Origin of the sequence: Pseudomonas sp. CCOS 191, assembly GCF_001007005.1 — a bacterium.
GTDB classification, from domain to species: domain Bacteria; phylum Pseudomonadota; class Gammaproteobacteria; order Pseudomonadales; family Pseudomonadaceae; genus Aquipseudomonas; species Aquipseudomonas soli.
Map to the genome: position 1 here is coordinate 1,690,273 of NZ_LN847264.1, position 55,212 is coordinate 1,745,484.

The window sequence follows — 55,212 nt, forward strand, 5'->3', positions numbered from 1 at the left end:
ATCCTCGAAAAGCAGTTCTCTGGCAACTCCAATGCCGCGCGCACCACCCTGGGTGGCATCAAGCGCGCCGCCGATATCATGAACTTCCTCGACAGCTCGGTGGAAGGCGCGCTCATGGACTCGATCCGCGAGATCGACAGCGACCTGTCGGAGCAGATCGAAGACTTGATGTTCGTCTTCAACAACCTGGCCGACGTCGACGACCGTGGCATCCAGGCGCTGTTGCGCGAAGTGTCGTCGGACGTGCTGGTGGTGTCGCTCAAGGGCGCCGACGAGCGGGTCAAGGACAAGATCTTCAAGAACATGTCCAAGCGTGCGTCCGAGCTGCTGCGCGACGACCTGGAGGCCAAGGGGCCGGTACGGGTCAGCGACGTGGAAACGGCGCAGAAGGAAATCCTCACCATCGCCCGCCGCATGGCCGAGGCCGGCGAGATCGTGCTTGGCGGCAAGGGCGCCGAGGAAATGATTTAAGCGGCAGGTTTCAAGCTGCAAGCGACAAGAAACAGCGGGTCAAGCAAGGGCTGCCGTTTCTTGCTGCTTGAAGCTTGATGCTTGCAGCTAAAGAGGTTTTTGAGCATGTCCACCACCGAACACCCCAGCGATCTGATCCGTGCCCGCGACCTTGAGGGCGTGGATGTCTGGTCGTTGCCTAGCTTCGATCCGGAGCCTGAACCCCAGCCTGAGCCTGAGCCGACCGTCGTCGAGGAAGAAGTCGAAGAGGTGCCGCTGGAGGAAGTCCAGCCCCTTACCCTCGAAGAGCTTGAGGCCATTCGCCAGGAGGCCTACAACGAAGGTTTCGCCACGGGCGAGCGGGAAGGCTTCCACAGTACCCAGCTCAAGGTTCGGCAGGAGGCCGAAGTGGCGCTGGCCGCCAAGCTTGCGAGCCTGGAGCAGGTCATGAACCACCTCCTGGAGCCGATCGCCGAGCAGGACACGCAGATCGAAAAGGCGCTGGTGCTGCTGGTGGCGAACATGACCCGCCAGGTCATCGGCCGCGAGTTGCGCGCAGATTCCAGCCAGATCACCCATGTGCTTCGCGAGGCACTGAAGCTGCTGCCGATGGGCGCTGACAACATCCGTATCCATCTCAATCCCCAGGACTTCGAGCTGGCCAAGACCCTGCGCGAGCGCCATGAGGAAGATTGGAAGCTACTTGAGGACGAAGCCCTGCTGCCTGGCGGTTGCCGGATCGAAACCGCCCACAGCCGCATCGACGCGACCATGGAAACCCGTATCGAGAAGGCCGTGGCGCAGCTGTTCGACCAATCCCATGACCAGGCATTGCACCCTGCGGCGCCGGATATTCAGGTCGAACTCGATGAGCCTGCAGGTGAAGCCGATGCGCCTTGAACGCACCAGTTTCGGCAAGCGCCTTGAAGGCTACGCCGATGCGGTGAGGCTGCCTGAGCAGCCAATCGTCGAGGGCCGCCTGCTGCGTATGGTCGGCCTCACGCTTGAGGCCGAAGGCCTGCGGGCAGCGGTGGGTAGCCGCTGCCTGGTGATCAACGACGACAGCTATCACCCTGTGCAGGTCGAGGCCGAAGTCATGGGCTTTGCCGGTGGCAAGGTGTTCCTGATGCCGGTCGGCAGTATTGTCGGGCTGGCGCCTGGTGCCCGCGTGGTGCCGCTGGATGACAGTGGCCGCTTGCCGATGGGCATGAGCATGCTCGGGCGGGTGCTCGATGGCGCCGGTCGTGCGCTGGATGGCAAGGGCGGCATGAAGGCCGAGGATTGGGTGCCGATGGATGGCCCGGTCATCAACCCCCTGAACCGTGACCCGATCAGCCAGCCATTGGACGTGGGCATTCGCAGCATCAATGGCCTGCTTACCGTGGGTCGCGGCCAGCGTCTGGGGCTGTTCGCCGGTACTGGTGTGGGCAAGTCGGTGCTGCTGGGCATGATGACGCGCTTTACCGAGGCCGAAATCATCGTGGTGGGGCTGATCGGTGAGCGGGGCCGCGAGGTGAAGGAGTTCATCGAGCACATTCTTGGTGAAGAGGGGCTCAAGCGTTCGGTGGTGGTGGCCTCGCCTGCGGATGATGCCCCGCTGATGCGCCTGCGGGCAGCTATGTACTGCACGCGAATCGCCGAATATTTCCGTGACAAGGGCAAGAACGTCCTGCTGTTGATGGACTCGTTGACCCGTTTCGCCCAGGCCCAGCGTGAGATCGCCCTGGCAATCGGCGAGCCGCCGGCCACGCGTGGGTATCCGCCGTCGGTGTTCGCCAAGTTGCCCAAGCTGGTGGAGCGTGCCGGCAATGGCGAGCCGGGCGGTGGCTCGATCACCGCGTTCTATACCGTGCTCTCCGAGGGCGACGATCAGCAGGACCCGATCGCAGACTCGGCGCGGGGCGTCCTCGACGGGCACTTTGTGTTGTCCCGGCGCCTGGCCGAAGAGGGGCACTACCCGGCCATCGATATCGAAGCCTCGATCAGCCGGGTGATGCCTCAGGTGGTAGACCCCGATCACTTGCGCCAGGCGCAGAAATTCAAGCAGTTGTGGTCGCGCCTTTCGCAAAGCCGCGACCTGATCAGCGTCGGTGCGTATGTGGCTGGCGGTGACCCGGAAACCGACCTGGCCATTGCCTTGCAGCCCAAGCTGGTGGACTTCCTGCGTCAGGGCCTGGATGAAAACGTTGGCATGGCCCAGGGTCGCGAGCAGTTGGGCGCAATCTTTGCGCCGCCGGGGAACTGATAGGCCATGGCCCAGCCCAGCCGTGCCGCACGCCTGGCTCCCGTGGTGACCATGGCCGAGGAGGCCGAGCGCAAGGCCGCTCAGCGGGTGGGGCACTTTCAGCGAATGTTGACCGATGCGCAGGCCAAGCAGGCCGAGCTTGAAAGTTTCCGCGAGGCCTACCAGCAGCAGTGGATCAGCCGTGGCTCCAAGGGGGTCGACGGCAACTGGCTGGTCAATTACCAGCGTTTCCTCGGTCAGTTGGAAACGGCCATGACCCAGCAGCGCCAGAGCATGGCCTGGCACCAGAACAACCTCAACAACGCACGCAACGCCTGGCAGCAGACCTACGCACGGGTGGAGGGGTTGCGCAAGCTGGTGCAGCGCTACCTCGACGAGGCGCGCCGGGCCGAGGACAAGCGCGAGCAGCGCCTGCTCGACGAGTTGTCCCAGCGCTTGCCGCGGCAAGGGCATCTGTAGGAAGGGGCTTGTCCGCCCGGCGCCAGCGCCTTGCACCAGCCCATGGTGCCTGCTAAACCTTCAGGAGTTGCATTCGCCATCACCGAAGGAATCGCTCGTATGGCAGTCGAAACTGATTTTTCGCAGGAAGGGAAAAAACTGACGATCAAGGTCAAGGGTCGTTTCGATTTCGGCAAGCATCAGGAGTTCCGGGATGCCTACGAGCGCCAGCGCCCGCGCCCGGATTCCGTGGTGGTCGACCTGAAGGAGGCCACTTATCTCGACAGCTCGGCGCTGGGTATGCTGTTGTTGCTGCGCGACCATGTCGGCGGTGAGGAGTCCGATATCCGCGTGGTCCATGCCAGCCCGGACGTGCGCAAGATCCTCGCCATCTCCAATTTCGAAAAACTGTTCGACATCAGTTGAGTACCCTCATGCCCGCCGAGCAGGCGTTGACCGTGCTGGTGGCCGAAGACGGCGCAGCAGATCGCCTCTTGCTGGCGCAGATTGTCCGGCGTCAGGGGCATGAGGTGTTCACTGCCGAGAACGGTGAACAGGCCGTGGCGATGTTCACCGAGCGACGGCCGCAACTGGTGCTGCTCGATGCCTTGATGCCGGTGATGGACGGTTTTGAAGCTGCGCGGAGAATCAAGGCGTTGGCCGGCGAGGCCCTTGTGCCGATCATCTTCCTGACCTCACTCAACGAAGAGGAGGGCCTGGTACGCTGCCTCGAGGCCGGGGGCGACGACTTCATGGCCAAACCCTACAGCGCCGTCATTCTTGCGGCGAAAATCCGTGCCATGGACCGTTTGCGCCGGTTGCATGCCACGGTGCTTGAACAGCGTGACCAGATCACCCGCCACCATCACCACCTGCTCAACGAGCAGCGTGTGGCCAAGGCGGTGTTCGACAAGGTCGCCCATTCCGGCTGTCTGAAGGCAGCGAATATCCGTTACCTGCAATCGCCCTATGCACTGTTCAATGGCGACCTGCTGCTGGCAGCATTCACCCCGTCTGGCGACATGCATGTGCTGCTGGGGGATTTCACCGGCCACGGTTTGCCGGCTGCGGTGGGGGCCATGCCGCTGGCGGAGGTGTTCTATGGCATGACCGCCAAGGGCTATGGCCTGGCCGAGACGCTGCGGGAAATGAACGCCAAGCTCAAGCGTATTCTGCCGGTAGACATGTTCTGCTGCGCGCTGTTGCTCAGCCTGAGCTTTCAGCGCGGTACGGTCGAGGTCTGGAATGGCGGGATGCCGGATGGCTATCGCCTGTCTGCCGAAGGGGAGGTGCTGGGCATGCTGTGTTCCCATCATCTGCCGTTGGGGGTGCTGGCGCCGGAGCAGTTCGACGATGCCACCCAGGTGTTGCCACTGGCGGTCGGCGAGCGGTTGTTCCTGCTGTCCGATGGTGTGGTGGACACGGGGGATGCCCAGGAACGCTTGTTCGGGGTCGATCGCTTGCGCGATGTGCTGGCTGACAACCGCAACCCCGATCTGTTGTTCGATGAGGTGATGCAGGCTTTGGCAGTTTTCGGCGGGCAGTCGCGTGATGACATCAGCTTGTGCGATATCCGCATGTCTGCCCCTGAGGAGCTGGCGCCGCAACCAGTGGTGTACTCCGACAGTGGCCGTTCCAGCCCTCTGGACTGGTCGTTGCGGTTCGAGCTGCGGGGGCAGAGCCTGCGCCGCTTCAATCCGGTGCCTTATCTGGTGCAACTGTTGCAGGAAATTCACGGGCTCAGGCCTAGCAGCGGGCGCCTGCACAGTGTCTTGAGCGAGCTGTATTCCAATGCGCTGGAGCACGGTGTGCTGGCGATGGACTCCCGGCTCAAGCGCGACGCCCAGGGCTTTGCGCAGTATTATCGGCAGCGTGCCGAGCGCTTGATGCACGAGGTGGACGGGTTCGTGAGCATCGGACTGCAGGTTGAACCGCGGGGTGCTGGCGGGCGTCTGATGATCGAGGTGCGAGACAGTGGCGCAGGCTTCGACGTGGCGCGTGAGCTTGCCAGGACGCCCGAGCAGCAGGCTTTCAGTGGCCGAGGCATGGGCCTGGTACAGCGCCTGGCAGGTCAGGCCCGCTGGTTGGAGGGTGGTCGCCTTGCCCAGGTGGATTTTGAATGGTGAGCCTGCGGGATGCCCGCGGGGTCTGGCTTAGCGAGGCTTGATCAGGGAGTGAGCAAGTGGACGTGCACATCAATCAACAGGTGTTGAGTGACTTGCGGGAGGTCATGGAAGATGGCTACCTGCAGTTGCTGGAGACCTTTCTGGAAGACTCCGAGCGACGCCTGAACCAGTTGCACAAGGCGAGGGATGCCGATGAGCTGGGCATGGCAGCGCACAGCTTCAAGGGCAGTAGCAGCAATATGGGGGCCGTTGGCCTGGCCGCCTTGTGCCAGCAGCTTGAAGAGCGCGTGCGCCAGCAGCCCTTGTATGGGATCGAGGACCTGATCAATCGCATTGATCAGGAATACCTGGTCGTCCAGCGTTACTATCGCAGTGAACGGCAACGAGTTTCCGCGCAATAGCTTAACCTGGCGCGAGTTTTGCTTTTGCAGCCCCAGACGTATTTTTCCAGGTTCTGGAGCGGAGATTGTTCAATGCCTGTCGCACCCAATCCATTGTTGCAAGCCGGCCTCGCCAATCAGGCGCAACGCCAAGCTGCCAGTGCGGCGGAAAAGCCGCTGCAGGCCGCGAAGCAAGGCGCCGGCTTTGATCAGGTGATGGCCCGACAAGAGCGTGACAGCACCCCGGTCAAGAGTGCCCCGGCAAGGGATGAAAAGCCCGCCAGCCAGGTGCCGCCGGCGAAGAACAAGGCGCAGGCAGATCCAGCCGCGGGCGGCAAGCATGCCGCGGGTAAGGCGCCGGCCGTTGCCGATGACGGCAAGAGCTTGCCATCGACTGCATCTTCGCAGCCCGCCGACGACACTGATGAGGCCGCCGATGGCAGTGCAGTGCCCCCGCTCGATGCCAGCCTGGTCGCCGGCCAGGTGACCGATGCCCAGGCCGGGGCGCAACTGCTCCAGGCCCAGGCGGAAGCGGTGGCCCCGGTGCTGCAGGCGGCGGTTCAAGCGCCGCTGCAGCCTGCGCCAGCGCCGGTACAGGTAGCGCAAGAGGCTGAGCAAACCACGGCGTTCGACCCCGAGGCCGATGCACTTGCCGATATGCCGGCCTTGCGCCTGGCGCTTGAACAGGATGCGCAGTCCAAGGGCAAGACGTCGGCCCATGCCGTTGTCGATAACAACGGTCAGCAAACTGCCAGCCCTGCTACTGCAGCCGTCAATACCTTGGCGACTTTGGCCGAGAAAGGAGAGTCGGAGCCGGGGCAGGGTGAGCGCGGTGACAAGGCCTTTGCCGGCCTGCTCGATGACGGCCTCAAGGATATCAAGGGTGCCAGCAGTGATACCCGCGTCGACGATTTCGCCAACCGCCTGGCCAGCCTCACCCAGGCGGTGACGCCCAAGACCGCCAACGCCGTGCCCGCCACGCCTGGCCCGCTGCAGCAACCGTTGGCGATGAACCAGGGCGGCTGGACCGAGGGGTTGGTCAACCGAGTCATGTACCTCTCCAGCCAGAACCTCAAGTCTGCGGACATCCAGCTTGAGCCGCGGGAGTTGGGACGCCTGGATATTCGCGTCAACGTGGCGACAGACCAGTCGACCCAGATCCACTTCGTCAGCGGCCATGCCGGTGTGCGCGACGCCCTCGACAGCCAGGTGCATCGCCTGCGAGAGCTGTTCGCCCAGCAGGGCTTGGCCCAGCCCGACGTCAGCGTGGCTGATCAGTCCCGTGGCCAGCAGCAACAGCACGAGGCGCAGCAGGGTGGGTCGGGCCTGTCCGGGGTGGCGGCGCGGCGTGGCAACGCAGCGGAGGGGGACGATGCCGATCCCGCTGAAGTCGCGCGCCCTGTCGAGCAGCAGGTGGTGGTAGGCGACAGTGTGGTCGATTACTACGCTTGATTTTTCGGGCATGCCTGGCGTTGCCTATGCGCAGCGACGCCAGGCGAAATTTTGCAGATGCCGCATCTCGTAAAGAGGTTGCCACCCCAGAAGCTTGCAAAGGCAAATCTGGCATAACACTTGCTCAGCCACGTCATCCTTCTTTGAAACCCCGATGGACGACGGATTATTGGCATGGCGAAGAGCGACGCAGTGAAAGACCCCGCCACTAAAGGCAAACTCAAGCTGATCCTGCTGTTGGTGCTGGCGCTGCTTCTCGCAGTCGGCCTGTCGGTGGGTGCGACCTGGTTCTTCATGCACAAGAGCGAGTCGGCTCCGGCGCCTGAAGCAGCCCAGAGCAACATCAAGCCAGCGGCGATCTACGAGCCCCTGGCACCGGCCTTTGTCGTCAACTTCAACCAGAATGGCCGCCAGCGCTACATGCAGGTGAGCATCACCATGCAGGGCCGCAGCCAGGCTGATCTGGAAGCGCTGAAAGTACACATGCCGGTGATTCGCAACAACCTGGTGATGATGTTCTCCGGGCAGGGTTTCGACACCCTCGCCGCGAGCCCTGTCGGCCAGGAAATGCTGCGCCAGAAGGCCACCGCGGTGGTCCAGGAAGTGGCGCAGAAGGAAGTCGGCAGGCCGGTCGTCGACCAGCTGCTGTTCACCAATTTCGTATTGCAGTAGGAGCACATAGATGGCCGTGCAGGACCTGCTGTCCCAGGATGAGATCGACGCCCTGCTGCATGGGGTGGACGATGGGCTGGTACAAACCGAGAGCACCGGCGAGCCCGGCAGCATCAAGAGCTACGACCTGACCAGTCAGGACCGTATCGTCCGGGGGCGCATGCCGACCCTGGAAATGATCAACGAGCGTTTCGCCCGTTACACCCGCATCAGCATGTTCAACCTGCTGCGCCGCTCCGCCGATGTGGCGGTGGGCGGCGTGCAGGTGATGAAATTCGGCGAGTACGTGCACTCGCTGTACGTGCCGACCAGCCTGAACCTGGTCAAGATCAAGCCGTTGCGCGGCACCGCGCTGTTCATCCTCGACGCCAAGCTGGTGTTCAAGCTGGTGGACAACTTCTTCGGTGGCGACGGCCGCCACGCCAAGATCGAGGGGCGAGAGTTCACCCCGACCGAGCTACGCGTGGTGCGCATGGTCCTGGACCAGTGCTTCGTCGACCTCAAGGAAGCCTGGCAGGCGATCATGCCGGTCAACTTCGAGTACATCAACTCCGAGGTCAACCCGGCCATGGCCAACATCGTCGGCCCCAGCGAGGCCGTGGTGGTTTCGACCTTCCACATCGAGCTCGATGGCGGTGGCGGCGACCTGCACGTGACCATGCCGTACTCGATGATCGAGCCGGTGCGTGAAATGCTCGATGCCGGCTTCCAGTCCGACCTGGACGACCAGGACGAGCGCTGGGTCAAGGCGCTGCGTGAGGATGTGCTGGACGTCAATGTGCCGCTGTCGGCCACTGTTGCCCGCCGCCAGCTCAAGCTGCGCGACATCCTGCACATGCAGCCAGGCGACGTGATCCCGGTCGAACTGCCGGAGCACCTGGTATTGCGCGCCAATGGCGTGCCGTCGTTCAAGGCGCGGCTGGGATCGCACAAGGGCACCCTGTCGCTGCAGATCATCGACCCGATCGAGCGCCGCTGACGGCGTGCCGGTCGCTTAAACGTATTGAATGCCTGTCGAGGAAATCATGGCTAACGAAAACGAGATCAACTCTCCAGAGGAACAGGCCCTGGCCGATGAGTGGGCTGCGGCCCTGGAAGAGACCGGCGATGCCGGCCAGTCCGACATCGATGCGCTATTGGCTGCAGACTCCGGCGCCGGCCGCCTGCCGATGGAAGAGTTCGCAAGCTCCCCCAAGCCCAACGAGAATGTCAGCCTCGAAGGCCCCAACCTGGATGTGATCCTGGATATTCCGGTGAGCATCTCGATGGAAGTGGGCAGCACCGAAATCAACATCCGCAACCTGCTGCAGCTCAACCAGGGTTCGGTGATCGAGCTTGATCGCCTCGCCGGCGAGCCTCTGGATGTGCTGGTCAACGGCACGCTGATCGCCCATGGCGAGGTCGTGGTGGTCAACGAAAAGTTCGGCATTCGCCTGACCGACGTGATCAGCCCCAGCGAACGTATCAAGAAGTTGCGCTGAGTGAAACGCATGGTGCGGGCCATGCTGGCCCTTGGCACGTTGCTGGCCAGTGAGGTGGTGATTGCTGCTGCCGAGCCAGTAGCCGTAACGGCTGCGGCGCCTGCTCCTGGCGGCTTCGGCGCGCAGCTGGCGCAAACCGTATTCGGCCTGCTGGTGGTCGTCGGCCTGATCTTTTTCCTGGCCTGGTTGCTGCGGCGCATGCAGGGTTCGGTGCAGCGGGGCGCTCCGGTCATCGAGATCGTCGGCACCCGTGCCATTGGCCCGCGCGACCGGCTGCTGCTGATCCAGGTGGGCAAGGAGCAGATTCTCATTGGCCATACCCCTGGCAGCATCGAGGCGTTGCATGTGCTGGCCGAGCCTGTCGACGTGCCCGCCGATGCGCGCCAGGCCACGCCGGAATTCGCCCAGCGGCTGCTTGAGCTGATGGGCAAGGATCAGAAGGACAAGAAGTGATGACCGGCGCACTGCGCTTACTGTTGACGCTGGCGCTGCTGCTGGCTGCACCGCTGGCCCTGGCTGCCGACCCGTTGTCCATCCCGGCCATCACCCTGTCCAATGGGGCGGACGGGCAGCAGGAGTATTCGGTCAGCCTGCAGATTCTGCTGATCATGACGGCGCTGAGCTTCATCCCGGCGTTCGTCATCCTGATGACCAGCTTTACCCGCATCATCATCGTCTTCTCGATCCTGCGACAGGCTCTGGGCCTGCAACAGACACCCTCGAACCAGATCCTCACCGGCATGGCGCTGTTCTTGACCATGTTCATCATGGCGCCTGTGTTCGAGAGGGTGAACAAGGATGCCATCCAGCCTTATCTGGCCGAGCAGATGACGGCCCAGCAAGCCATCGACAAGGCCCAGGGCCCGTTGAAGGACTTCATGCTGGCGCAAACCCGGCAGAGCGACCTGGACCTGTTCATGCGCCTGTCCAAGCGCACTGATATTGCGGGCCCGGATCAGGTACCGCTGACGATCCTGGTGCCGGCGTTCGTGACCTCCGAGCTCAAGACGGCGTTCCAGATCGGCTTCATGATCTTCATCCCGTTCCTGATCATCGACATGGTGGTCGCCAGTGTGCTGATGGCCATGGGCATGATGATGCTGTCGCCGCTGATCATTTCGTTGCCGTTCAAGATCATGCTGTTCGTGCTGGTCGATGGATGGGCGCTGATCATGGGCACCCTGGCGGGTAGTTTTGGCGGTGTCTGACGCCATCAAGGAGAGCCTTGCATGACACCTGAAGTCGCTGTCGACCTGTTCCGTGAAGCCTTGTGGATGACCTCCATGATGGTGGCTATCCTGGTGGTGCCGAGCCTGCTGGTCGGCCTGGTGGTGGCGATGTTCCAGGCGGCCACGCAGATCAACGAACAGACCCTGAGCTTCCTGCCGCGCCTGTTGGTGATGCTGGTCACGCTGATCATCGCCGGCCCTTGGCTTGTGCAGAAGTTCATGGAGTACTTCATTGGCCTGTACACCAGCATCCCGCAGTTGATCGGTTGACGCCGCCATGCTGGAGCTGACCGATACTCAGATCGGTACCTGGGTGGCCACCTTCATCCTGCCGTTGTTTCGGGTGACGGCGCTGCTGATGACCATGCCGATCTTTGGCACCAAGATGCTGCCGGCCCGGGTGCGGCTGTATGCGGCATTGGCCATTACCGTGGTGATAGTGCCGGCGCTTCCGCCGTTGCCGCCGATTGACCCCTTGAGCCTGCGCGGCGTGCTGTTGTGCGGCGAGCAGGTGATCATTGGGGCCTTGTTCGGGTTCTCCCTGCAGTTGCTGTTTCAGGCGTTTGTGATCGCGGGGCAGATCATTGCGATCCAGATGGGTATGGCGTTCGCCTCCATGATGGACCCGACCAACGGCGTCAACGTGGCGGTTGTCAGCCAGTTCATGACGATGCTGGTGAGCGTGTTGTTCCTGCTGATGAATGGCCACCTGGTGGCGTTCGAGATCCTCACCGAGAGCTTTACCACGCTGCCGGTGGGCAATGCTCTTGTGGTCAACCATTTCTGGGAGATGGCGGGGCGCCTTAGCTGGGTGCTGGGGGCTGGGTTGCTGCTTGTCTTGCCGGCCATTGCGTCGCTGCTGGTGGTCAACATTGCCTTCGGTGTAATGACCCGCGCAGCGCCTCAGTTGAATATTTTCTCCATCGGTTTCCCGTTGACACTGGTGTTGGGCCTGATCATTTTCTGGATCGGCCTGGCCGATATTCTTTCCCATTACCAGGCACTGGCCAGCGAAGCGCTGCAGTGGCTGCGTGAGCTGGCACGGGCGCGCTGAGCATGGCAGAGAGCGAGAGCGGTCAGGACAAGACAGAGGAACCCACCGACAAGCGCAAGAAAGACTCGCGCGAAAAGGGGGAGATTGCCCGTTCCAAGGAGCTGAACACCGTCGCGGTAACCTTGGCGGGCGCGGGTGCGCTGATGGCGTTCGGTGGCTACCTGGCCGAGACGTTGATGGCCTTGATGCGCATGAACTTCAGCCTTACGCGGGAGGTGCTGGTCGACGAGCGCAACATGGCGGCATTCCTGTTGGTCTCGGGCAAGATGGCCATCTGGGCTGTGCAGCCGGTAATGCTGCTGCTGTTCGTGATTTCATTCGTGGCGCCGATTGCGCTGGGAGGGTTCCTGTTCTCGGGCAGCTTGCTGCAGCCGAAATTCAGCCGCATGAACCCGCTGTCGGGGATCAAGCGCATGTTCTCGCTGAATGCGCTGACCGAGCTGGTCAAGGCCATGGCCAAGTTCTTCATGATCCTGATCGTTGCCCTGGTCGTGCTGTCGGCGGACCGTCAGGCGTTGCTGGCGATTGCCAATGAGCCGCTCGAGCAGGCGATCATCCACTCGGTGCAGGTGGTGGGGTGGAGTGCGCTGTGGATGGCGGCGGGGCTGCTGTTGATTGCGGCGGCGGATGTGCCGTTCCAGCTTTGGCAGACGCACAAGAAAATGAAGATGACCAAGCAGGAAGTGAAGGACGAGTACAAGGACAGTGAGGGCAAGCCTGAGGTCAAGCAACGTATCCGGCAATTGCAGCGTGAGGCGTCGCAGCGGCGGATGATGGCGGCAGTGCCTGAGGCGGATGTGATCATCACCAACCCGACTCACTATGCGGTGGCGTTGCAATACGACCCTGAGAAGGGGGGTATGGCGCCGTTGCTGGTGGCCAAGGGCACCGATTTTGTCGCGCTGAAGATCCGTGAGATCGGGGCCGAGCACAATGTGCAGATACTCGAGTCGGCGGCCCTGGCGCGGGCTATCTACTACTCCACGGAGCTTGAGCAGGAGATTCCGGCGGGGTTGTACCTGGCGGTGGCGCAGGTATTGGCGTTTGTGTTCCAGGTTCGGCAGTATCGGGCGGGCAAGGGCAAGGCGCCTGAGCCTTTGAACAAGGATTTGCCGATTCCCGATGATTTGCAGCGCGATAGCTGAGTTTGTAGTTTGTAGTTTGTAGTTTGTAGTTTGTAGTTTGTAGTTTTCGGTTGTATTGGGGTTTGTGTGCGCATTCATTTTTGATGTCGACGCACAGTCACCTTTCCGCCCTTACGGCGGGTCCCTTTTTGAAGGATCAAAAAGGAACCAAAAAATCCTCGCTCCATTCATCCGGCCCCTACGCTTCGCTCCGGGGTCCCCTCACTCCGGCCTTGCTCCCGGGAGGAGCGCGCTGAACGCCCCATCCTGGGGCGCAGCGCTTGACGGGCATCCATGCCCGTCACCTCCCTCCGCAAGACCTGCGTTCGGCCTCCTGAAGTCGCGAAGTTACGGGCGGCGCCTGGGCTGACGCAGCTGTCGCTAGTTGCTACGTAATTAATCTCTCGATTGTTTCGCGGGGCGGCTAATATATAAATAACTTTCAAATAGTCAGCTTCGCATTTCCTGTTCCTGTTCCTGTTCCTGTTCCTGTTCCTGTTCCTGTTCCTGTTCCTGTTCCTGTTCCTGTTCCTGTTCCTGTTCCTGTTCCTGCTCTTGCTCTTGCTTCTAAGCGCGCGATAGTTCAGGCGCCATACATTGCGACTTCAGGAGGCCGAGCGGAGTTCTTGCGTAGTGGGGCGACGGCCATGGATGGCCGTCGAGCGCTGGGGCCCAGGATGGGCCCTGCAGCGCGGTACCCACGGGAGCAAGAACGGAGCGAGGGAACCCCGGAGCGAAGCGTAGGGGCCGTATGAATGGAGCGAGCGGTTTTTGCCTTCTTTTGCCCGCGTGCAAAAGAAGGTCGCCGTAAAGGCGAAAAGGTGAGTATGCGTCGCCATCGCCTCTGAATGCGCATACACCCATCAAAACCATCACCAACACTCTAAAGCCAGCCAGCCAGCCAGCCAGCCAGCCAGCCAGCCAGCCAGCCAGCCAGCCAGCCCAGCCCACCAAATCCCCCAAAACCAAAAGTTGGAAAGCTTCTTGCAAAGGCAGCGCCAGGCGCCACGCAGGCGTCAAAGTTTTGCTTGAAGAGGAATCGCGGTGGATCGCACTCAGTTAATCAGCAACGCCCGCAACAACCTGGCCGGTCTCGGCCGGGGCAATCTCGGCGTGCCGCTGCTGTTGCTGGTGATGTTGGCAATGATGATGTTGCCGATACCGCCGTTCCTGCTCGACGTGTTCTTCACCTTCAACATCGCCCTGTCGATCGTGGTGCTCCTGGTCTGCGTCTATGCGCTGCGCCCCCTGGACTTCGCCGCCTTCCCGACGATCCTGCTGGTGGCGACCCTGTTACGTCTGGCGCTGAACGTCGCGTCCACCCGCGTGGTCATGCTGCACGGCCAGGAAGGCCATGGTGCCGCGGGCAAGGTGATCCAGGCCTTCGGTGAAGTGGTGATCGGCGGCAACTATGTCGTCGGTGCCGTGGTGTTCGCCATCCTCATGATCATCAACTTCGTGGTGGTGACCAAGGGTGCTGGGCGTATCTCCGAAGTGAGCGCACGGTTCACCCTCGACGCCATGCCCGGCAAGCAGATGGCCATCGACGCCGACCTCAACGCCGGCCTCATCGACCAGGCCCAGGCCAAGGCGCGGCGTAGCGAAGTTGCCCAGGAAGCCGAGTTCTACGGTTCCATGGACGGTGCCAGCAAGTTCGTGCGCGGTGATGCCATCGCCGGCCTGCTCATCCTCTTCATCAACCTCATCGGTGGCATGCTTATCGGCATGTTGCAGCACGGCATGAGCTTCGGCGATGCCGGCAAGGTCTATGCCTTGCTGACTATCGGTGACGGTTTGGTGGCGCAATTGCCATCACTGCTGCTGTCCACCGCGGCTGCAATCATGGTCACCCGCGCCTCGGGCTCCGAGGACATGGGCAAGCTGATCAACCGTCAGATGTTCGATTCGCCCAAGGCGCTGGCGGTGTCTGGCGGCTTGATGATTGTCATGGGGCTGGTGCCGGGCATGCCACATATGGCCTTCCTGGGCCTGGGCGGGGTGGCCTGTGGTGGCGCCTACCTGCTCTGGAAAAAGCAGCAAAAGGCCAAGGTCGTGGCCCAGCAGGAGGCCGAGCGCCAGCAGGACCTGCTGCCTTCGCCACAGCGTGCCATGGAAACCAAGGAGCTGGGCTGGGACGATGTCACCCCAATCGACATGATCGGCCTTGAGGTTGGCTACCGCCTGATTCCGTTGGTCGACCGCAATCAAGGGGGGCAGTTGCTTGCGCGCATCAAGGGCGTGCGCAAGAAGCTCTCCCAGGACCTGGGCTTCCTCATGCCCACTGTGCATATCCGCGACAACCTCGACCTGCAGCCCAGCGCCTACCGTCTGACGCTGATGGGTGTGATCCTGGCCGAAGCCGAGATCTACCCGGATCGGGAGCTTGCGATCAATCCGGGCCAGGTGTTCGGCGCCCTCAACGGCATCGCCTCGCGAGATCCGGCGTTTGGCCTGGAGGCAGTGTGGATCGATGTCGGTCAGCGCGCCCAGGCGCAATCGCTGGGTTACACGGTGGTGGACGCCAGTACCGTGGTTGCCACCCACCTCAACCAGATCCTGCAGAAGCACTGCCACGAGCTGATCGGGCACGAGGAGGTGGTGCAACTGCTGCAGGTGCTGGCCAAGGTCTCGCCGAAACTGGCCGAGGAGGTGGTGCCGGGTGTCATTTCCTTGTCGGGCCTGCTCAAGGTCCTGCAGGCGCTGCTCGCCGAACAGGTGCCGGTGCGTGACATCCGCAGCATTGCTGAAGCCATCGCCAACAACGCGGCCAAGAGTCAAGATACCGCCGCGCTGGTGGCGGTGGTGCGCGTCGGGTTGAGCCGCGCCATCGTGCAAAGCATTGTCGGCGTTGAGTCCGAGCTGCCTGTGATCACCCTGGAGCCAAGGTTGGAACAAATCTTGCTCAATAGTCTGCAAAGGGCCGGGCAGGGTCAGGAAGATGGTGTTCTTCTTGAACCGAGCATGGCCGAAAAGCTTCAGCGTTCGTTGATCGAGGCAGCCCAGCGCCAGGAAATGCAGGGCCAGCCGGCCATCCTTCTGGTAGCCGGCCCGATCCGCGCCATGCTGTCGCGCTTCGGCCGCCTGGCTGTACCGAATTTGCATGTTTTGGCGTATCAGGAAATACCTGACAACAAGCAAGTCACCATCGTTGCCACCGTGGGCCCCAACGGCTGAGGTAGTGGGTTATGCAAGTTAAGCGTTTTTTTGCCGCCGATATGCGTCAGGCCATGAAGCTGGTCCGTGATGAGCTCGGCTCCGATGCCGCCATCATCGGCAATCGGCGCATTGCCGGCGGTGTCGAGCTGACGGCTGCGCTGGACTACAAGCTGTCCGCCCTGGCCCCGCGCGTGCCCAACGCAGAGCTCGAAGACGAGCTGCGCAAGACCCAGTCGCGCATCGTTACCGCCCAGGCCGAACTGACCGGGCGTGGCGATGCCGTCGAAGGCGGCAACCGGCAATTGTTCGCCGGTCAGCCGCTGACCGCCTCGGAGCCGCTGATCGAGCAGCATGTCGATGAACCCGCGGTGGTTACCGCGCCGGCGTCGGCACCGGTTGATCCACGCCTGTTCGATGCCATGCGTTTCGAACTGACCGGCTTGCGCGAGCTGCTTGAAGTCCAGCTCGGTTCGCTCGCCTGGAGCCAGCTGCAAGGCAGCAAGCCACAGCAAGCCAACCTTTGGCGCCGGCTGCAGCGCCTTGGCCTTTCCGGTGGACTGGCCCGCGAGCTGCTCGACCTCACCGCCGGCATCGAAGAACCACGCCATGCCTGGCGCATGGTCCTGGCACACCTGGCGCGGATGATCGACGTGCCCGAGATCGAACCGATCGAGGAGGGCGGGGTGATCGCGATGGTCGGCCCCGCCGGCATGGGCAAGACCACCACGCTGGCCAAGCTGGCCGCGCGCTACGTGCTCAAGTACGGCGCGAACAACCTGGCGCTGGTGAGCATGGACAGCTTCCGCATTGGCGCCCAGGAACAGCTCAAGACGCTGGGTCGCATCCTCAATGTGCCGGTCACCTACGTCGACCCGGGCGAGTCGCTGGCCCAGGCCCTGGAGCCGCTGCTGCGCAAGCGTGTGGTGCTGATCGATACCGCAGGCCTGCAGGCCAGCGACCCGGCGCTGCGCATGCAGCTCGAGACCCTGGCCGGGCGCGGCATCGCCGCGAAGAATTACCTGGTGCTGGCGACCACCAGCCAGAAGCAGGTGCTCACCGCCGCCTACCACAGCTACAAGCGCTGCGGCCTGGCCGGGTGCATCCTGACCAAACTCGACGAAACGGCCTGCCTCGGCGAAGTGCTGAGCCTGGCCATCAGTCATGAATTGCCGGTGGCCTATCTGACCGATGGGCCGCGCATTCCCGACGACCTGCAGCTGCCGCGCAAGCACCAGTTGGTAAGCCGCGCCGTCAGTGTGCAATTGCAGGAAGAGCCCAGCGACGAGGCCATGGCCGACATGTTCGCTGATCTGTACCACAGCCCTGGCAAGCGCGCGGGTTGAGGGTGAATACTGTGCAAAGTACCTACATCATGGGGTTGCCCGGCCGGACCGTGGCCTTGAATGTTCAGCCCCTCATGTGGCCTGGGTCCAAGCGAGACAAGGTAAAGAACAGACATGGGTAGCATGCATCCCGTACAGGTGATCGCCGTGACCGGTGGCAAAGGTGGCGTCGGCAAGACTAACGTTTCAGTGAACCTGTCCCTGGCGCTGGCCGAGCTCGGCCGCCGGGTGATGTTGCTGGACGCCGACCTGGGCCTGGCCAATGTCGACGTTCTGCTGGGGCTCACGCCCAAGCGCACCCTCGCCGATGTGATCGAAGGCCGCTGCGAGTTGCGTGATGTGCTGTTGCAGGGGCCGGGTGGTGTGCGCATCGTTCCGGCGGCCTCCGGCACGCAGAGCATGGTGCACCTGGCGCCCGCGCAACACGCGGGCCTGATCCAGGCCTTCAGCGACATCGGCGACAACCTCGATGTGCTGGTGATCGACACGGCTGCGGGTATCGGTGACTCGGTGGTCAGTTTTGTCCGTGCCGCCCAGGAAGTGTTGCTGGTGGTGTGCGACGAGCCGACCTCGATTACCGACGCCTACGCGCTGATCAAGCTGCTCAACCGCGATTACGGGATGAACCGGTTCCGTGTGCTGGCCAACATGGCCCAGAGCCCACAGGAAGGCCGCAACCTTTTCGCCAAGTTGACCAAGGTCACGGACCGCTTCCTCGACGTCGCCCTACAATACGTCGGTGCCGTGCCTTACGACGAATGCGTGCGCAAGGCCGTGCAGAAGCAGCGGGCGGTCTATGAGGCCTTCCCTCGGTCCAAGTGCGCGCTGGCGTTCAAGGCCATCGCGCAGAAGGTCGACAGCTGGCCGCTGCCTGCCAACCCGCGTGGGCACCTGGAATTCTTTGTCGAGCGCCTGGTGCAGCCCACCAGTGCAGGGCCGGTGCTATGAACGCAAGCGGTTTCAAGATGTACAGCAAGGCCGCCAAGGATGCGCAGTACGAGCTGATCGAACGCTACGCGCCGCTGGTCAAGCGTATCGCCTACCACCTGCTGGCGCGTCTGCCGGCCAACGTCCAGGTCGAGGATCTGATCCAGGCCGGGATGATCGGCTTGCTGGAAGTGGCCAACAAATATGATGCCAGCAAGGGTGCCAGTTTCGAAACCTACGCCGGTATCCGTATTCGCGGCGCCATGCTCGACGAGGTGCGCAAGGGGGATTGGGCACCACGCTCGGTGCACCGCAACACGCGCATGGTCAGTGACGCGATCCGCTGTGTCGAAGCAAAGACTGGCCGCGACGCTAAAGATCACGAGGTTGCTGCCGAACTCCAATTGAGTCTCGATGATTACTACGGGATTTTGAATGACACCTTGGGCAGCCGCCTGTTCAGTTTCGACGACCTGCTGCAGGACGGCGAACATGAAGGGCTGCACGAGGACGGTGCCAGCGGCCAGCTGGAGCCGGCGCGTGACCTGGAAGACGAGCGCTTCCAGGCTGCGCTGGCCGATGCGATCGCCAACCTGCCGGAGCGTGAGCGCCTGGTCCTGGCGCTGTACTACGACGAAGAGCTGAACCTCAAGGAAATCGGTGAGGTGCTGGGGGTCAGCGAATCGCGTGTCAGCCAGTTGCACAGCCAGTGCGCCGCGCGTTTGCGCAGCCGCCTTGGGGAGTGGCGGGCACGTTGAACCCGGGTTCAGTGCAGTCGTTTTTTTGTAGTGCCGAATTGATTGAGCGCGCGCTCGGCGCCGAGCGCGTTAAAGACTGCTTGGAGGTCTAATTGAACAAAGACATGAAAATCCTCATCGTTGACGACTTTTCGACGATGCGGCGGATCATCAAGAACCTGTTGCGTGACCTGGGGTTCACCAACGTCAAGGAAGCTGATGACGGCAACACGGCACTGCCGATGCTCACCAGCGAGCATTTTGATTTCCTGGTGACCGACTGGAACATGCCGGGCATGACCGGTATCGACCTGCTGCGCGCCGTTCGCGCCGACGAGCGCCTCAAGCACCTGCCGGTACTGATGGTCACCGCGGAAGCCAAGCGCGAGCAGATCATCGAAGCTGCCCAGGCCGGCGTGAACGGCTATGTGGTCAAGCCTTTCACCGCCCTGGCGCTGAAAGAAAAGATCGAAAAGATCTTCGAACGCGTCAACGGCTGAGTCACGTCTGGGGGGCGCAATGGAGTCAACCAACAACTCTTTGGGTGAGTTCGAATCAACCCTGAAGAAGCATGCCCAGGAGCTGGTCGAGAGCCTCGAGCGCGGCCGGTTCGGTGAGGCGGTGCAGCTGATCCACCAACTGAACCAGACCCGCGACCGCGGGCTGTACCAGGAAGTCGGCAAGCTCACCCGCGAACTGCACAGTGCAATCGTCAACTTCCAGATCGACCCGGCCATGCCGCAGGCCGAGGAAGTGTCGCAGATTACCGATGCCGCCGAGCGCCTCTCCTACGTGGTCCGCCTCACCGAAGGTGCGGCCAACCGCACCATGGACCTGGCGGAGGCTTGCACCCCGGTGCTCAACGACCTTGCCACCGAGGCCCAGAGCCTGTCCGCCGACTGGCAGCGCTTCATGCGCCGCGAGGTGGCGGCGCCGGAATTCCGTGAGTTGGTCAAGCGTGTGGACAGTTTCCTGACGCACAGCGCCGAAGGTAATCAGAAGGTTGCGGGCCATATCAACGATATCGTCCTGGCCCAGGATTATCAGGATCTCACTGGCCAGGTGATCAAACGGGTGACCACGCTGGTCACCGAAGTCGAAAGCAATCTGCTCAAGCTCGTGCTGATGGCAAGCCAGGTCGACCGCTTTGCCGGTATCGAACATGACCACCAGCAGCTGCGCGCTGAAAAAGATCAAGAAAAACATCCGACTCGGGGTGAAGGTCCGCAGATTCATGCCGATAAGCGTGAAGACGTCGTGTCCAGCCAGGACGATGTCGACGATCTGTTGTCCAGCCTGGGTTTTTAAGGAGCACGTTTAATGAGCTTCGGCGCCGATGAAGAAATCCTTCAGGATTTCCTGGTAGAAGCCGGCGAAATCCTCGAGCAACTGTCCGAGCAATTGGTCGAGCTGGAAAGCCGACCTGATGATGCGGACCTGCTCAACGCGATTTTCCGCGGTTTCCACACTGTAAAAGGGGGCGCCGGCTTCCTTCAGCTCAATGAGTTGGTGGAGTGCTGCCACATTGCCGAGAACGTGTTCGACATCCTGCGCAAAGGTGAGCGCCGGGTCGACGCGGAGCTGATGGATGTGGTGCTCGAAGCACTCGACACGGTCAACAGCATGTTTGGCCAGGTACGTGAGCGCACCGATGTCACGCCGGCCACCCGTGAGCTGCTGGCAGCGCTGTCGCGCCTGGCCGAGCCCGCTGGTGCCGACGAGCCGGCCCCGGTCGAGGTGGCCGCTGTCGTCGAGGCGCCGGCTGCCGAGCCCGACATCACCGACACCGAGTTCGAGCAACTGCTCGACTCGCTCGATGCAGTCAAGGCCGAAGCCCAGGTTCACGAGCAACTGCAAGGTGAACAGGTCAGCGCGGGTGGTGACGAGATTACCGACGCCGAATTCGAGTCGTTGCTCGACCAGCTGCACGGCAAAGGCCAGTTTTCGCCCGATACCGCTGCCAGTGAGCCAGCGGCCGTTGCCCCTGCCAGTGACGAGATCACCGACGACGAGTTCGAGTCGCTGCTCGATCAGTTGCACGGCAAGGGCACCTTCGCCGTCGACGCATTGCCTGGCGTCTCTGCGCCTGTAGCCAGCGCGGCACCAGCGGCGACTGACGAGAGTATCACCGAACACGAATTCGAGGCGCTGCTCGACCAGTTGCACGGCAAGGGCAAGTTCTCTGGCGAGGCGGTTGCTGCCGAAGCGCCAGCCGCCGCTGTTGCCGCACCTGTCGCGGCCAAGGCCGAAGCCAAGCCGGTTGCCAAGCCAGCGCCTGCTCCCGCTCCCGCGCCAGCCGCTGCCAAGCCTGCCGCTCCGGCCCGGGCGCCAGCGCCAGCCGCTGACAAGCATGGCGCCAGCGAGGCGGAGACCACCGTGCGGGTCGACACCGCGCGCCTGGACGAGATCATGAACATGGTCGGCGAGCTGGTGCTGGTGCGTAACCGCCTGGTGCGCCTGGGGCTCAACAGCGGCGACGAGGCCATGTCCAAGGCCGTGTCCAACCTCGATGTGGTCACCGCCGACCTGCAGACCGCGGTCATGAAGACGCGCATGCAGCCGATCAAGAAGGTCTTCGGGCGTTTCCCGCGCCTGGTTCGCGACCTGGCCCGTCAGCTCAAGAAAGAGATCAACCTGGAGCTGGTCGGCGAAGAAACCGACCTGGACAAGAACCTGGTCGAGGCCCTGGCCGACCCGTTGGTGCACTTGGTGCGCAACGCCGTCGACCATGGCGTCGAGATGCCCGACGAACGCGAGGCCTCCGGCAAGTCGCGCATGGGTCGGGTGGTACTGTCCGCCGAGCAGGAAGGTGACCACATCCTGCTGTCGATTTCCGACGACGGCAAGGGCATGGACCCGAGCATCCTGCGCGCCAAGGCCGTGGAAAAGGGCCTGATGGACAAGGACGCGGCCGACCGCCTGAGCGAGTCGGACTGCTACAACCTGATCTTCGCCCCGGGTTTCTCGACCAAGACCGAGATCTCCGACGTGTCCGGCCGCGGTGTCGGCATGGACGTGGTGAAGACCAAGATTTCCCAGCTCAACGGCTCGATCAACATCTTCTCGGCCAAGGGCCAGGGTTCGAAGATCGTCATCAAGGTGCCGCTGACCCTGGCGATCATGCCGACGCTGATGGTGATGCTGGCCAACCAGGCGTTCGCCTTCCCGCTGGTCAACGTCAACGAGATCTTCCACCTCGACCTGTCGCGCACCAACGTGGTCGACGGCCAGGAAGTGGTGATCGTGCGCGACAAGGCGCTGCCGCTGTTCTACCTCAAGCGCTGGCTGGTCCAGGACCACGAGCACGAAGAGCAGCACGAAGGTCATGTGGTGATCCTGTCGGTCGGCACCCAGCGCATCGGTTTCGTGGTCGACCAGCTGGTCGGCCAGGAAGAGGTGGTGATCAAGCCGCTGGGCAAAATGCTGCAGGGAACCCCGGGCATGTCCGGCGCGACCATCACCGGTGACGGCCGTATCGCGCTGATCCTCGACGTCCCGAGCATGCTCAAGCGTTACGCCGCCCGGCGTATTTGATTTCGGTGGCGCGCCCAGGCGGGTGCGCCGCCTAACGGAGTGTTTATGGCAGTCAAGGTCCTGGTGGTGGATGATTCCGGTTTCTTCCGCCGCCGTGTCTCGGAAATTCTCGCGTCCGACCCGACGATCCAGGTCGTGGGTACCGCGACCAACGGCAAGGAAGCGATCGACCAGGCGCTGGCGCTCAAGCCCGATGTCATCACCATGGACTATGAAATGCCCATGATGGACGGCATCACCGCGGTGCGTCACATCATGCAGCGCTGCCCGACGCCGGTATTGATGTTCTCCTCGCTGACCCACGAAGGCGCCCGCGTCACCCTCGACGCCCTGGATGCCGGTGCGGTCGACTACCTGCCGAAGAATTTCGAAGACATCTCGCGTAACCCGGAGAAGGTCAAGCAGATGCTGTGCGAGAAGGTCCACACCATCTCGCGCAGCAACCGCCGTTTCAGTGCCTATTCCAGCCCGGCACCGGCCGCAGCGCCGGCACCGGCCAGCAGCCAGGCCCCAGCCAGCAGCTTCGCCGGTACCGCGCCTGCGCGCACTGCCGCCCCGGCCCGCGCCGCGGCACCGGCTTCCACGCATTCGCCGGCACCCAAGCGCAAGCCGTACAAACTGGTCGCCATCGGCACCTCCACGGGCGGTCCGGTGGCGCTGCAGCGGGTGCTGACCCAGCTGCCTGCCGGTTTCCCGGCGCCGATCGTGCTCATCCAGCACATGCCGGCGGCTTTCACCAAGGCCTTCGCCGAGCGCCTGGACAAACTGTGCAAGATCAGCGTCAAGGAGGCCGAGGACGGTGACGTGCTGCGCCCGGGCCTGGCCCTGTTGGCCCCGGGTGGCAAGCAGATGATGGTCGACGGCCGTGGCACGGTGAAGATCCTGCCGGGCGATGAACGCCTGAACTACAAGCCCTGCGTGGATATCACCTTCGGCTCCGCCGCCAAGTCCTACGGCGACAAGGTGCTCTCGGTGGTCCTCACCGGCATGGGCGCCGATGGCCGCGAAGGCGCGCGCCTGCTCAAGCAGGGCGGCAGCACCGTGTGGGCGCAGGATGAAGCCAGCTGCGTGATCTATGGCATGCCCATGGCCATCGTCAAGGCCAACCTCGCCGACGCCGTCTACAGCCTGGACGAGATTGGCAAGCACCTGGTCGAGGCGTGCGTCTGATGGATGTGTTGAGCCTGATCGGCCTGATCCTCGCCTTTGTCGCCATCGTCGGCGGCAACTTCATGGAGGGCGGCCACGTCGGTGCGCTGATCAACGGCCCGGCGGCGCTGATCGTGCTGGGCGGTACCCTGGCGGCGGCATTGCTGCAGTCGCCGCTGTCGTCGTTCAAGCGTGCCCTGCAGATCATTCGCTGGATTTTCTTCCCGCCACGGGTGGACCTGGCCGGCGGTATCGACCGGGTGGTGAACTGGAGCCTGACGGCGCGCAAGGAAGGCCTGCTGGGGCTGGAAGGCGTGGCTGATGCCGAGCCCGACCCCTACGCGCGCAAAGGCTTGCAGTTGCTGGTCGACGGCGCCGAGCCGGAAGCCATCCGCAGCATTCTCGAAGTCGACTTTTTGACCCAGGAGTCCCGTGACATCCAGGCCGCAAAGGTGTTCGAGAGCATGGGCGGCTACGCGCCGACCATCGGTATTATCGGCGCAGTAATGGGCCTGATCCATGTGATGGGCAACCTCGCCGATCCGTCGCAGCTGGGCAACGGCATCGCCGTGGCCTTCGTCGCCACCATCTACGGCGTGGCCAGTGCCAACCTGATCCTGTTGCCGGTCGCCAACAAGCTCAAGGCCATCACCCTGCGCCAGTCGCGTTACCGCGAGATGCTGCTCGAAGGCCTGCTGTCGATCGCCGAAGGCGAGAACCCACGCTCGATCGAGCTGAAGCTGCAAGGCTTCATGGAGTAAGCCATGGCCCGCCGTCGCAAGATCGAAGAGCACGAGAACCACGAGCGCTGGCTGGTCTCGTATGCTGACTTCATTACCCTGCTGTTCGCCTTCTTCGTGGTCATGTACTCGATTTCGTCGATCAACGAAGGCAAGTACAAGCAGATTTCCCAGGCGCTGATCGGGGTGTTCAACGACCCCGAGCGCAGCATGAAGCCGATCCCGATCGGCGATGAGCGCCCGCTGAGCGTCAAACCGGCCGAGCCGTTGATCAAGGACAGCGAGCAGACCGACGCGGGCCTGGCGCAGAACAGCGTCGACCCGCTCAAGACCATCACCGACGATGTGCGTGACGCCTTCGGCGACCTGATCAAGTCCAACCAGATGACCGTGCGCGGCAACGAGCTTTGGGTGGAGATCGAGCTCAACTCCTCGCTGTTGTTCGCCAGCGCCGACGCCATGCCCAGTGATGTCGCCTTCGAGATCATCGAGAAGGTGGCGAAGATCCTCAGGCCGTTCGCCAACCCGGTGCACGTCGAAGGTTTCACCGACAACCTGCCGATCCGCACCGCCCAGTACCCGACCAACTGGGAGCTGTCGTCGGCGCGGGCGGCGAGCATCGTCCGCTTGCTGGCCATGGAAGGGGTCAACCCGGCGCGCATGGCATCGGTGGGGTACGGCGAGTACCAGCCGGTGGCCAGCAACGACACTGCCGACGGCCGTGCGCGCAACCGTCGCGTGGTACTGGTGATTTCGCGCAACCTGGAGGTGCGCCGCAGCCTGACCGGCAGCGGCAGCGCCAACGCCACCCCGGACGCGGCGATGCGCCGGGCTGGCACACAAAGTGCACCAGCCTCGCCAGCACCGAGGACCGGGGGCTGATTTCGTCAAATCCCCGTCACTGAACTTCACACCGTTCCCGGCAGGGCAGGCGGCCATACCGGGAGGAAGCAACGCACGATGAGAGTCTGGGCAGTAGCCAATCAAAAAGGTGGCGTCGGCAAGACCACCACCACCATCGCCTTGGCCGGCCTGCTGGCCGAGGCGGGCAAGCGCGTGGTCGTGGTCGACCTCGACCCGCACGGCTCGATGACCAGTTATTTCGGGCACAACCCCGATGCGCTGGAGCACAGCTGCTACGACCTGTTCCTGCACAAAGGCACGGTGCCCGAGGGGCTGCCAGGCCAGCTGCTGCTACCCACCAGTGACGAGCGTATCTCGCTGCTGCCGTCGAGCACTGCGTTGGCGGTGCTCGAGCGTCAGTCGCCGGGCCAGAGTGGCCTGGGCTTGGTGATCGCCAAGAGTCTGGCGCAGCTGTGGCAGGATTTCGACTTCGCCCTGATCGACAGCCCACCTTTGCTGGGCGTGCTGATGGTCAACGCCCTGGCCGCCAGCCAGCAGTTGGTGATCCCGGTGCAGACCGAGTTTCTCGCGGTCAAGGGCCTGGAGCGCATGGTTGGCACGCTGGGCATGATCAACCGTTCGCGCAAGCAGGCGTTGCCGTACCAGATCGTGCCGACCCTGTTCGACCGCCGCACGCAGGCTTCGCTGGGCACCTTGAAAGTGCTGCGCGACACCTATGGTGATCAGGTCTGGCAAGGCTACATTCCGGTGGATACGCGCTTGCGCGACGCCAGTCGCAACGGCGTCACGCCCTCGCAGTTCGATGGCAAGAGCCGTGGCGTGGTGGCCTATCGTGCGCTGCTCAAGCACCTGTTGACCTACCGTTCCGCGTTGCAGGTGGCCTGATGAACCAGGCGCCGCATATCACCACCAAGCCGCAGATGGCCTTGCAGTCCTACCTTGATGGGTTGCTGCAGGAGGCCACCGAGCCACTCGAGTTGCCGCAAGAGCAGGACGCGCCGGCCGCGCCACCCGTGGAGCCGGCCCCCGCCGATGAGTTCGAGGCGGCTGTCCGCGAGGAACAGGTTCGCGACGCACAGCGCCAGGTCACGCCAGCCGCGCCTGCGCCCCGGCCTTTCGCCGAGCCGCAGGCCAAGGTCCTGCCAACCGTGCTGCCGCCCGCCACGCCTGTCATGGAGCCGGTGGTGGCGGTGGTCGAGCGCGAGGTGGTGGCCGAGGCCAGCATCCCGCTGTTGACCGAAGCCCCGGCCATCGAGCCGGCGACGCCACTGGTGGAGCTGCACGTGCCGGCGGCGCCTGCTGCGCCAACACCTCCGGCGACGGTCGACGGGCGCCCGGAATGGGCCGCCGAGCCATTCGAATGCCTGCTGTTCGATGTCGCCGGGCTGACCCTGGCGGTACCGCTGGTGTGCCTGGGCTCGATCTATACCCTGGCCGGCCAGGAGTTGACGCCGCTGTTCGGCCAGCCGGACTGGTTCCTCGGCATCCTCACCTGCCAGGCGGGCAATCTCAAGGTGCTGGATACCGCCCGCTGGGTCATGCCCGATCGCTACCGGGACGATTTCCGCCAGGGCCTGCAATACGTCATTTCGGTCCAGGGCTACGAATGGGGGCTGGCGGTGCACCAGGTCAGCCGCTCGCTGCGCCTGGACCCGAGCGAGATCAAATGGCGCAGCCAGCGCGGCCAACGCCCGTGGCTGGCCGGCACGGTGATCGAACACATGTGCGCGCTGCTCGACGTCGCCGAGCTGGCCGAGCTGATCGCCAGTGGCGCGGTCAAGCAGATGAACACCAAACACAACTGAATCAACGCCGCTACTGCCGCGGCAACACAGAGCACACCGCCAATGGCGGATTTTGAGGGCTAGGGGAATGAAAAAGTCGTCTGCACAAGGTTCCGAAGATCCGATCCTGCAGTGGGTAACCTTCCGTCTGGACAACGAGTCCTACGGCATCAATGTCATGCAGGTGCAGGAAGTCCTGCGCTACACCGAGATCGCTCCGGTACCGGGCGCCCCCAGCTATGTGCTGGGCATCATCAACCTGCGTGGCAACGTGGTGACGGTGATCGACACCCGCCAGCGCTTCGGCCTGATGTCGAGCGAAGTCACCGACAACACCCGTATCGTCATCATCGAGGCGGACAAGCAGGTGGTCGGCATCCTCGTCGACAGCGTCGCTGAAGTGGTGTACCTGCGCCAGTCGGAGATCGAGACCGCGCCGAACGTCGGCAACGAGGAATCGGCGAAGTTCATCCAGGGCGTGTGCAACAAGAACGGCGAGCTGCTGATCCTGGTCGAGCTGGACAAGATGATGACCGAGGAAGAGTGGTCCGAGCTGGAGAACATCTGAGTTGATCTTCGAGGTTGCTGTCATCTTCCTGGCGCTGCTGTGGGCGCTGAGCCTGTGGTTCTTCCTCAACTACAGCAAGCGCCAGCGCGAGCTCGCCGCCCAGCAGGCCCAAGGCGATGCGCTGCGTGACCAGCGCATCAAGGACCTCGCCAAACGCCTGGATGACTACCAGAACGGTACCGTGCGCATGGGCGAAGCGATCCATGAGCTGCGCGCGGTGGTGGCGCCGCTGCCCGAGAAGCTGCAGCAGCTCGAGCAGCGCGACCCCAACAGCGTCACCTTCGCCCAGGCCGCCAAGCTGGTGGGGATGGGCGCCAGCGTCGAGGAGCTGACCCAGACCTGTGGGTTGACCCAGGCCGAGGCGCAGTTGATGAGCAAGCTGCACCGCGGCGAGTGATGAACAGGGCGACGCAAGTCGCCTTGTTTTTTCTTGGGTCTTGTCCCAATCACGATGATTGGCGATCTCCAGTTCGCGGTAAAAGACCACTCAGCGACAGCGCCAGGTACTTCCCTGCACCTTGCTACTGACTTATTTGCTCCAAGAATGATTACCACCGACCTTGGCGAAGCGGTTCAGCGGCAGCAGCGTACGCACGGCGTCCTTGCCACGCTGCAGGTCGATGAACTGGTAGGCGTTGATCCGTGGCATGGCGTACAGATTGACGATCTGGCGCAAGGTGCGCAGCGCCGGCAGGTGGCGGTCGACCACATCGCTAAGCAAGGCCGGGCCGGTCATTTGGCTGAGGCGGTTGGCATAGCGGTAGAAGTTGGCTGGATCCTCGGCCAGGCTGGGCTTGCTGTCGTAGAAGTCCGAGTTTGTCTGGAAGCGAGCATGCATTTCTTCAGAAATAGCCTCCAGGATGGGGTTGCCGGGATGGCTGCCGATCAGGCTGGTGTTGTAAAGGCAGTTCATCCCCATCTTCTCGTTGGACATGGGGGGCGCGAGCAGCAGGCCATTGGGGGGCGTGCGCAGCTCAACATGGTCGATGGTTTCGTTCTCCCCCTGGGTCAGCAGCGTATCGTCCACATCCATGTACAAGCCCCCTTCGTGATGCAGCATAGGGTAGCGCAACACGTCGGATGCCGAGGCGTAGTTGCTGGCGATACCGCCATTGCCATCCAGCGCTGCATCATATTGGGCGTAGTACTTGCTCTGCCGAAATACTCTGAAGAAGGCTTGCTCTTCCAGCGGCAGAACCTGCAGCCCTGGTGCCTGCGCAGCGAGCAGCCACTGGTTTTCGGCATAGACGTCGGGGTTGGCGCGCGAAAGGAACAGGCGCAGAGAATAATCACTGTCCTTGAGCCGTGCAGCATTCTTGCCCAGGTTGGTCAGCAGTTCAGGGTTGATCACCTTGTCGCCTACCCAGAGGCAATTGACCGTCTTGGGGATGGGATAGCTGTCAGCGGCTTGCGTGGGCACTTCCACCGGCAATGGAAGATCGACCCCTAGCGCACGCAGGCTCCGGGTGCGCATGGCGTTGGTGACCAGGCGGCTGGTGGGCGCTGGCACCAGGTCCCGTCTTCCGGCCTGGGCTACATAACCGATTGGATCTATCTCGTTGAGGTCATCTTCACGAATGAACACATCGCGCTCCACGTCATAAACGACATGATCGTTGTAGCCAGCGATGCTCACCCCGAGGTGGTCGGGATCGCCATTGTAGAGCGGCACTCGAACAACGGAATCGGCGATGGCCTGGTCACCATCCGGTAGGGGATGGATCGACTCGGGTGTGTGGAAATAGCGCGCACCCTCAGGCTCTGGAAAGCGGGGTGGGGTACTCGGACTCAATGGGTAACCGATCTGTTCGTTCAGGCGTGTTGGCGGGGCGAAACCCTCGCTTTTGAACTCGAACAGCGCCTTGGCTCCGCGGGTGCCAGCGATTGCCAATGGCACGGCATTGAACAGGCCCCAGGTGATGTTCCCGACTCCGGCTTCCTTTTCTTCAAGTGTCCGACCGTTGATCGCCTGGTCGAGCCCCAGGCCCAGCTGTACGACGCCGCCCAGGGCCAGCAGGGGAGCAAGGCCCGGGACCACGAGGCACAGCGGTGCCAGCAGGTTGAGTGTGGTGGTCAGGTAGCCGATCCAGCGGGCTTTGCTGACCTGGCTGTCGCGGGTGATGAGAAAGTCGGCATCGTCATAACTGCGTTGGCGCTGGCGCTCGGCCAATGCCAGGAAAAGATCGCCTTCAAGCCTGGGGCTGTATTTGCCGGGCCGATAGTTGACGTAGGTGCGTGGCGGCCAGGTACCGTCATCGTTGAAATAGCCGTGTTCAGGGGGCAGCGGGTGGCGGGCCGGGTAGTCGGCCAGGCCGTCGAGGGCCGTTTGCAGGCCGCTGAAGTCAAGGCCTTGCGGGCGGTCGGCCAGGCGGAAGTACTGCTTCAAGGCTTGCCGCTTTGCCGGGTCCTTGCACTGCTGGCCGACCCAGTCTTTCATAAGCGTCTTGCTGTTGAACTCCAGCAATGGCGAGCTGTTGCCGGGCAGGTAGAGTACGGTCAGGTCACTGGCTGGGTCATTCAGGTACAACAGGTCGGTAGCGGCGTAGCCGTAGATGTTCAGCGTGCTCCTGCGTAGCGGCCTGTTGCAGGGCGTCAACCCGGCGGCTTGCCAGATGAGCCGCCTGGCTGCCTCACTGAGGCTGCCTTCACTGACCTGTTTGTTACAGGCCGCTATGAAATTGAGCTTGCAGGCAAGTCTGTGGTCTTGCAGGTGTTCGCTCCAGTAGTGGTCCAGCTGGGCTTTGAAGGGCGTATGGAAGTCCAGGTCTTCTATGAAGCGCTGGAAGGCTTCTGCGGCTATCGGCAGAAGAGTAGAGCTGTCATAGCGTTGTGGCGTGGTACGGCGGAACAAACCGTTGAACACCTCGAAGGCGGCACCGTAGTGATTGAAGCCGGGGGCTGGCAGCGTTTCCACCAGGCGTAGCGGACGATCGGGCAAGGTGCCGGCCCAGGGGGCTCGAAACAGGGCTCCGAACAGATCGTTGTTGGATTCACCTTGCCAGTTGCTCAGTACCGCCTGGGGCAAACTCATGCGTTGGGTAACCGCGGCAAGATAGCGACCCGGACCATCGGGGCGGTAGTGCAGGGTGACGACGTCGATCTGCTCAGGGGCCAGGTCATGACCCTGTCGTGCCAGCCATTGCTGGATCGCCCGGCTGGCTTCGAGGTCCGGGCGCGGCACGTGGCTCAGGTGGTCGACGACGTACTGAACGCCGGCGGCGTTGATGCGGCTTGTAGACATGTTGTTCACCTTGTTCATTTACGGGAATGACAAGGTTGAATGGCCGACCAGGAGCGGGGTGGTAGATAACTACTGGCTGCTGCCTGGTGGCAGTAGAGCCATGACTGGGGTGACATCCCGCGGTGGACTGGGTTCGTCGCTGAACCCAGCCGGTACCTTGCCACGCAGCTGCCAGGCGAAGGCGATGATTTCGGCGATGGTCAGGTACAGCGCCTCGGGGATCTGCTCGCCCAGTTCCAGGCGCGCCAGCAGGCGCACCAGTTCGGCGTTCTCGTAGATTGGCACTTCGTGCTCACGGGCCAGGGCGAGGATGGCTTCAGCCAGTTCGTCGTCACCCTTGGCGCTCAGAGTTGGAGCCTGCTGGCCATCGTAGCTCAGGGCAATGGCCTGGCGCGGTTGCTTGTGCTTCATGCGGTCTCATCCACCCAGCGTTGTTCGAGGCGTGTGCGTGGCCCCTGAGGCGGAATACCCGGGTGGCATTCCAGGTCGCCCACATCCAGGCCGCGGGCCAGCAGGCGCTCACGCAGGGCGCCAAGCTGGCTGTCGATCAGGCGCGCGGTGCGTTCCTGTTGTGCCCATAGCTGGCCCGACAGCCGGCCCTGGAGCAGTTGCGCCTGTACTTGCAATGGGCCCAGTGGCGCGAGGTCGAAGGCCAGTTCGACACGCCACAGGGCTTCCAGCGGTTCAGACTGTTCTCGTTCCCGCTCGGCTTGCTGTTCCGGGGTTTCCTCGCGCTGTAGCTTGACCTGCAGGGGCACGAATTCCTGGCCATGGCGTACCGGTACTTCGGTTTGCCAGGTGGTCTGCTGATTGCCGTTCTCGAGCGTGCCGCTCTGTTGCAGGCTGGACAGCGAGTGGCTCTGCAATCGGGAGATGGCGGCGGCGGCCAGGCGCAGCAATTGTTGCAGATCGCCTTCGCTTTCGAGCTTCTGCAGCAAGCGTGAGGGCAGGGGAAATGCACTGGGCAGTGGTCGCGGGCTGACCTGGCCAAGCATGCCCAGGGCACTGCGGGCCAGGCCTGGCAGGGCCTGGGCGATGGTCGCGGTGGCCAGCGGCGGGTGTCCGGTGGTACCGGGCAGTGCCTGGGCCACCAGCTTGACCAGTTGTGCCTTGAGATCGGGCGCGATACTGCTCGCCTGCCCGCCGAGCAGCTTGGACTCGAAGAACGTTCCGCTGTTGTTGAGCGCCTGCGCCAGGCCTTTGGCGTCCCCCATCTGTCGGGCATCCGGCAGGCTGGCGAGCAGGCGCTCGGCGCTGGCACGCAACTCGGGGGGCGCATCGGGACTGCTGGCGATTCGTTGCAGGCTGGCGAGCACGCCCGGCAGCGAAGCCTGGAGACCCTGCTGGGTCGACAGGTGCTGGGTAACGGCCAACTGGTCCTGTCGGCCACTCAGGGGCACGAAACGCAGCGCCTGCTCCCCCTGCACCAGCGCGCTTAGCAGGCTGCCCACGGGGAGCTGTCGAGGGCTGTCAATGGCCAGGGTGGCACCTGCCTGACTGCTGTTGAGCAGGCTCACCAGCGAGCGGAAGGTCGCGGGCAGGCCAGGGCCCTGCGACAAGGCCTGGCTGGTCAGAACCTTGGCCTGGAGCAAGGTGCCGACCGGCATCTCCCGTGTGTCGAGCTGGGTCAGGGTGGCGATGTTGCCGGCAGTGGCCTGTTGCACCATTACCGCCAGGCGGTTGGCCTCGGGCTGGCTGACCAGGATCTGGCTGCCGGGTGGCATGGGCTGGGTTGCAGTGGTCAGTACTTGTGTCTGGTTGCCGTTGGCCTGGGCAAGCCGCAGCAGCATCTGGAATTCCTGGCCGACCTGGCGCAGGGTGATGACCTCGGCCTTGGCGGTTTCTCCAGGCGGCAGCAGGCCGGGCTGGGCCTGCAGCAGGCGCAGCATCTCGCCGGTCATCGCAACCCGTGTCGCCTGGGCGCTTACCGCGGTTTGTGTGCTGAGACTATTGATTTCAGTCATGATTGTATACAACCTGTCGAACCAGCCCTCTTGGCAGCGCGGTGACGCGTGCAATAATGCCGCTCGCTCGCCATTGCCAGTATAACGGCAAGGGTTGATGCGACTTGAGACACAGACTGCATAAGGCGATACCGTGACCCTTCACCTCCAAGCCGCGGGCCTGGCCTGCGAGCGCGACTGGCGGCTGCTGTTCGAGCACCTGCACTTCGAGCTGCACCCCGGCGACATGCTGCAGATCGCCGGCCCCAATGGCAGCGGCAAGACCAGCCTGCTGCGCCTGCTGGCCGGGCTCATGCAGCCCACTGCCGGGCATATCCTGCTGGGAGGCGAGCCGTTGGCCGAACAACGCCATGCCCTGGCCAGCATCCTGCTGTGGATCGGCCATGCCGCCGGCATCAAGGACCTGCTCAGCGCCGAAGAGAACCTTGCCTGGCTCTGCGCGTTGCACCGCCCGGCCAACCGCGAGGCGATCTGGAAGGCGCTGGAGGCCGTCGGCCTGCGTGGTTTTGAGGACGTGCCCTGTCATACCTTGTCTGCCGGCCAGCAGCGCCGCGTGGCCCTGGCCCGGCTGTACCTGGACAGCCCGCCGCTGTGGATCCTCGACGAGCCTTTCACCGCCCTCGACAAGCAGGGCGTGGCGCAACTGGAAGCGCACCTTGCAGCGCACTGCGAGCAGGGTGGTACCGTGGTGCTGACCACCCACCATACGCTCGAACGCAAGCCATCCGGCTATCGCGAGCTGAACCTGGGGCAATGGGCGGCATGAGCGTATTCCTTCTGCTGTTGCGCCGCGAGGCGCGGCTGTTGTTCCGCCGCCCGGCGGAGCTGGCCAACCCGCTGGTGTTCTTCGCCATCGTCGTCGCTCTGTTCCCGCTGGCGGTGGGGCCAGAGACGCAATTGTTGCAAACCTTGTCGCCGGGGCTGGTCTGGGTCGCGGCCTTGCTGGCGGTATTGTTGTCGCTGGACGGGTTGTTCCGCAGTGATTTCGAGGACGGCTCGCTCGAGCAGTGGGTGCTTTCGCCGCATCCGCTGGCCATGCTGGTGCTGGCCAAGGTACTGGCGCACTGGATCTTTTCCGGGTTGGCGCTGGTATTGTTGGCACCATTGCTGGCGCTGATGCTGGGCCTGCCGCCCAGTTGCCTGCCGGTGCTGCTCGCTTCCTTGCTGCTGGGTACGCCGGTGCTGAGCCTGCTGGGCGCGGTGGGGGCGGCGCTGACGGTCGGTCTCAAGCGCGGCGGCCTGCTGCTGGCGTTGCTGATTCTGCCGTTGTATATCCCTGTATTGATCCTGGGCAGTGGTGCGTTGCAGGCGGCGTTGCAGAATATGCCCGCCACTGGCCATCTGCTCTGGCTCGCCAGCCTGACGGCGCTGGCGGTGACACTGGCACCCTTTGCGATCGCGGCCGGGCTGAAGATCAGCGTCGGCGAATAACGAGTGCCGGGCATTGCAGCCCGGCCAACACCCTGGATGTACCCTGATGAAAATAAGCTGGACGTGGTTCCACAAGCTGGGCTCTCCCAAATGGTTCTATGCCATCAGCGGCCGCATGCTGCCTTGGCTGACCGTTTGCGCCATCGTGCTGTTGCTGGTCGGCATCACCTGGGGCCTGGCCTTCGCCCCCCAGGACTACCAGCAGGGCAACAGCTTCCGCATCATCTATATCCATGTGCCGACCGCCATGCTGGCGCAGTCGTGTTACGTGATGCTCGCCGTGGCAGGCGTGGTGGGGCTGGTGTGGAAGATGAAACTGGCCGATGTCGCGCTGCAGTGCGCGGCGCCCATCGGTGCCTGGATGACCGCGGTGGCGCTGGTCACCGGGGCGATCTGGGGCAAGCCCACCTGGGGCAGTTGGTGGGTCTGGGATGCGCGCCTGACGTCCATGCTTATCCTGCTGTTCCTGTACTTCGGCATCATTGCCCTGGGCCAGGCCATCAGCAACCGTGACAGCGCGGCCAAGGCCTGCGCGGTACTGGCGATCGTTGGCGTGATCAACATCCCGATCATCAAGTACTCGGTGGAGTGGTGGAACACCCTGCACCAGGGCGCCACCTTCACCCTCACCGAAAAGCCGGCAATGCCGGTGGAAATGTGGGCGCCGCTGCTGATCACCGCGTTGGGCTTCTATTGTTTCTTCGGCGCTGTGCTGCTGCTGCGCATGCGTCTGGAAGTGCTCAAGCGCGAAGCGCGGGCCAGTTGGGTCAAGGATGAGGTATTGAGCCAGCTTGGCCGGGAGGCGGCACGATGAGCTTTGCCTCCTTCAGTGATTTCCTCGCCATGGGCCACCATGGCCTGTACGTCTGGTCGGCCTACGGCATCTGCCTGGCAGTGCTGGCGCTGAATGTCGCCGCGCCCCTGCTGGCCCGCCGTCGCTACCTGCAAGAAGAGGCGCGTCGTCTGCGCCGGGAGAACAAACCGTGAATCCGCAGCGCAAGAAACGCCTGTTCATCATCCTCGGCCTGCTGGCCGGTGTCGGCGTCGCCGTGGGCTTTGCCCTGAGCGCGCTGCAGCAGAACATCAATCTGTTCTACACCCCGACGCAGATCGCCAACGGCGAGGCGCCCCTGGACACCCGCATCCGCGCTGGTGGCATGGTCGAGAAAGGCTCGGTGCAGCGCTCGGCCGACTCGCTCGACGTGCGCTTCGTGGTCACCGACTACAGCAAGTCGGTGCCGATCACCTACCGCGGCATCCTCCCCGACCTGTTCCGCGAAGGGCAGGGCATCGTCGCCCTCGGCAAGCTCAATGCCGACGGCGTGGTGGTGGCCGATGAGGTACTGGCCAAGCACGACGAGAAATACATGCCGCCGGAAGTCACCAAGGCCCTGAAGGAAAGCGGCCAGGCCGCCAGCGATGCGGGGGCCAAGCCATGAACGCGGCCCTGGTGATCCCCGAACTGGGTCAATTGGCGATGATCCTGGCCATCTGCTTCGCCGCCGTGCAGGCCAGCGTGCCGCTGCTCGGCGCCTGGCGCGGCGACAGCCTGTGGATGGGCCTGGCGCGGCCGGCGGCCTGGGGGCAGTTCGCCTTCCTGGCCTTCGCCTTTGCCTGCCTCACCCACGCCTTCATGACCGACAACTTCTCGGTCGCCTATGTGGCCAGCAACTCCAACAGCGCCTTGCCCTGGTACTACAAGTTCAGTGCCGTTTGGGGCGCCCACGAAGGCTCGCTGCTGCTGTGGGCGTTGATCCTCGGCGGCTGGACCTTCGCCGTGTCGATCTTCTCGCGCCAGTTGCCCCAGGTGATGCTGGCCCGGGTGCTGGCGGTCATGGGCATGATCAGCGTGGGCTTCCTGAGCTTCCTGATCATCACTTCCAACCCGTTCCAGCGCCTGCTGCCGCAGGTGCCGGGCGACGGTCGCGACCTCAACCCGCTGCTGCAGGACTTCGGCCTGATCGTCCACCCGCCGATGCTGTACATGGGCTACGTGGGCTTCTCGGTGGCGTTCGCCTTCGCCATCGCCGCCTTGCTCGGCGGGCGCCTGGACGCGGCCTGGGCGCGCTGGTCGCGGCCCTGGACCATCGTCGCCTGGGCCTTCCTAGGCGTCGGCATCACCCTCGGCTCGTGGTGGGCCTACTACGAACTGGGCTGGGGCGGCTGGTGGTTCTGGGACCCGGTCGAAAACGCCTCGTTCATGCCCTGGCTGGTGGGCACGGCGCTGATCCACTCGCTGGCGGTCACCGAAAAGCGCGGGGTGTTCAAGAGCTGGACCGTGCTGCTGGCGATCGCCGCGTTCTCCCTGAGTCTGCTGGGTACATTCCTGGTGCGTTCCGGTGTACTGACCTCGGTGCACGCGTTCGCCGCCGATCCTTCGCGCGGCATCTTCATCCTGTTCTTCCTGCTGTTCGTGGTCGGCGGCTCGCTGACCCTGTTCGCCCTGCGCGCCCCGGTGGTCAAGAGCCAGGTGGGCTTTGCCCTGTGGTCCCGTGAAACGCTGCTGCTGGCCAACAACCTGGTGCTGGTGGTGGCGGCGTCGATGATCCTGCTCGGCACGCTGTACCCGCTGGTGCTCGATGCCCTGACCGGGGCCAAGCTGTCGGTCGGCCCGCCGTACTTCGACGCCTTGTTCCTGCCGCTGATGGCGCTGCTGATGGTGGTGCTGGGTATCGGTGTGGTGGTGCGCTGGAAGGACACCCCCGGCAGGTGGCTGGCCGGCATGCTGACCCCGGTGCTGATCGGCAGCGCGGTGCTGGCGCCGGTCGCCGGGCTGATCGTCGATGATTTCGACTGGCCGGCCCTCAGTGTGTTCGCCCTGGCCGCCTGGGTGGTGCTCGCTGGCGTGCGCGACATCCTCGACAAGACCCGTCACAAGGGCCTGGTCAAAGGCCTGGCTGGGCTTAACCGCAGCTATTGGGGCATGCACCTGGCGCACCTGGGGTTGGTGGTCTGCGCCCTGGGCGTGGTGCTGTCGAGCAACAACAGCGCCGAGCGCGACCTGCGCATGGCGCCGGGCGAGACTGTCGAGCTGGGCGGTTACCACTTCCTGTTCGAGGGGGCCAAACACTTCGAAGGCCCGAACTTCATCTCTGACAAGGGCACTATCCGCGTCTCGCGCGATGGCCGCGAAGTGTCCGTGCTGCACCCGGAAAAACGCCTGTACACCGTGCAGCAGTCGATGATGACCGAGGCCGGCATCGATGCCGGTTTCACCCGCGACCTGTATGTCGCCTTGGGCGAGCCGCTGGAAAACGGCGCCTGGGCGGTGCGGGTGCATATCAAACCCTATGTCCGCTGGATCTGGCTGGGCGGTCTGCTGACTGGCCTGGGCGGCTTGCTGGCGGCCCTCGACCGGCGCTACCGCGTCAAGGTCAAGACCCGGGTGCGTGAGGCCCTGGGCGTGTCTGGAGCAACTGCATGAAGCGCTGGATCATGGTGGTGCCACTGGCGGTGTTCCTGCTGGTGGCGGTCTTTCTCTACAAGGGGTTGTTCCTCAAGCCCGACGAACTGCCTTCGGCGATGATCGGCAAGCCATTCCCGGCGTTCTCCCTGGCGTCGGTGCAGGATGACCGCACCCTGACCCAGGCCGACCTGCTCGGGCGCCCGGCGCTGGTCAACGTGTGGGGCACCTGGTGCCCGTCCTGCAAGGTCGAGCACCCCTACCTGAACCAGCTGGCCGAGCAGGGCGTGGTGATCCACGGGGTCAACTACAAGGACGACAATGCCGCCGCGCTGAAGTGGCTGGCCGAGTTCCACAACCCTTACCAGCTGAACATCGCCGACCAGCAAGGCACACTGGGCCTGGACCTGGGCGTGTATGGCGCGCCGGAAACCTTCCTGATCGACGCCAAGGGCATCATCCGCTACAAGCATGTCGGTGTGGTCGATGCCACGGTGTGGCGCGAGCAGCTGGCGCCGCTGTACCAGGGCCTGGTCGACGAGGCCAGGCCATGAAGCGCTGGCTTACCGCTGCCGTGCTTGGCCTGAGCCTGGCCGGGGTGGCCAAGGCCGCCATCGACACCTACCAGTTCCGCGACGACGCCGAGCGCGAGCGCTACCAGCAACTGACCAAGGAACTGCGCTGCCCCAAGTGCCAGAACCAGGACATCGCTGATTCCAACGCACCGATCGCCGCCGACCTGCGCCGCGAGATCTTCCGCATGCTGGGTGAAGGCAAGAACAACCAGCAGATCGTCGATTTCATGGTCGATCGCTACGGCGACTTCGTGCGCTACAAACCGGCGCTCAGCGGGCGCACCTGGCTGCTCTGGTTCGGCCCGGGGATTCTCCTGGCCGGTGGTTTCGTGGTGTTGGCGGTGATCGTCCGCCGTCGCCGCGGGCAGGCTGTGGCCGGCAACACCGAACTGTCCGCCGACGAACGCGAGCGTCTGGCCAAACTGCTGGATAAAGAACGTACCCATGACTGAATTCTGGCTTAGCGCGGGCCTGCTGCTGCTCGCCGCCCTGGCTTTCCTGCTGCTGCCGATCCTGCGTGGCCACCGCCGTCAGCAGGCCGAACAAGACCGTACCGCCCTCAATGTGGCGCTCTACGAGGAGCGCGTCGCCGAACTGTCCGCCCAGCAGGCGGCCGGGGTGCTCGACGACCGGCAATTGGCCACGGGTCGTGACGAAGCCGCCCGCGAGCTGCTGGCCGACACCGAACGCGACGATGCCGTGCGCCAGGGCCGCCTGGGCAAGGCCATCCCGCTGCTGGCGGCGGTGCTGGTGCCGGTGATGGCCCTGGGGCTCTACCTGCACTTCGGCGCAGCCGACAAGGTCGAGTTGACCCAGGAGTTCGCCAGCGCGCCGCAGTCGATGAGCGAAATGACCACACGCCTGGAGCGCGCGGTGCAGGCCCAACCGGATTCGGCCGAGGGCCTGTACTTCCTTGGCCGGGCATACATGGCCGAGCAGCGGCCGGCCGATGCGGCCAAGGCCTTCGAGCGTGCCGTGACCCTTGCCGGGCGCCAACCCGAGCTGCTCGGGCAATGGGCCCAGGCGCTGTACTTCGCCGCCGACAAACAATGGTCGGCGCAACTGCAAGCGCTCACCGATGAAGCGCTGAAAGCGGACCCACGGGAAGTCACCAGCCTTGGCCTGCGTGGCATCGCTGCATTCGAGGGCGAACGCTTCCAGGAAGCCATCGACTTCTGGCAGCGCCTGTTGGCGCAACTGCCGGAGGGCGATGCCTCCCGTGCCGCGCTGCAGGGTGGTATCGATCGTGCCGCCGACAAGCTCAAGGCCGGCGGCGGCAAGGTCGCCGAGGCCGCGCGCCTGAAAGTGCGGGTCGAGCTGGGCGCGGCGCTCAAGGACAAGGTGCGCCCGGATGACACCGTGTTCATCTTCGCCCGCGCCAGCAATGGCCCGCCCATGCCGCTGGCGGCCAAGCGGGTGACGGTGGCGCAGTTGCCGATCGAAGTGGAGCTGTCGGATGCCGACGCGATGATGCCGCAGATGAAACTGTCGGACTTCACCGAAGTCCAACTGGTTGCCCGAGTCTCACGCGCAGGCGTGCCGACCCGCGGCGAGTGGAAGGGCCAGAGTGCGCCACTGGCCACCACCACCCAGGCCACCCAGCACCTGACCATCGACAGCCCCGATTCGTAAGAGAGCAACCGTCATGAACAGCACCGTCCGCCTGACCCTGATCACCCTGGCCCTGGGTCTTTCCGCGTGTACGGTGCACCAGCCGGGCGAGCGTGAACCGCTGCCGCCGATCGAGACCACGCCGCCGCCGCACCAGGGGCCGGTGGTCAAGCCACTGCCGGGTGGCCAGCCCGGTACCCAGCCGAGCAAGCCGGCGGCGATTCCCAAGCCCATGCCACGCACTTCTGCCAGCTTCGCGCCGCCGCCCGGTGGCGCCAGCCATTGGGATCCGAAGCTGGGGGTCTATGTGCTGGAGAAGCAACCCAACACCTTCTACCGTCAGCGCACCTATTATCGCTGGAACAATGGCTGGAGCTGGTCGCTCAGCCCCAGCGGGCCTTGGCAGGAAACCGACAGCAGTGGCGTGCCGGGCGGTCTGGGCAGGGCGTTCGGGCAGTAGCGATTGTCTGGCGGGCTGGCATAATCCCCCTTCGCATACAACCGGAGGGTGGCATGAGCAAGACAGTCCTGGTGCTGGTGGAAACCGTCGATGACTACCTGCCGCTATTGGAACAGGCCGGCTACCGGCTGATTCGCGCACCGTCGCCGCAGATGCGCGCCAACGCCATCGCCCGCCATGCCGGCGAGATCGACGCCGTGCTCACCCGCGGTCCGCTCGGCCTCACGGCCGACGAAATTGCCACTTTGAGCCAACTTCAGATCATCTGCGTGATCGGCGCCGGCTACGAGCAGGTCGACCTCGAGGCCGCCGCAGCGCGCGGTATTACCGTTACCAATGGCGCTGGGGCAAATGCCGGTGCCGTCGCCGACCACGCCATGGCGCTGCTGCTGGCGCTGTTGCGCGATATCCCGCGTGCCGATGCCAGTACCCGGCGCGGCGAATGGAACCGGGTGATCAGCCCCTCGGTCAGTGGCAAGCGCCTGGGCATCATCGGCCTGGGCGCGGTCGGCCAGGCCATCGCCCGCCGTGCGAGCCAGGGCTTCGACATGAATGTCAGCTACCACAGCCGCACACCCCGCCGGGACCAACCGTACACCTGGTACGACAGCCCGTTGCACCTGGCCGATGCCGTGGACATCCTGGTGGTCGCCACGCCCGGCGGCGCTGCTACCCGGCATCTGGTCGATGCTCCGGTGCTGGCGGCCCTGGGCGCCGAGGGCTACCTGGTGAATATCGCCCGCGCCAGCGTCGTGGACACCCCGGCATTGGTCGCGGCGTTGGAGCAGGGCGTGATCGCGGGGGCCGCGCTGGATGTGTTCGATGATGAACCGGCAGTGCCCGCTGCGCTGAAGGCGCTGGGCAACACGGTGCTGACCCCGCATGTGGCCGGGCAGTCGCCGGAAGCGGCGCGCGACACCGTGACCCTGGTGCTGCGCAACCTGCAGGCGTTCTTTGCCGGCGAGCCGGTGCTGACCCCGGTTCGCGGTTGAATCCTTTTCGAGTCCGCCCGGCGCTGTGCCGGGCTTGAGGAGCCTTTGCATGCAACTAGAGATCTTCCAGGTCGATGCCTTTTCGTCCACGCCTTTCGGCGGCAACCCTGCGGCAGTGATTCCCCTGCAGCAGTGGCTGGCCGACGACGTTCTGCAGCGCATCGCCGAAGAGAACAACCTGTCCGAAACGGCTTACTTCGTGCGAAATGGCGAAGCGTTCGACCTGCGCTGGTTCACCCCGGCGGTGGAAGTCGACCTGTGCGGGCATGCGACATTGGCCGCGGCCTGGGTGCTGTTCGAGCAACTGGGTGAGCAGGCCGAGGTGCTGCGCTTCAATACCCGCAGCGGGGAGCTGCGGGTGAGCCGCAATGCCGATGGTCTGCTGGCGATGGATTTCCCGGCCAAGCAGCCGGTTGCCGTCGAGATCGCGCAGGGGTTGCTCGAGGCGTTGGGATTGAGCGAGGCCCGGGCGTTGTACCGGACGGACGATTATGTGTTGGTGATCGACGATGCTTCGCTGATCGAAGGGCTCAAGCCGGATTTCGTGGCGTTGTCGTCATTCGATGTGCGGGGGATTGCAGTGACGGCGGCGGGGCGGGGGTTCGATTTCGTCACGCGATGGTTCGGGCCCAGGGTGGGGGTCAATGAAGATCCGGTGACCGGGTCGGCCCACACTTCCCTGGCGCCTTATTGGGCTGAGCGGCTGGGCAAAAACAGCTTGCGCTGTGAGCAGGGTGGGGCGCGCAAGGGGCAGTTGCAGTGTGATGTGCCGGGCAATGGGCGAGTGATCATCAGTGGGCGGGGGGCGCTGTATCTGCGGGGTGTGATTTTTATTTGAGTGCCGCTGGCGGGCGGCCAATCGGCCTCCCGCTTTTTCCGCGAATTGGCCGTTTGCCCCTGGTGAGTCCGGGCTTAACCTGCAGGCAGATCCCTACAGGAGAAGCCCCATGCGATCTGTCCATTTCCCCGCGGCCCTGCTTGCGCTCGGCCTGCTCGCTCCACTGTCGCTGGCCTGGGCCCATGGCGAAAAGCCCGATCAGGTCAGGATCCTCCAGGAGCAGCTCCCCACCAATTCCCCCGGCAACAAAGCCGTGATGCTCACGGTGAGCTATGCCCCTGGCGAGGCATCGCCCGGCCACTGGCATCCGGGTGCGGTCATGGCCTATGTGCTGGAAGGCGCGGTGACATCCAAGCTCAATGACGAACCGGAGAAGACCTACAAGGCCGGCGAATTCTGGTACGAGGCCCCGGGGACCGTGCACAGCGTCTCACGCAATGCCAGTAAAAGCGCGCCAGCCAAGCTGCTTGTATGGAGCCTGGTGGAGGAGGGCAAACCGGTGACCGAGCCGTTGCCCAAGCGCTGAATCGCAGGCAATAAAAAACCTCCAGTGCTTGCGCATCTGGAGGTTTTCAGTGTTTGGCTCCGCGACCTGGACTCGAACCAGGGACCCAATGATTAACAGTCATTTGCTCTACCGACTGAGCTATCGCGGAATCTGCGCGTATCTTACTGCGTGTCTCGGGGAAGTCAAGCTTCCCCTAGACAATCAAGCAGTTACAGCACTTCTACGATGGCCTTGGTGACCACGTGGATGTTGCTCTGGTTCAGCGCGGCGACCGCGATGCGGCCAGTGTCCAGCGCGTAGATGCCGAACTCGTTCTTCAGGCGTGCCACTTGCTCAACGGTCAGGCCCGAGTAGGAGAACATGCCGCACTGGCGGCCGACAAAGCTGAAGTCACGCTTGGCGCCGTACTCGGCCAGCAGCTCGACCATCTGCTTGCGCATGCCGTGGATACGCTCGCGCATCTCGGCCAGCTCGGTTTCCCACATCTGGCGCAGCTCGGGGCTGTTGAGCACCGCGGCCACGATGCTGGCGCCGTGGGTCGGCGGGTTGGAGTAGGTGGTGCGGATAACCCGCTTGACCTGCGACAGCACGCGGGTGCTCTCGTCCTTCGAGGCGGTGACGATCGACAGCGCGCCGACACGCTCGCCGTACAGCGAGAACGACTTGGAGAACGAGCTGGAGACGAAGAACTCCAGGCCCGATTCGGCGAACAGGCGCACGGCGAAGGCGTCTTCGTCGATGCCGGCACCGAAGCCTTGGTAGGCCATGTCGAGGAACGGGATGTGGCCTTTGGCCTTGACCACTTCCAGCACGTTCTTCCAGTCGTCCAGCGACAGGTCGACGCCGGTCGGGTTGTGGCAGCAGGCGTGCAGCACGATGACCGAGCCCGATGGCAGGCTGTTGAGGTCTTCGAGCATGCCGGCGCGGTTGACGTCCTGGCTGGCGGCATCGTAGTAGCGGTAGGTCTGTACCGGGAAACCGGCGCTCTCGAACAGGGCGCGGTGGTTTTCCCAGCTCGGGTCGCTGATGGCGACCACGGCACCCGGCTGCAGGCGCTTGAGGAAGTCAGCGCCGATCTTCAGCGCGCCGGTACCGCCGACGGCCTGCACGGTGACCACGCGGCCGGCGGCCAGCAACGAAGATTCGGCGCCGAAGATCAGCTTCTGCACGGCCTGGTCGTACTGGGCGATGCCGTCGATCGGCAGGTAGCCGCGGGAGGCGTGCTGGGCGGCACGGGCGGTCTCGGCCTCGATAACCGCGCGCAGCAGCGGGATGCGGCCTTCCTCATTGCAGTAGACGCCCACGCCCAGGTTCACCTTGTCGGTGCGTGGGTCGGCGTTGAATGCTTCGTTGAGGCCCAGGATAGGGTCGCGGGGTGCCAGCTCGACAGCGGAAAACAGGCTCATTGTTACCTTGGCTCTGAATAGGAGAGTGATAGGGTCGCCACGCTCCAGCCGAAGGCACTGAAGCGGTGCGCAAACGGGGAGTCAGTATAGTGATACCCACCGGTCACTGCGACAGTCTGGCGCAGCTTTTCCGGCTGTTTGCGCAAATATTTTTCGACCATTGGTCGAATTGCCCGGTCCATTGCCTTGAAGGGGCGAGGGTCGCTCTTGAATCTGGCGCCCCGTGGGCGCATTTGGGTATAGACTACTGGCTAAATTTACAGTTGCCGCGACATCCACGAGGTCCGTCATGTCCGAGTTCCAGCTCGTCACCCGCTTCCAGCCGGCCGGCGATCAGCCCGAGGCCATCCGCCAGATGGTCGAGGGCATCGACGCCGGCCTTTCGCACCAGACCCTGCTCGGGGTGACCGGCTCGGGCAAGACCTTCAGTATCGCCAACGTCATCCAGCAGGTGCAGCGCCCGACCATGGTGCTGGCGCCGAACAAGACCCTGGCCGCGCAGCTGTACGGCGAGTTCAAGGCATTCTTCCCGAACAACGCCGTCGAATACTTCGTTTCCTATTACGATTACTACCAGCCGGAAGCCTATGTGCCGTCGTCGGACACCTTCATCGAGAAGGACGCCTCGATCAACGACCATATCGAACAGATGCGCCTGTCGGCGACCAAGGCGCTGCTGGAGCGGCGCGACGCGATCATCGTCACCACCGTGTCGTGCATCTACGGCCTGGGCAGCCCCGAGACGTACCTGAAGATGGTCCTGCACGTCGACCGTGGCGACAAGCTCGACCAGCGTGCCCTGCTGCGCCGCCTGGCCGACCTGCAATACACCCGCAACGAGATGGATTTCGCCCGCGCCACCTTCCGCGTGCGCGGCGACGTGATCGATATCTTCCCGGCCGAATCGGACCTCGAGGCTATCCGCATCGAGCTGTTCGACGACGAAGTGGAGAACATCGCTGCCTTCGACCCGCTGACCGGCGAGGTCATCCGCAAGCTGCCGCGTTTCACTTTCTACCCCAAGAGTCACTACGTAACCCCACGGGAAACCCTGGTTGAGGCAGTGGACGGCATCAAGGAAGAGCTCAAGCAGCGCCTCGAGTACCTGCACGCGAGCAACAAGCTGGTCGAGGCGCAGCGCCTGGAGCAGCGCACCCGTTTCGACCTGGAGATGATCCTCGAACTGGGCTACTGCAACGGCATCGAGAACTACTCGCGCTACCTCTCCGGCCGCCCGGCCGGCGCGCCGCCGCCCACGCTCTACGACTACCTGCCGGATGACGCGCTGCTGGTGATCGACGAATCCCACGTCAGCGTTCCGCAGGTCGGCGCCATGTACAAGGGCGACCGTTCGCGCAAGGAAACCCTGGTGGAGTACGGCTTCCGCCTGCCGTCGGCACTGGACAACCGGCCCATGCGCTTCGATGAATGGGAGGCGGTCAGCCCGCAGACCATCTTCGTCTCGGCTACCCCCGGCCCCTACGAGGCCGAGCACGCCGGGCGGGTGGTGGAGCAGGTGGTGCGGCCGACCGGCCTGGTCGATCCGCAGGTCGAGGTGCGCCCGGCGCTGACCCAGGTCGACGACCTGCTCTCGGAGATCGGCAAGCGCGTCGCCCTGGGCGAGCGGGTGCTGGCCACCACGCTGACCAAGCGCATGGCCGAGGACCTCACCGACTACCTGGCCGACCACGATGTGCGGGTGCGCTACCTGCACTCGGACATCGACACCGTCGAGCGCGTGGAGATCATCCGCGACCTGCGCCTGGGTACCTTCGACGTGCTGGTGGGGATCAACCTGCTGCGCGAGGGCCTGGACATGCCCGAGGTGTCGCTGGTGGCGATCCTCGACGCCGACAAGGAAGGCTTCCTGCGCTCGGAGCGTTCGCTGATCCAGACCATCGGCCGCGCCGCGCGTAACCTCAACGGCAGGGCGATTCTCTACGCCGACAACATCACCGGCTCCATGCAGCGCGCCATCGACGAGACCGAGCGGCGCCGCGAGAAGCAGGTCGCCTTCAACCAGGCCAACGGCATCGTGCCCAAGGGCGTGGTCAAGGACATCACCGACATCCTCGAAGGTGCCAGCGTGCCTGGAGCCCGCAGCAAGAAGCGCAAGGGCATGGCCAAGGCGGCGGAGGAGGCCGGGCGCTACGAGGTCGAGCTGCAGACCCCGGCGCAGATCACCAAGCGCATCAAGCAGCTGGAAGAGAAGATGTTCCAGTTCGCCCGCGACCTGGAGTTCGAGGCGGCGGCGCAATTGCGCGACGAGATCGGACAGTTGCGCGAACGCTTGCTGGCCAGTTGATGGATCAGGGTGTTACCTCTGTGGGAGACAGGGGCGCTTCGCAGCCCATTCGCCGGCAAGCCGGCTCCCACAGGGTTTGCGCAAGTTTGGGTAAATACCTTGAAATCGACGCGGTCGGTGTGGGAGCCGGCTTGCCGGCGATGGGGCGGGTAGCGCCCCCTCAATGTGCTTCGCCGGCCTTCAATCCCTGCGGCAGCTTGCGCGTCAACAGCACCGCCAGCATGCTCACCACCAGGCCGATGCCGACGAAGTGGAAGGCATCGTTGTAGGCCATGATCAGGGCCTGCTGGTGGGTGATCTCCGACAGCTTGCCCAGTGCCGCATTGTCGCTGCCCAGGCGTTCGGCCAGTTGCGCCAGGCGTTCGGCGACCTGCGGATTGTTCGGCACCACCGCCTCGCGCAAATAGTCGAAATACACCTTGGTCCGTGCATCCAGCAGCGTCGCCAGCAGGGCGATGCCGATGGCGCCCCCCAGGTTGCGCAGGATGTTGAACAGGCTCGAAGCTGACCCCGCGTCCTGCGGCTGGATATAAGCGGTGGCGATCAGCGAGATGGTCACCATGATCATCGGCTGGCCGAGGGCGCGGATCACCTGGATCTGGTTGAACTGCGGGCCGGCAAAATCCGGGTTGAGCACGCCGGAGCCGAAACTGGCCGCGCCGAACAGGCAGAAGCCCAGGGCGCACAGCACCTTGGGCGGGATCACCTTCATCAGTTGCGGCACCAGCGGGATCAGGAACAGCTGCGGTACGCCCATCCACATGATCACCTTGCCGATCTGCAGGGCGTTGTAGCCCTGCACCTGCGCCAGATAGAGCGGCAGCAGGTAGATCGAGCCATACAGGCCGACGCCCATGCCCAGGCTGGCGATGCTCGACAGGCCGAAGTTGCGGTTGCCGAGGATGCGCAGGTTGATCAACGGGTGCGGCCGGGAGAACTGCAGGATCACGAACAGGATCAGGGCGAGCAGGGCGACGGTGCCCAGGCTGACGATCAGGCTCGACTCCAGCCAGTCCTTGCGATGGCCTTCCTCGAGAAACACCTGCAGGCAACCCAGGCCCAGGCCGAGGGTGACGATGCCGGCGTAGTCGGTGCTCTTGAGCAGTTCCCAGTGCGCTTCCTTCTTCTCCAGACCGTAGAGCAGCCCGGCGATCATCAGCAGCCCCGGCGGGATGTTGATGTAGAAGATGTATTCCCAGCCCCAGTTCTCGGTCAGCCAGCCGCCCAGGGCCGGGCCGATGGACGGGGCGAAGGTGGCGGTCATGGCGAACATGGCCATGCCCTTGGCGCGGTGGTGCTCGGGTAGCTTGATGAGTGTCAGGGTGAAGGCCAGCGGGATCAGCGCGCCGCCGGTGAAACCCTGCAGGGCGCGGAACACGATCATGCTCTCGAGGTTCCAGGCCATTGAGCACAACAGCGACGACAGCAGGAAACCCAGCGACACCCACACCGCCAGGCGTCGGGCGGAGAGCAGCTGCACCAGCCAGGCGGTCAACGGGATCATGATGATCTCGGCCACCAGGTAGGAGGTGGAGATCCACGAGCCTTCCTCCAGGGTCGCCGACAGCGCGCCCTGGATGTCCTTGAGCGAGGAATTGGTGATCTGGATGTCCAGCACCGCCATGAACGCGCCGAGCATCACGCTCATCACGGCGATCCAGTCGCGGCGGGTCGGCTCGGCGGTGGGGCGCAGCAGCGCGTCACCGGCCATGCTGGTCGTCGTCTTCGCCACGCAGGTCGACGGTGACGGTAACCGACATGCCTGGGCGGATGCGACCGTGCAGCGGGTTGTCCGCGGCGAAGGTCAGCTTGACCGGGAGGCGCTGCACTACCTTGGTGAAGTTGCCGGTGGCGTTGTCCGGCGGCAGCAGGCTGAACTGTGCGCCGGAGGCGGCGAACAGGCTGTCGACCCGGCCTTCGATCGGGGTGTCGGGGTAGCTGTCGAACGCCAGCTCGGCGCGTTGGCCGGGGTGCATCCTGCCGATCTGGGTTTCCTTGAAGTTGGCCTGTACCCAGATGTCCTCGTCGGGGACGATCGACAGCAGGTAGGCACCGGCCTGCACCACCTGGCCGTTGCGTGCGTTGCGCTGGCCGATGGTGCCGCTGATCGGCGCGTGGATCTCGCAGCGGGTCAGGTTCAGCTCGGCCTGGGCCAGGTCGGCGCGGGCATTGGCGATCTGCGCGTCGAGGCGCTTGAGCTCGGCGGCCAGGGCGTCGACCTGCTGGCGCTGGCCCTTGAGGTCGGCCTGGGCCTTGTCCACCTGGGAGCGGGCGACATGGCTTTCGGCCGACAGGGTTGTCACTCGCTCTTCGGAGACGAATCCAGGTTTGCGCAGGGCGTGGGCGCGGTTGAGGTCAAGTTGCGAACGGTCGAGGGTGGCCTGGTTGGCGGCAACCTGGGCCTGGCCCGCCGCGATCAGGCTGCCTTGCTGGGTCAAGCGGCTGCGCGCCTGGGCGAGTTCGGCTTCCCGGCTGGCCAGGGCGGCGCGGGCACGTTCGACGGCCAGCTCGAAGTCGGCGGCCTCCAGGCGCACCAGCACGTCGCCTTTGCTCACGTGCTGGTTGTCCTCGACCCGCACCTCGTCGATACGCGCCCCCAGCTGGCTAGAGATACGCGTGATCTCGCCCTGCACATAGGCGTTGTCGGTGCTTTCGTAGAAGCGTCCCTTGAAGTACCAGTGGGCCAGGAAGGCGAGGCCGACCAGCAGCACCAGGGTGATGAAGATCAGCAAGCGACGTTTGAGTGGGCTAGGCATGGGGGCATTCGTTGCAAAAGTGTAAGCAAATTTAACAGTGGCCGGTGGCAAGGTCACAAGTGACGATAGCGCCATTGCTGGAGCCCGATGCCCGCTCCCTGCTAACATCGCGCCTTTGTTTCTCTTCGTTCGAGACTCTCAATGACCACCGTTCGCACGCGTATTGCGCCATCGCCCACCGGCGACCCCCATGTCGGCACCGCCTACATCGCCCTGTTCAACTACTGCTTCGCCAAGCAGCATGGCGGTGAGTTCATCCTGCGTATCGAAGACACCGACCAGTTGCGCTCCACCCGCGAGTCGGAGCAGCAGATCTTCGACGCACTGCGCTGGCTCGGCATCGAATGGAACGAAGGCCCGGACGTCGGCGGCCCGCACGGCCCGTACCGGCAGAGCGAGCGCGGCGAGATCTACGCCAGATATGCCAAGGAACTGGTCGATGCCGGCCACGCCTTCTACTGCTTCTGCACCGCCGAAGAGCTGGAACAGATGCGTGCCGAGCAGATGGCCCGCGGCGAAACCCCGCGCTATGACGGCCGCGCCCTGTTGCTGAGCGACGAGGAAGTGCAGCGCCGCCTGGCCGCTGGCGAGCCCCACGTGATCCGCATGAAGGTGCCGAGCGAAGGCATCTGCGTGGTCCCGGACATGCTGCGTGGCGATGTCGAGATTCCATGGGATCGCATGGACATGCAGGTGCTGATGAAGAACGACGGCCTGCCGACGTACTTCCTGGCCAACGTGGTCGACGACCACTTGATGGGCATCACCCATGTGCTGCGTGGTGAAGAGTGGCTGCCATCGGCGCCCAAGCTGATCAAGCTGTACGAGTACTTCGGCTGGGAGCAGCCCAAGCTGTGCTACATGCCGCTGCTGCGCAACCCGGACAAGAGCAAGCTGTCCAAGCGCAAGAACCCGACCTCGGTGACCTTCTACGAGCGCATGGGCTTCATGCCCGAAGCCATGCTCAACTACCTGGGCCGCATGGGCTGGTCGATGCCGGACGAGCGCGAGAAGTTCTCGCTGGCCGAGATGGTCGAGCACTTCGACCTGTCGCGCATCTCCCTGGGCGGGCCGATTTTCGACATCGAGAAGCTGTCGTGGCTCAACGGTCAGTGGCTGCGTGAACTGCCGGTGGAAGAATTTGCCGCGCGCGTACAGAAGTGGGCGTTCAACAGCGACTACATGATGAAGATCGCCCCGCACGTTCAGGGCCGGGTCGAAACCTTCAGCCAGGTCGCCCCGCTGGGTGGCTTCTTCTTCGAAGGCGCGCTGAAGCTCGACGCCAAGCTGTTCGAGAGCAAGAAACTGTCGGCCGACCAGGTGCGCCAGGTGATGCAGCTGATCCTGTGGAAGCTGGAAAGCCTGCGCCAGTGGGAAAAGGACCGCATCACCGCCTGCATCCAGGCCGTGGTCGAGTCGCTTGAGCTCAAGTTGCGCGACGCCATGCCGCTGATGTTCGCCGCCATCACCGGCCAGGCCAGCTCGGTGTCGGTGCTCGACGCCATGGAAATCCTCGGCCCCGACCTGACCCGCTACCGTCTGCGCCAGGCCATCGACCTGCTCGGCGGCGTGTCGAAGAAAGAAAACAAGGAGTGGGAAAAGCTGCTGGCGAACATCGCCTGATCCAGGCTTTTCCAGCCATGTGGGAGCGGGCTTGCCCCGCGATTGCGATGTCGGATTCATGACCGCCATCGCGGGACAAGCCCGCTCCCACGGGCCGTACTCCTCGCAGAGGGGCAGGGCAGGGCGGTAAGTGATTGTTATCTGTGAAAAAACTTTTGAATATTTTCGAAAATTCGTTTGACAGCCTTGCAATCCGATCTTAATATGCGCCCCGTCCACAGCGATGAACGAAAACGAAACGCCAGGCACCCAGCCAGCGCTTCGGTTCAAAGCGACATTGTGGGGCTATAGCTCAGCTGGGAGAGCGCCTGCATGGCATGCAGGAGGTCAGCGGTTCGATCCCGCTTAGCTCCACCAAATTCCGCTTGATGGCCAAGGCTGTCAGGCAAGACCGGTTCCAGCGAACGGGTCTTGAAGGTAAGAAGGTTCGTCCCCTTCGTCTAGTGGCCTAGGACACCGCCCTTTCACGGCGGTAACAGGGGTTCGAGTCCCCTAGGGGACGCCAGTTTTGCACAAGCGATGTTGCATGATGTCGCTGGGCCGAGAGGCTAGAAATCCGGGGCTATAGCTCAGCTGGGAGAGCGCCTGCATGGCATGCAGGAGGTCAGCGGTTCGATCCCGCTTAGCTCCACCAATTTTGCCGCGATTCGCGAAAGCGGGTCGGCACGAAGGTTACGTCCCCTTCGTCTAGTGGCCTAGGACACCGCCCTTTCACGGCGGTAACAGGGGTTCGAGTCCCCTAGGGGACGCCACTTTTACCCGCGTTTTGCGGGAGTTGAAAGGCTCATCATCCAGATCGGTGAGTCTTTTGTTTTACTCGGGGCTATAGCTCAGCTGGGAGAGCGCCTGCATGGCATGCAGGAGGTCAGCGGTTCGATCCCGCTTAGCTCCACCAATTCGCCACGATTCGCAACAGCGGGTCGGCACGAAGGTTAAAGTCCCCTTCGTCTAGTGGCCTAGGACACCGCCCTTTCACGGCGGTAACAGGGGTTCGAGTCCCCTAGGGGACGCCAATTTTTTACCTGCGTTTTGCAGGACTTATAAGGCTCATTCGCTTATTGAATGGGCCTTTTGTTTTTTCTGCCTTCCAAAATATCCAGCTGTGCCGATCAATGGCCGCAGATTCCGCTTGCCAGAAAATATTATGAGCATAATATGTCGGTCATAATATTTAGAGGTGAGTCATGAGCGACAAGAAGAGCAAGACCCGCCAGCGCATCCTCGATGCGGCGCGCAGCGCACTGGTCCAACAGGGCCCGGCCGATCCGAGCGTCAGCCAGGTCATGGGCGCCGCGGGGCTGACGGTCGGCGGCTTCTATGCCCACTTCGACAGCAAGGACGAGCTCATGCTCGAAGCCTTCAGCCAGTTGCTGGCCGAACGCCGTGCCTTGCTCGCCCAGCTCGATCCAGCCCTTGACGGTACCGAGCGCCGGGCCTTGGTCGCGGCCTTCTACCTGTCGCGCAAGCACCGCGATACCGAGGTGCAGGCCTGCCCGATTCCCAATGCGCTGAGCGAGATGCAGCGCCTGCCCGACGCCTTCCGTGACGTGCTGGCCGAACACATCGAGTTGATGACCGCGCAAATGGTCGATCGTCCCGAGGACATCGACAAGGCGCTCGCCGATTTCGCCCTGATGGTTGGCGGCCTCGCCGTGGCCCGCGCCCTGGGCGACGGCGAGTTGTCCGACCGGATACTGCGTGCCGCCAAGTCGGCGGTGATCTGAGCAACCTGACCCTGGAGCAAGGCGATGACTACCCTCAGCTGGATTCGTGGCGTCAATGGCACCCTCGGCCACCTGGCCCCTGAACATGTCGCCGGCAAGATGCGCCGCGCCTTCATGACCCCGCGCAACCTGCCGCCCAAACCGTGGGAGCTGCCGCTGCTGGCCAAGGCCGAGCGCATCACCTTGCGCTTCGGTTTGTCGGCGTTGCGCTGGGGGCAGGGGCCGACGGTACTGCTGATGCATGGCTGGGAAGGGCGCCCCACCCAGTTCGCGGCACTGATCGAGCGGCTGGTGGACAGCGGCCATACCGTGGTGTCGCTGGAAGGGCCGGCACACGGGCGCTCGCCCGGCGAGCAGGCGCATGTGGTGGCGTTTGCCCGCGCCTTGCTCGAGGCCGCCGCCGAACTGCCGCCGCTGCGCGCGGTGATCGGACACTCGATGGGCGGCGCCAGCCTGTTGCTGGCGCTGCAGTGGGGGCTGCGCACCGATGCGGCGGTGAGTATTGCCGCCCCGGCCCGCTTGCTCGGCGTGCTGCGGGGCTTTGCCCGGCGACTGGGCTTGCCGGCCCGGGCCCGGGCCGCGTTCATCCGTCAGGTGGAGCGCGATGTCGGCGTCCAGGTGGCGCGCCTGGATGTCAGTGCCTATCAACTGGATGTGCCGGGCCTCGTGGTGCACGCCGAGGACGATCCCGTAGTGCCTGCCAGCGAGGCGCCGTTGATTCACCAGGCCTGGTTCGATAGCCGCCTGCTGCTGCTGGAGGAGGGCGGTCATCAGCGGGTGCTGGCCGATCCGCGCCTGGGCCAGGCGGTGATCGAGCTGCTCGCACGCTCCACCGAGCGGGCGCGGCAAAGCGCCTGAGCATCCGGTACACTCTGCCCGTTCACTGAAAACCAGGAGCAGGCATGAGTTGGGATCTGGCGGCACCATTCATCATCGACCTTCGCGTCGGCAGCGAGGATATCGACGGCCTCGGCCACGCCAACAACGCCGTCTACGTCACCTGGCTGGAGCGCTGCGCCTGGCGCCATTCCCAGCGTCTGGGGCTGGACCTGGCCGAGTATCGTCGGCTGGACCGGGCCATGGCGGTGGTCCGCCATGAAATCGACTACCTCGCCGCCGCCTATGAGGAAGACGAGCTGCAACTGGCCACCTGGATCATCGATTGGGACCAGCGCCTGCGCATGACCCGGCGCTTCCAGCTCAAGCGCCCGAGCGACGGCGTGACCTTGCTGCGGGCACAGACCACCTTTGCCTGCATCGAGCTGTCCAGCGGCAAGCCCAGGCGCATGCCGGCAGAATTCATCGATGGCTACGGCCCGGCGCTGACCGGCAGCTGACGGCTGGCGGAAGTTTGCTAGACTGCCGCCTTTTTCGTGGCGAGACCCTGAAATGCAAATTGCCCTGGCCCCCATGGAGGGGCTGGTCGACAACATCCTGCGCGACGTCCTGACCCGTGTGGGGGGTATCGATTGGTGCGTCACCGAGTTCATCCGCGTCTGCGACCGCCTGCTGCCGGCCTCTTCGTTCGACAAACTGGCGCCGGAGTTGCGCCAGGGCGCCCGTACCGCCGCTGGCGTGCCGATGCGTGTGCAATTGCTCGGCTCCGACCCGGTATGCCTGGCTGAAAACGCGGCGCTGGCCTGCGAGCTGGGCGCGCCGGTGATCGACCTGAACTTCGGTTGCCCGGCCAAGACCGTCAACAAGTCGCGGGGCGGGGCGGTGCTGCTCAAGGAGCCGGAGCTGTTGCATGCCATCGTCCGTGAAGTGCGCCGGGCGGTGCCGGCACATATCCCGGTGACCGCGAAGATGCGCCTGGGCTACGACAGCCCCGACGGTGCCCTGGACTGCGCCACGGCGCTGGCCGAGGGCGGCTCGGCGCACCTGGTGGTGCATGCGCGGACCAAGGTCGAGGGCTACAAGCCGCCGGCCCACTGGGAATGGGTGGCGCGGGTGCAGGATGTGGTCAAGGTGCCGGTGTTCGCCAATGGCGAGATCTGGACCGTCGACGATTGGCGGCGTTGCCGCGAGGTCAGCGGTGCCCAAGACATCATGCTGGGGCGCGGGCTGGTGTCGCGCCCTGACCTGGCCCTGCAGATCGCTGCGGCCCGCGATGGCGTCGAGTACCAGCCGATGAGCTGGGAAGAGCTGCTGCCGCTGCTGCGCGAGTTCTGGCGCCAGGCCCAGGACAAGCTGTCGCCACGCTACGCCCCGGGGCGGATGAAGCAGTGGCTGGCGATGCTGACCCGCGGTTATCCCGAGGCGGTGGCGTTGTTCGCCGAGTTGCGTCGGGAGGATGACTGCCAGCGCATCAGCGGCTTGCTGGGGATGCAGTTGCAGGCCGTGGAGGCCTGTGTCGCCTGAGCCGGCCCCGCGATGAGGCCCACCGCAGCGCAAATTTTTCATGCCAGCCCTTGAAAGCGTTTCGCCCGGACATATCTCTTGAGTACGCGATGCCGAAGTCGGGTCGCGTAGTGACTTAACTTGCTGAATCTCAGGAGTTCATGACCATGACCACCGCTTTCTCTCTCGCACCACTTTTCCGCAACTCCGTCGGTTTCGACCGCTTCAACGACCTGTTCGAAGCCGCCGCCCGTAATGAGGCGGGTAGCAGCTACCCACCCTACAACGTGGAAAAGCATGGCGATGACCACTACCGCATCGTGGTCGCCGCCGCCGGCTTCCAGGAGCAGGACCTCGACCTGCAGGTCGAAAAAGGCGTCCTGACTGTAACCGGTGGCAAGCGCGACAATGCCAGCGAAGGCGTCACCTTCCTGCACCAGGGCATCGCCCAGCGCGCCTTCAAGCTGTCGTTCCGCCTCGCCGACCACATCGAGGTCAAGGGCGCGGGCCTGGCCAACGGCCTGCTCAGCATCGAACTGCTGCGCATCGTGCCGGAAGAAGCCAAGGCCAAGCGTATCCCGA

At 63.9% G+C, this 55,212-nt stretch carries 56 protein-coding genes and 7 tRNA genes (2 of these 63 cut by a window edge); 56 read left to right on the forward strand and 7 right to left on the reverse strand.

What is annotated here, in order from left to right:
- From fliG to CCOS191_RS07755, 30 genes are all read left to right on the forward strand, one after another.
- Positions 1 to 471, forward strand: the end of a protein-coding gene (gene fliG, locus CCOS191_RS07610; RefSeq protein ID WP_023631000.1) for a flagellar motor switch protein FliG. 549 nt of this gene lie to the left of the window's left edge; 471 of the gene's 1,020 nt are visible here — the last part of the coding sequence; its start codon lies off the left edge, out of view; the stop codon is at positions 469 to 471.
- Between the two features lie 105 nt (positions 472 to 576).
- Positions 577 to 1,350 carry a flagellar assembly protein FliH gene (gene fliH, locus CCOS191_RS07615; protein ID WP_046854676.1) on the forward strand — a complete coding sequence of 258 codons (774 nt, stop codon included), beginning with the start codon at positions 577 to 579 and terminating at the stop codon, positions 1,348 to 1,350.
- Positions 1,340 to 2,695: a flagellar protein export ATPase FliI gene (gene fliI / locus CCOS191_RS07620; RefSeq protein WP_046857712.1), complete on the forward strand. Its 1,356-nt coding sequence runs from the start codon at positions 1,340 to 1,342 to the stop codon at positions 2,693 to 2,695. Before fliH ends, fliI begins: the two co-directional genes overlap by 11 nt.
- A gap of 6 nt (positions 2,696 to 2,701) precedes the next feature.
- Complete coding sequence (gene fliJ / locus CCOS191_RS07625; RefSeq protein ID WP_046854677.1) at positions 2,702 to 3,154, forward strand: flagellar export protein FliJ; 453 nt, start codon at positions 2,702 to 2,704, stop codon at positions 3,152 to 3,154.
- A 99-nt stretch (positions 3,155 to 3,253) separates the two neighbouring features.
- A complete protein-coding gene (locus CCOS191_RS07630) occupies positions 3,254 to 3,559 on the forward strand; it encodes an STAS domain-containing protein (RefSeq protein WP_046854678.1) in 306 nt (101 codons plus the stop codon).
- Between the two features lie 8 nt (positions 3,560 to 3,567).
- Entirely contained in the window at positions 3,568 to 5,259 is a 1,692-nt protein-coding gene (locus CCOS191_RS07635) for an ATP-binding SpoIIE family protein phosphatase (protein WP_046854679.1), read from the forward strand.
- A gap of 104 nt (positions 5,260 to 5,363) precedes the next feature.
- A complete protein-coding gene (locus CCOS191_RS07640; RefSeq protein ID WP_046857713.1) occupies positions 5,364 to 5,660 on the forward strand; it encodes an Hpt domain-containing protein in 297 nt (98 codons plus the stop codon).
- A 72-nt stretch (positions 5,661 to 5,732) separates the two neighbouring features.
- Positions 5,733 to 7,091 carry a flagellar hook-length control protein FliK gene (locus CCOS191_RS07645; protein WP_046854680.1) on the forward strand — a complete coding sequence of 453 codons (1,359 nt, stop codon included), beginning with the start codon at positions 5,733 to 5,735 and terminating at the stop codon, positions 7,089 to 7,091.
- Positions 7,092 to 7,265: 174 nt separating this feature from the next.
- Positions 7,266 to 7,763, forward strand: coding sequence for a flagellar basal body-associated protein FliL (fliL, locus tag CCOS191_RS07650; protein WP_046854681.1), 498 nt, complete (start codon positions 7,266 to 7,268; stop codon positions 7,761 to 7,763).
- Between the two features lie 10 nt (positions 7,764 to 7,773).
- Positions 7,774 to 8,742 carry a flagellar motor switch protein FliM gene (fliM, locus tag CCOS191_RS07655; protein ID WP_046854682.1) on the forward strand — a complete coding sequence of 323 codons (969 nt, stop codon included), beginning with the start codon at positions 7,774 to 7,776 and terminating at the stop codon, positions 8,740 to 8,742.
- 46 nt (positions 8,743 to 8,788) lie between these two features.
- The gene (gene fliN, locus CCOS191_RS07660) at positions 8,789 to 9,244 is read left to right on the forward strand and encodes a flagellar motor switch protein FliN (RefSeq protein ID WP_046854683.1); all 456 of its coding nucleotides are present in this window, start codon (positions 8,789 to 8,791) and stop codon (positions 9,242 to 9,244) included.
- Complete coding sequence (fliO, locus tag CCOS191_RS07665) at positions 9,245 to 9,697, forward strand: flagellar biosynthetic protein FliO (RefSeq protein ID WP_046854684.1); 453 nt, start codon at positions 9,245 to 9,247, stop codon at positions 9,695 to 9,697.
- Positions 9,697 to 10,452 carry a flagellar type III secretion system pore protein FliP gene (gene fliP / locus CCOS191_RS07670; protein WP_046854685.1) on the forward strand — a complete coding sequence of 252 codons (756 nt, stop codon included), beginning with the start codon at positions 9,697 to 9,699 and terminating at the stop codon, positions 10,450 to 10,452. The genes fliO and fliP overlap by 1 nt, the downstream gene beginning before the upstream one ends.
- A 21-nt stretch (positions 10,453 to 10,473) precedes the next feature.
- On the forward strand, positions 10,474 to 10,743 hold the full coding sequence (gene fliQ, locus CCOS191_RS07675) for a flagellar biosynthesis protein FliQ (protein WP_046854686.1): 270 nt from the start codon (positions 10,474 to 10,476) through the stop codon (positions 10,741 to 10,743).
- A gap of 7 nt (positions 10,744 to 10,750) precedes the next feature.
- The gene (gene fliR, locus CCOS191_RS07680; protein ID WP_046854687.1) at positions 10,751 to 11,527 is read left to right on the forward strand and encodes a flagellar biosynthetic protein FliR; all 777 of its coding nucleotides are present in this window, start codon (positions 10,751 to 10,753) and stop codon (positions 11,525 to 11,527) included.
- 2 nt (positions 11,528 to 11,529) lie between these two features.
- The gene (flhB, locus tag CCOS191_RS07685) at positions 11,530 to 12,672 is read left to right on the forward strand and encodes a flagellar biosynthesis protein FlhB (RefSeq protein ID WP_046854688.1); all 1,143 of its coding nucleotides are present in this window, start codon (positions 11,530 to 11,532) and stop codon (positions 12,670 to 12,672) included.
- Positions 12,673 to 13,695: 1,023 nt separating this feature from the next.
- On the forward strand, positions 13,696 to 15,825 hold the full coding sequence (flhA, locus tag CCOS191_RS07690) for a flagellar biosynthesis protein FlhA (protein ID WP_046854689.1): 2,130 nt from the start codon (positions 13,696 to 13,698) through the stop codon (positions 15,823 to 15,825).
- 11 nt (positions 15,826 to 15,836) lie between these two features.
- Positions 15,837 to 17,150, forward strand: a complete 1,314-nt coding sequence (gene flhF / locus CCOS191_RS07695) for a flagellar biosynthesis protein FlhF (RefSeq protein WP_046854690.1) — start codon at positions 15,837 to 15,839, stop codon at positions 17,148 to 17,150.
- Positions 17,151 to 17,264: 114 nt separating this feature from the next.
- The gene (fleN, locus tag CCOS191_RS07700; protein ID WP_023630864.1) at positions 17,265 to 18,098 is read left to right on the forward strand and encodes a flagellar synthesis regulator FleN; all 834 of its coding nucleotides are present in this window, start codon (positions 17,265 to 17,267) and stop codon (positions 18,096 to 18,098) included.
- Positions 18,095 to 18,835, forward strand: a complete 741-nt coding sequence (fliA, locus tag CCOS191_RS07705; RefSeq protein ID WP_038706555.1) for an RNA polymerase sigma factor FliA — start codon at positions 18,095 to 18,097, stop codon at positions 18,833 to 18,835. The genes fleN and fliA overlap by 4 nt, the downstream gene beginning before the upstream one ends.
- Before the next feature lie 104 nt (positions 18,836 to 18,939).
- Complete coding sequence (locus CCOS191_RS07710; protein ID WP_023630863.1) at positions 18,940 to 19,314, forward strand: chemotaxis response regulator CheY; 375 nt, start codon at positions 18,940 to 18,942, stop codon at positions 19,312 to 19,314.
- Positions 19,315 to 19,333: 19 nt separating this feature from the next.
- Positions 19,334 to 20,122: a protein phosphatase CheZ gene (locus tag CCOS191_RS07715; RefSeq protein ID WP_046854691.1), complete on the forward strand. Its 789-nt coding sequence runs from the start codon at positions 19,334 to 19,336 to the stop codon at positions 20,120 to 20,122.
- A gap of 12 nt (positions 20,123 to 20,134) precedes the next feature.
- Positions 20,135 to 22,348, forward strand: a complete 2,214-nt coding sequence (locus tag CCOS191_RS07720) for a chemotaxis protein CheA (protein ID WP_046854692.1) — start codon at positions 20,135 to 20,137, stop codon at positions 22,346 to 22,348.
- Positions 22,349 to 22,393: 45 nt separating this feature from the next.
- A complete protein-coding gene (locus CCOS191_RS07725) occupies positions 22,394 to 23,518 on the forward strand; it encodes a protein-glutamate methylesterase/protein-glutamine glutaminase (RefSeq protein WP_046854693.1) in 1,125 nt (374 codons plus the stop codon).
- Entirely contained in the window at positions 23,518 to 24,258 is a 741-nt protein-coding gene (locus CCOS191_RS07730; RefSeq protein WP_023631606.1) for a flagellar motor protein, read from the forward strand. The genes CCOS191_RS07725 and CCOS191_RS07730 overlap by 1 nt, the downstream gene beginning before the upstream one ends.
- Positions 24,259 to 24,261: 3 nt before the next feature.
- Positions 24,262 to 25,119: a flagellar motor protein MotD gene (motD, locus tag CCOS191_RS07735; protein ID WP_046854694.1), complete on the forward strand. Its 858-nt coding sequence runs from the start codon at positions 24,262 to 24,264 to the stop codon at positions 25,117 to 25,119.
- 78 nt (positions 25,120 to 25,197) lie between these two features.
- On the forward strand, positions 25,198 to 25,986 hold the full coding sequence (locus CCOS191_RS07740; RefSeq protein WP_046854695.1) for a ParA family protein: 789 nt from the start codon (positions 25,198 to 25,200) through the stop codon (positions 25,984 to 25,986).
- Entirely contained in the window at positions 25,986 to 26,906 is a 921-nt protein-coding gene (locus tag CCOS191_RS07745; RefSeq protein WP_046854696.1) for a CheW domain-containing protein, read from the forward strand. The genes CCOS191_RS07740 and CCOS191_RS07745 overlap by 1 nt, the downstream gene beginning before the upstream one ends.
- Before the next feature lie 67 nt (positions 26,907 to 26,973).
- On the forward strand, positions 26,974 to 27,453 hold the full coding sequence (locus tag CCOS191_RS07750; protein WP_023630607.1) for a chemotaxis protein CheW: 480 nt from the start codon (positions 26,974 to 26,976) through the stop codon (positions 27,451 to 27,453).
- A gap of 1 nt (position 27,454) precedes the next feature.
- The gene (locus CCOS191_RS07755) at positions 27,455 to 27,850 is read left to right on the forward strand and encodes a DUF2802 domain-containing protein (protein WP_023630608.1); all 396 of its coding nucleotides are present in this window, start codon (positions 27,455 to 27,457) and stop codon (positions 27,848 to 27,850) included.
- 132 nt (positions 27,851 to 27,982) lie between these two features.
- Here the strand turns inward: CCOS191_RS07755 and CCOS191_RS07760 are convergent, their stop codons facing one another.
- The 3 genes from CCOS191_RS07760 to fliK form a co-directional block, all read right to left on the reverse strand.
- Complete coding sequence (locus tag CCOS191_RS07760; RefSeq protein ID WP_046857714.1) at positions 27,983 to 30,694, reverse strand: dermonecrotic toxin domain-containing protein; 2,712 nt, start codon at positions 30,692 to 30,694, stop codon at positions 27,983 to 27,985.
- Between the two features lie 69 nt (positions 30,695 to 30,763).
- Positions 30,764 to 31,105, reverse strand: a complete 342-nt coding sequence (locus CCOS191_RS07765; protein WP_046854697.1) for an EscU/YscU/HrcU family type III secretion system export apparatus switch protein — start codon at positions 31,103 to 31,105, stop codon at positions 30,764 to 30,766.
- Positions 31,102 to 32,658 carry a flagellar hook-length control protein FliK gene (fliK, locus tag CCOS191_RS07770; protein WP_046854698.1) on the reverse strand — a complete coding sequence of 519 codons (1,557 nt, stop codon included), beginning with the start codon at positions 32,656 to 32,658 and terminating at the stop codon, positions 31,102 to 31,104. Before fliK ends, CCOS191_RS07765 begins: the two co-directional genes overlap by 4 nt.
- 133 nt (positions 32,659 to 32,791) lie before the next feature.
- Here fliK and ccmA point away from each other — a divergent pair, with 133 nt between their 5' ends.
- From ccmA to CCOS191_RS07835, 13 genes are all read left to right on the forward strand, one after another.
- Positions 32,792 to 33,424 (forward strand): cytochrome c biogenesis heme-transporting ATPase CcmA, encoded by a 633-nt coding sequence (gene ccmA / locus CCOS191_RS07775; RefSeq protein WP_046854699.1) that lies wholly within the window; start codon positions 32,792 to 32,794, stop codon positions 33,422 to 33,424.
- The gene (gene ccmB / locus CCOS191_RS07780) at positions 33,421 to 34,089 is read left to right on the forward strand and encodes a heme exporter protein CcmB (RefSeq protein WP_031315999.1); all 669 of its coding nucleotides are present in this window, start codon (positions 33,421 to 33,423) and stop codon (positions 34,087 to 34,089) included. The genes ccmA and ccmB overlap by 4 nt, the downstream gene beginning before the upstream one ends.
- A 46-nt stretch (positions 34,090 to 34,135) precedes the next feature.
- A complete protein-coding gene (locus tag CCOS191_RS07785) occupies positions 34,136 to 34,903 on the forward strand; it encodes a heme ABC transporter permease (RefSeq protein ID WP_023632019.1) in 768 nt (255 codons plus the stop codon).
- Entirely contained in the window at positions 34,900 to 35,076 is a 177-nt protein-coding gene (ccmD, locus tag CCOS191_RS07790; protein WP_046854700.1) for a heme exporter protein CcmD, read from the forward strand. The genes CCOS191_RS07785 and ccmD overlap by 4 nt, the downstream gene beginning before the upstream one ends.
- Positions 35,073 to 35,528: a cytochrome c maturation protein CcmE gene (gene ccmE / locus CCOS191_RS07795; RefSeq protein ID WP_023632021.1), complete on the forward strand. Its 456-nt coding sequence runs from the start codon at positions 35,073 to 35,075 to the stop codon at positions 35,526 to 35,528. The genes ccmD and ccmE overlap by 4 nt, the downstream gene beginning before the upstream one ends.
- 11 nt (positions 35,529 to 35,539) lie before the next feature.
- Positions 35,540 to 37,513: a heme lyase CcmF/NrfE family subunit gene (locus tag CCOS191_RS07800; RefSeq protein ID WP_172670922.1), complete on the forward strand. Its 1,974-nt coding sequence runs from the start codon at positions 35,540 to 35,542 to the stop codon at positions 37,511 to 37,513.
- Complete coding sequence (locus CCOS191_RS07805; protein ID WP_023632293.1) at positions 37,510 to 38,046, forward strand: DsbE family thiol:disulfide interchange protein; 537 nt, start codon at positions 37,510 to 37,512, stop codon at positions 38,044 to 38,046. The genes CCOS191_RS07800 and CCOS191_RS07805 overlap by 4 nt, the downstream gene beginning before the upstream one ends.
- Positions 38,043 to 38,519, forward strand: coding sequence for a cytochrome c-type biogenesis protein (locus CCOS191_RS07810; protein ID WP_046854702.1), 477 nt, complete (start codon positions 38,043 to 38,045; stop codon positions 38,517 to 38,519). Before CCOS191_RS07805 ends, CCOS191_RS07810 begins: the two co-directional genes overlap by 4 nt.
- Entirely contained in the window at positions 38,512 to 39,699 is a 1,188-nt protein-coding gene (gene ccmI, locus CCOS191_RS07815) for a c-type cytochrome biogenesis protein CcmI (RefSeq protein ID WP_046854703.1), read from the forward strand. Before CCOS191_RS07810 ends, ccmI begins: the two co-directional genes overlap by 8 nt.
- Positions 39,700 to 39,712: 13 nt before the next feature.
- Positions 39,713 to 40,138, forward strand: coding sequence for a hypothetical protein (locus CCOS191_RS07820; protein WP_046854704.1), 426 nt, complete (start codon positions 39,713 to 39,715; stop codon positions 40,136 to 40,138).
- Positions 40,139 to 40,191: 53 nt separating this feature from the next.
- Positions 40,192 to 41,130, forward strand: a complete 939-nt coding sequence (locus CCOS191_RS07825; RefSeq protein WP_046854705.1) for a 2-hydroxyacid dehydrogenase — start codon at positions 40,192 to 40,194, stop codon at positions 41,128 to 41,130.
- Between the two features lie 49 nt (positions 41,131 to 41,179).
- Positions 41,180 to 41,968, forward strand: coding sequence for a PhzF family phenazine biosynthesis protein (locus tag CCOS191_RS07830; protein WP_046854706.1), 789 nt, complete (start codon positions 41,180 to 41,182; stop codon positions 41,966 to 41,968).
- A gap of 109 nt (positions 41,969 to 42,077) precedes the next feature.
- Entirely contained in the window at positions 42,078 to 42,494 is a 417-nt protein-coding gene (locus CCOS191_RS07835; RefSeq protein WP_046854707.1) for a cupin domain-containing protein, read from the forward strand.
- Positions 42,495 to 42,548: 54 nt separating this feature from the next.
- On the opposite strand, the gene CCOS191_RS07840 is transcribed toward CCOS191_RS07835, so the two are convergent.
- Positions 42,549 to 42,624: transfer RNA gene (locus tag CCOS191_RS07840), tRNA-Asn, on the reverse strand.
- Positions 42,625 to 42,685: 61 nt separating this feature from the next.
- Positions 42,686 to 43,882, reverse strand: coding sequence for an amino acid aminotransferase (locus tag CCOS191_RS07845; RefSeq protein ID WP_046854708.1), 1,197 nt, complete (start codon positions 43,880 to 43,882; stop codon positions 42,686 to 42,688).
- 289 nt (positions 43,883 to 44,171) lie between these two features.
- Between CCOS191_RS07845 and uvrB the strand changes: the two genes are divergently transcribed.
- On the forward strand, positions 44,172 to 46,187 hold the full coding sequence (uvrB, locus tag CCOS191_RS07850; protein ID WP_046854709.1) for an excinuclease ABC subunit UvrB: 2,016 nt from the start codon (positions 44,172 to 44,174) through the stop codon (positions 46,185 to 46,187).
- A gap of 160 nt (positions 46,188 to 46,347) precedes the next feature.
- Here uvrB and CCOS191_RS07855 read toward each other — a convergent pair whose 3' ends face one another.
- Both CCOS191_RS07855 and CCOS191_RS07860 read right to left on the reverse strand, forming a co-directional pair.
- Positions 46,348 to 47,838, reverse strand: coding sequence for an MDR family MFS transporter (locus CCOS191_RS07855; protein WP_172670923.1), 1,491 nt, complete (start codon positions 47,836 to 47,838; stop codon positions 46,348 to 46,350).
- Positions 47,839 to 47,887: 49 nt separating this feature from the next.
- A complete protein-coding gene (locus CCOS191_RS07860; RefSeq protein WP_046854711.1) occupies positions 47,888 to 48,943 on the reverse strand; it encodes an HlyD family secretion protein in 1,056 nt (351 codons plus the stop codon).
- A gap of 141 nt (positions 48,944 to 49,084) precedes the next feature.
- On the opposite strand from CCOS191_RS07860, the gene gltX reads away from it, so the two are divergent.
- The 12 genes from gltX to CCOS191_RS07920 all read left to right on the forward strand — a co-directional run.
- A complete protein-coding gene (gltX, locus tag CCOS191_RS07865; protein ID WP_046854712.1) occupies positions 49,085 to 50,566 on the forward strand; it encodes a glutamate--tRNA ligase in 1,482 nt (493 codons plus the stop codon).
- Between the two features lie 281 nt (positions 50,567 to 50,847).
- Positions 50,848 to 50,923 (forward strand) — tRNA-Ala (locus CCOS191_RS07870).
- A 72-nt stretch (positions 50,924 to 50,995) separates the two neighbouring features.
- Positions 50,996 to 51,071: transfer RNA gene (locus tag CCOS191_RS07875), tRNA-Glu, on the forward strand.
- A gap of 53 nt (positions 51,072 to 51,124) precedes the next feature.
- Positions 51,125 to 51,200, forward strand: a tRNA-Ala gene (locus CCOS191_RS07880).
- 42 nt (positions 51,201 to 51,242) lie between these two features.
- A tRNA-Glu gene (locus CCOS191_RS07885) sits at positions 51,243 to 51,318 on the forward strand.
- A gap of 67 nt (positions 51,319 to 51,385) precedes the next feature.
- A tRNA-Ala gene (locus CCOS191_RS07890) sits at positions 51,386 to 51,461 on the forward strand.
- A 42-nt stretch (positions 51,462 to 51,503) separates the two neighbouring features.
- A tRNA-Glu gene (locus CCOS191_RS07895) sits at positions 51,504 to 51,579 on the forward strand.
- A gap of 171 nt (positions 51,580 to 51,750) precedes the next feature.
- Positions 51,751 to 52,290, forward strand: a complete 540-nt coding sequence (locus CCOS191_RS07900) for a TetR/AcrR family transcriptional regulator (protein ID WP_023631831.1) — start codon at positions 51,751 to 51,753, stop codon at positions 52,288 to 52,290.
- Between the two features lie 24 nt (positions 52,291 to 52,314).
- Entirely contained in the window at positions 52,315 to 53,148 is an 834-nt protein-coding gene (locus tag CCOS191_RS07905; protein WP_046854713.1) for an alpha/beta fold hydrolase, read from the forward strand.
- Between the two features lie 44 nt (positions 53,149 to 53,192).
- Positions 53,193 to 53,627: an acyl-CoA thioesterase gene (locus tag CCOS191_RS07910; protein WP_046854714.1), complete on the forward strand. Its 435-nt coding sequence runs from the start codon at positions 53,193 to 53,195 to the stop codon at positions 53,625 to 53,627.
- Between the two features lie 52 nt (positions 53,628 to 53,679).
- Positions 53,680 to 54,651, forward strand: a complete 972-nt coding sequence (locus tag CCOS191_RS07915; RefSeq protein ID WP_046854715.1) for a tRNA dihydrouridine synthase — start codon at positions 53,680 to 53,682, stop codon at positions 54,649 to 54,651.
- Positions 54,652 to 54,797: 146 nt separating this feature from the next.
- Positions 54,798 to 55,212: the 5' portion of an Hsp20 family protein gene (locus CCOS191_RS07920; RefSeq protein ID WP_046854716.1), read on the forward strand. 29 nt of this gene lie beyond the right edge of the window; 415 of the gene's 444 nt are visible here — the first part of the coding sequence; its start codon is at positions 54,798 to 54,800; the stop codon falls past the right edge of the window.

Excerpts from the sequence above, each read along its gene's own strand:
- fliH (WP_046854676.1), top strand. The coding sequence starts at position 577 with ATGTCCACCACCGAACACCCCAGCGATCTGATCCGTGCCCGCGACCTT.
- fliI (WP_046857712.1), top strand. The coding sequence starts at position 1,340 with ATGCGCCTTGAACGCACCAGTTTCGGCAAGCGCCTTGAAGGCTACGCC.
- fliJ (WP_046854677.1), top strand. The coding sequence starts at position 2,702 with ATGGCCCAGCCCAGCCGTGCCGCACGCCTGGCTCCCGTGGTGACCATG.
- CCOS191_RS07630 (WP_046854678.1), top strand. The coding sequence starts at position 3,254 with ATGGCAGTCGAAACTGATTTTTCGCAGGAAGGGAAAAAACTGACGATC.
- CCOS191_RS07635 (WP_046854679.1), top strand. The coding sequence starts at position 3,568 with ATGCCCGCCGAGCAGGCGTTGACCGTGCTGGTGGCCGAAGACGGCGCA.
- CCOS191_RS07640 (WP_046857713.1), top strand. The coding sequence starts at position 5,364 with ATGGAAGATGGCTACCTGCAGTTGCTGGAGACCTTTCTGGAAGACTCC.
- CCOS191_RS07645 (WP_046854680.1), top strand. The coding sequence starts at position 5,733 with ATGCCTGTCGCACCCAATCCATTGTTGCAAGCCGGCCTCGCCAATCAG.
- fliL (WP_046854681.1), top strand. The coding sequence starts at position 7,266 with ATGGCGAAGAGCGACGCAGTGAAAGACCCCGCCACTAAAGGCAAACTC.
- fliM (WP_046854682.1), top strand. The coding sequence starts at position 7,774 with ATGGCCGTGCAGGACCTGCTGTCCCAGGATGAGATCGACGCCCTGCTG.
- fliN (WP_046854683.1), top strand. The coding sequence starts at position 8,789 with ATGGCTAACGAAAACGAGATCAACTCTCCAGAGGAACAGGCCCTGGCC.
- fliP (WP_046854685.1), top strand. The coding sequence starts at position 9,697 with ATGACCGGCGCACTGCGCTTACTGTTGACGCTGGCGCTGCTGCTGGCT.
- fliQ (WP_046854686.1), top strand. The coding sequence starts at position 10,474 with ATGACACCTGAAGTCGCTGTCGACCTGTTCCGTGAAGCCTTGTGGATG.
- fliR (WP_046854687.1), top strand. The coding sequence starts at position 10,751 with ATGCTGGAGCTGACCGATACTCAGATCGGTACCTGGGTGGCCACCTTC.
- flhB (WP_046854688.1), top strand. The coding sequence starts at position 11,530 with ATGGCAGAGAGCGAGAGCGGTCAGGACAAGACAGAGGAACCCACCGAC.
- flhF (WP_046854690.1), top strand. The coding sequence starts at position 15,837 with ATGCAAGTTAAGCGTTTTTTTGCCGCCGATATGCGTCAGGCCATGAAG.
- fleN (WP_023630864.1), top strand. The coding sequence starts at position 17,265 with ATGGGTAGCATGCATCCCGTACAGGTGATCGCCGTGACCGGTGGCAAA.
- fliA (WP_038706555.1), top strand. The coding sequence starts at position 18,095 with ATGAACGCAAGCGGTTTCAAGATGTACAGCAAGGCCGCCAAGGATGCG.
- CCOS191_RS07710 (WP_023630863.1), top strand. The coding sequence starts at position 18,940 with ATGAAAATCCTCATCGTTGACGACTTTTCGACGATGCGGCGGATCATC.
- CCOS191_RS07715 (WP_046854691.1), top strand. The coding sequence starts at position 19,334 with ATGGAGTCAACCAACAACTCTTTGGGTGAGTTCGAATCAACCCTGAAG.
- CCOS191_RS07720 (WP_046854692.1), top strand. The coding sequence starts at position 20,135 with ATGAGCTTCGGCGCCGATGAAGAAATCCTTCAGGATTTCCTGGTAGAA.
- CCOS191_RS07725 (WP_046854693.1), top strand. The coding sequence starts at position 22,394 with ATGGCAGTCAAGGTCCTGGTGGTGGATGATTCCGGTTTCTTCCGCCGC.
- CCOS191_RS07730 (WP_023631606.1), top strand. The coding sequence starts at position 23,518 with ATGGATGTGTTGAGCCTGATCGGCCTGATCCTCGCCTTTGTCGCCATC.
- motD (WP_046854694.1), top strand. The coding sequence starts at position 24,262 with ATGGCCCGCCGTCGCAAGATCGAAGAGCACGAGAACCACGAGCGCTGG.
- CCOS191_RS07740 (WP_046854695.1), top strand. The coding sequence starts at position 25,198 with ATGAGAGTCTGGGCAGTAGCCAATCAAAAAGGTGGCGTCGGCAAGACC.
- CCOS191_RS07745 (WP_046854696.1), top strand. The coding sequence starts at position 25,986 with ATGAACCAGGCGCCGCATATCACCACCAAGCCGCAGATGGCCTTGCAG.
- CCOS191_RS07750 (WP_023630607.1), top strand. The coding sequence starts at position 26,974 with ATGAAAAAGTCGTCTGCACAAGGTTCCGAAGATCCGATCCTGCAGTGG.
- CCOS191_RS07760 (WP_046857714.1), bottom strand. The coding sequence starts at position 30,694 with ATGTCTACAAGCCGCATCAACGCCGCCGGCGTTCAGTACGTCGTCGAC.
- CCOS191_RS07765 (WP_046854697.1), bottom strand. The coding sequence starts at position 31,105 with ATGAAGCACAAGCAACCGCGCCAGGCCATTGCCCTGAGCTACGATGGC.
- fliK (WP_046854698.1), bottom strand. The coding sequence starts at position 32,658 with ATGACTGAAATCAATAGTCTCAGCACACAAACCGCGGTAAGCGCCCAG.
- ccmB (WP_031315999.1), top strand. The coding sequence starts at position 33,421 with ATGAGCGTATTCCTTCTGCTGTTGCGCCGCGAGGCGCGGCTGTTGTTC.
- CCOS191_RS07785 (WP_023632019.1), top strand. The coding sequence starts at position 34,136 with ATGAAAATAAGCTGGACGTGGTTCCACAAGCTGGGCTCTCCCAAATGG.
- ccmD (WP_046854700.1), top strand. The coding sequence starts at position 34,900 with ATGAGCTTTGCCTCCTTCAGTGATTTCCTCGCCATGGGCCACCATGGC.
- CCOS191_RS07805 (WP_023632293.1), top strand. The coding sequence starts at position 37,510 with ATGAAGCGCTGGATCATGGTGGTGCCACTGGCGGTGTTCCTGCTGGTG.
- CCOS191_RS07810 (WP_046854702.1), top strand. The coding sequence starts at position 38,043 with ATGAAGCGCTGGCTTACCGCTGCCGTGCTTGGCCTGAGCCTGGCCGGG.
- ccmI (WP_046854703.1), top strand. The coding sequence starts at position 38,512 with ATGACTGAATTCTGGCTTAGCGCGGGCCTGCTGCTGCTCGCCGCCCTG.
- CCOS191_RS07820 (WP_046854704.1), top strand. The coding sequence starts at position 39,713 with ATGAACAGCACCGTCCGCCTGACCCTGATCACCCTGGCCCTGGGTCTT.
- CCOS191_RS07825 (WP_046854705.1), top strand. The coding sequence starts at position 40,192 with ATGAGCAAGACAGTCCTGGTGCTGGTGGAAACCGTCGATGACTACCTG.
- CCOS191_RS07830 (WP_046854706.1), top strand. The coding sequence starts at position 41,180 with ATGCAACTAGAGATCTTCCAGGTCGATGCCTTTTCGTCCACGCCTTTC.
- CCOS191_RS07835 (WP_046854707.1), top strand. The coding sequence starts at position 42,078 with ATGCGATCTGTCCATTTCCCCGCGGCCCTGCTTGCGCTCGGCCTGCTC.
- CCOS191_RS07845 (WP_046854708.1), bottom strand. The coding sequence starts at position 43,882 with ATGAGCCTGTTTTCCGCTGTCGAGCTGGCACCCCGCGACCCTATCCTG.
- uvrB (WP_046854709.1), top strand. The coding sequence starts at position 44,172 with ATGTCCGAGTTCCAGCTCGTCACCCGCTTCCAGCCGGCCGGCGATCAG.
- CCOS191_RS07860 (WP_046854711.1), bottom strand. The coding sequence starts at position 48,943 with ATGCCTAGCCCACTCAAACGTCGCTTGCTGATCTTCATCACCCTGGTG.
- gltX (WP_046854712.1), top strand. The coding sequence starts at position 49,085 with ATGACCACCGTTCGCACGCGTATTGCGCCATCGCCCACCGGCGACCCC.
- CCOS191_RS07900 (WP_023631831.1), top strand. The coding sequence starts at position 51,751 with ATGAGCGACAAGAAGAGCAAGACCCGCCAGCGCATCCTCGATGCGGCG.
- CCOS191_RS07905 (WP_046854713.1), top strand. The coding sequence starts at position 52,315 with ATGACTACCCTCAGCTGGATTCGTGGCGTCAATGGCACCCTCGGCCAC.
- CCOS191_RS07910 (WP_046854714.1), top strand. The coding sequence starts at position 53,193 with ATGAGTTGGGATCTGGCGGCACCATTCATCATCGACCTTCGCGTCGGC.
- CCOS191_RS07915 (WP_046854715.1), top strand. The coding sequence starts at position 53,680 with ATGCAAATTGCCCTGGCCCCCATGGAGGGGCTGGTCGACAACATCCTG.